The organism is Sinomonas sp. RB5, assembly GCF_054063535.1.
The window spans coordinates 1-57,671 of the sequence record NZ_JBSSGJ010000010.1; the positions used below are offsets into that span (position 1 = coordinate 1).

The window sequence follows — 57,671 nt, forward strand, 5'->3', positions numbered from 1 at the left end:
CTTGCGCTCGACCGGCACGGCCGCGTTGCGCTGCTCGATCCGCAGCATCCGCCGGCCCTCGGGGGCGATCGTCATGCCAGGACTCCTTCCGTGGTCGCGGCATCGAGGGCGACGAACTCGCCGGCGCGGCGGGAGAGCTCCTCGGTGATCCGGTCGACGATGTCCAGCGGGCCGACCTCGCGGCCGCACTCGGCCGAGATGGTGGTGGTGCCGGCGTCCGTGATGCCGCACGCGATGATCTGGGCGTACGGGTCGAGGCTGTTGCTGCAGTTGATCGCGAAGCCGTGGCCCGTGACGCCGTCGTGCACACTGATGCCGATGGCGGCGATCTTGCGGTCGCCGCCGCGCTCGTCCGCACGCACCCACACGCCCGAGCGGCCGTCCACGTGCTCGGCCTTGATGCCGTATTCCGAGATGACGGTGATCATCACGTCCTCGAGCAGTTCCACGTAGGCGCGGATGCCGCGAGGCTCCGCGAGCCTCACGATGGGGTAGCCCACGAGCTGGCCGGGGCCGTGCCACGTGAGCTTCCCGCCGCGGTCGACCGGCACGACGGGGGTGCCGTCGAGCGGCCGCTCATGGTCCTCGGTGCGCTTCCCGGCCGTGTAGACCGGGGCGTGCTCGAGGAGGAGGACGGTGCTGGGGGCGGTACCCGCCGCCACGTCCTCGTGGAGCTTGCGCTGGGCGGCCAGGCCGTCGGTGTAGTCGACGTAGTCCGGCGCGAACCCCAGCCGGGTGAACGCAAGAGTCATGGAGTCCAGCTTAGCCCTCGGGGGCGCCCCGGCGCCGGGCACTGTGACGAGGCTCGCACCGGCCTGTGGATAACTTCTGAGGCCCTCGTCCGATCTGCGGTAGACATGAGGCCATGGACGCACCCAGCCCCTCCGGGGCGGACCTCCCGTCCGCCGCCGACGCAGCGACGGCACCGTCCGCCGCCGAGCAGCCGCCGGCCCTGCCCGGCTACGAGGCCGTGCGGGCGATCGGCCGCGGCGCCTCCGGCACCGTCTGGCTCGTCCGTGAGGCCGGCACCGGGCGCCTGTTCGCGGCGAAGCTCGTCATCCCCTCAGTGGCCCTGCGCGCCGACGAGGTCCTCGCGCGGGCGCAGAGGGAGGCGCGGATCTCCCGGGCGCGGCCCCACGACCACGTCCTCGGCATCCACCGGGCCCTCGCCGCCGGCGGGGCGGAGGGCGGCGCGGTCGCGCTGCTGAGTGAGTACGCCGCCGGCGGCTCCCTGGGCCACCTCGTGCGCGTGCGGGGGCGCCTGCCGGTGGGGGAGTGCATCACCGTCGTCGTCCCCGTGGCCCGGGCGCTGGCCGCGCTCCACGCGGACGGTACCGCGCACGGCGACGTCTCGCCCGGGAACGTCCTCTTCACGGCCGAGGGCAGGCCGATGCTGGCGGACTTCGGGCTCGGCCGGATGGTCGGCGACGCGGGCGCCGGCCCGGGCGGCACGGCTGGCTTCGCTGCCCCGTCCGTGGCCCGGACTGAGGCAGACGGCGTCGGGGCGGAGGACGGACCCGGGGCGGCCTCGGTCCCGTTCGCCGCCGCGGCGGACGTCTTCGCCCTCGGGGCCCTCGCCTGGTACACCCTCACGGGCGAGCCGCCGGTCCCGACGGATCAGCGCCCGCCCCTGTCCCTGATCGTCGGCGACGTCCCGGCCGAGCTCGCGGCCGCGATCGAGGCCGCGCTGCGCGACGACCCGCGGCAGCGCCCCTCGGCCGAGGAACTCGCCCGCTCGGTGATGCGCAGCGCCCGGGCAGCGCCGGTCGACCTTGCTCCCGCCGTCGACTCCGCGGTGCTCCCCGAACTGCTCACCCGGCGCCAGGAGCCGCCGGCCCGGCGCCCGGTCCTGGGCCTCCCTTCCCGCCGCCCTCCGCGGCCGCGGTCCTGGCGCTCCCGCGGATCCCACGCCGCGCCTGCCCGCAGCCGGCCCGGGCGGCCGCCCCGCGTGCCCCGGAGTCTGCCCGCGGGGTGGCGCCCTCGCGGGGCCACTGCACGGTGGGCTGCCGCCGGGCTTGTCGTCGCGGCCCTCGCCGCGGCCTGGTGGAGCGTCCCCCAGACATCGCAGACTCCGGGCCCGCCGATGGCCGACGCGGGCGGGGCTGCCGCGGAGGAGGGATGGGACTCCCTGCCCGAGCAGCTGCGGCGCGGCGCGGCCGCCGCCGACCCGGTGCAGGCCGTCCAGGCCCTCTCGGACATCCGGGCGCGGGCCATCGCCGGCCGCGACCGCGGCATGCTCTCCGCCGTCAACGCCGCCGGCTCCGAGGCGGCCGCAGCAGACCGGGACCTCCTCGACCGGCTCCTCGCCGACGGCCAGCGGCTCGAGGGCTTCAGCGCGCGCGTCCTCGAAGCGTCGCTCGACCCCGGCGGCGGGGACCCGGCCGCAGGCTCCCGCACCGCCGTCGTGCGGGTCCGCGTGGTCACCACCGGGTACACCGTCAAGGACCGGGCCGGGGCGACGGTGGGGGAGCGGCCCACCGGGCGGGACGAAGAGCTGAAGGTGCTCGTGCAGCGGGAGGGCCAGCAGTGGAAGGTCGCGCGCATCGGTCCTGACTGATGCGGCGTGCGTCACACTCCCCGGCACCGGTGTGGCCGGCCCGGAAGGGGCCGCGGCCGGTGAATATGATCGGAGGATGACTGGCTCCAGCTACTTCCGCTATCCCCACGTGCACGGGGACCTCGTGGCGTTCGTCGCCGAGGACGACGTCTGGCTCGCCCCCGTCGCCGGAGGACGCGCCTGGCGTCTCTCCTCGCTCGGGCTGCCCGCACGCAACCCCCGTTTCGCCCCCGATGGGAGCAAGGTCGTGTGGACGGTCGTGCAGGGCAGCGCCCCCGAGGTCGTCTCGGCCGAGGTCGACGGCGGCGGCTTCCGGCAGCTGAGCTGGTTCGGCCACGCCACCACCAGGGTCAGGGGCTTCGAGCCCGGCGGCCGGGTCATCGTCACGAGCGCCCACAACCAGCCCGATTCGCGCCACACCCACGCCTACACGATGCCGCTCGACGGCGGCTGGCTCGAGGAGCTCCCCTACGGGCCCGTCGACTCGGTCGCGTTCGGCCCGCGGGTCGGCGACGACCGTCCCGTCGTCGTCGGGAGCGTCCTGACACGCGAGCCCGCCCACTGGAAGCGGTACCGCGGCGGGGCGGCCGGAAAGCTCTGGATCGATCCCGACGGCGGCGGGGAGTTCCGCCGCCTCCTCGCCGACCTCGACGGCAACCTCGCGGATCCGCTGTGGGTGGGGGAGCGCATCGCGTTCGTCTCCGACCACGAGGGCGTGGGCAACCTGTACTCGGTCGACCGGGCGGGCGTCGACCTGCGCCGGCACACCGACTCCGACCGCTTCTACGTCCGCCACGCGAGCACCGACGGACGCAGGATCGTCTTCGACAGCGCCGGCGAGCTGTGGATCCTCGACTCGCTCGACGCCGAGCCGCGCCGGTTGGAGATCGCCCTCGCCTCGGCCTCGACCTCCCGCCGGAGCCGCCCGCTCGCCGTCGGGCGCCACCTCGGCGAGGTCGTGCCGGCCCCCGACGGGCGCGCCAGCGTCGTCGAGTCCCACGGCACGGTCCACTGGCTCACGCACCGCGACGGCCCCTCGCACGTCGTCGAGGCCACCCCAGGGGTGCGCGCTCGGCTCGCCCGCCCGCTGGGATCCGGCGCCGTCGTGTTCGTCGCTGACCACGAGGGCGAGGAGGGGCTGTTCGTCCGGCGCCTCGGAGGACTGGGCACGGCGGCAGCACCCGCCGAGGGCGGCGCCGCGCTCGTCGAGGACGCCGGCAGCGCCGGCGAGGGCGCCGACGCCCAGGCCTCCTCCGACGGCCTGCCGCGGCCGGTCTCCGCGCTCGCGGGGACGCCGACGGCCGCACCGGCCTCCGGCGCTCCCGCAGGTCCCCGGGCGCCGCGCTCCTACGCCGTCCCGGCCCAGCGCACGGCCTCGGCCGCGGCGGAGGACGGCGACACCCTGCCGCGCCTGGCCCGCATCCCCCTGCCCTCCGCGCACCGGCCGGTCGAAGTGGTGCCCAGCCCCGACGCGAAGTTCATCGCGGTCGGCACGGCGTTCGGCGATGTCCACCTCGTCGATGTCGCCCAAGGCACAGCCACGACGCTCAGCAGCGTGGGGGAGGGCACGGTCGAGCAGCTGGCCTGGAGCCCCGACTCCCGGTGGCTCGCCTGGATCGAGCCCGTCACCGCGTTCGGATCGCGGTCCAAGGTCCGCCTCGCCGAGCGTGCGACCGGCCGCGTGGCCGACGTCACCGACGGCCGCTTCCAGGACGCGTCGCCGGCGTTCACGCCGGACGGGAAGTACCTCGCGTTCCTCTCCGGACGCAGCTTCGACCCGGTCTACGACGGCCACTCGTTCGACCTGTCGTTCCCGAGCCCGATCAAGCCGTACATCGTCCCCCTGTCGGCGGCCACGGCGAGCCCGTTCGGTCCCCGCGTGGCGGACTTCGCGGACAGCGCCCGCGCCGGTGCGGACGACGGCGCCGCCCCGCCGTCGTCCGAGGGCTCGCCCTCGGCGCCCGCCGAGGTCCGCGTCGACCTCGACGGCATCCGCCACCGCGTCACCGCGCTCCCGGTGCGGCAGGGCAACTACTCGCACCTCGCGGCGGCGAAGGACTCCCTGCTGTGGCTCTCCCGCGACCTCACGGGCGCCACGGGCGAGGGCAGGGCCAAGCCCGAGGACAAGGACGCTCCGCCGACGCTGCAGCGCTTCGACCTCCTCACCGGGAACGAGAGCACGCTCGTGGGGGCGCTGGAGTCGTACCGGCTCAGCGGCGACGGCACGAGGATCGTGTACGTGCGGGACCGGACCGTCCACAGCGTGCCGAGCGACAAGCCGGCCGAGGACGGCCACGCCGAGCACGTCACCGTGGACCTCGAGCGCATCCGGGTGCGGCTCGAGCCCGGTGCTGTCTGGTCCCAGGCGTTCGAGGAGGCCTGGCGGCTCCAGCGCGACTTCTTCTGGGCCCCGGACATGGCCGGAGCGGACTGGGACGAGGTCCGGGACCGCTACCGCCCGATCGTGGACAGGCTCGGCTCGCACGACGACCTCGTCGACCTCATCTGGGAGCTCCACGGCGAGCTCGGCACCTCGCACGCGTACGTCACGCCCCCGGCGGTCAGCGAGCAGGGGGCCGGGGGCCAGGGGCGGCTCGGGGCGGAGTTCGACTTCGACGGCGGCTGGGTGGTCCGCCGCGTCCTCGCCAACGAGTCCTCCGACCCGCTCGCCGCCTCCCCCCTCGCCGCGCCCGGCGCGGGCGTCCGCCCCGGCGACCGCCTGCTCGCGGTCGACGGCGTCCGGCTCGGACCCGACTTCGGGCCGGCGACCGCGCTGGCCGGCGCGGCCGGCAAGGTCGTCGAGCTGACGATGCTCAACGGTGCGGCCCACGGCGACGCCTCGGGCCGCACCCGGCGGATCGCCGTCGTGCCCCTCCGCGACGAGGAGCGGCTGCGGTACCAGGACTGGGTCCAGGCGAACCGGCGGCTCGTCCGCGAGGCCTCCGAGGGCCGCTTCGGGTACCTCCACGTGCCGGACATGGGGGCGCGCGGCTGGGCGCAGCTGCACCGCGACCTCGACACCGAGACGGCGCTGGACGCCCTCGTGGTCGACGTGCGCCGCAACCGCGGCGGCCACACCTCCCAGCTCGTGGCCGAGCTGATCGGCCGGCGCGTGACCGGCTGGAGCGTCCCGCGCGGGGAGCAGCCCCGGACGTACCCGCGGCACGCGCCGCGGGGCCCGGTGGTGATCCTCGCGGACGAGTTCGCCGGCTCAGACGGCGACATCATCACGGCCGTGGGCAAGCTGCGCGGCATCGGTCCCGTGGTCGGGACGAGGACCTGGGGCGGGGTGATCGGCATCGACAACCGGTTCAAGCTCGCCGACGGGACGGCCGTGACCCAGCCGCGCTACGCGACCTGGTTCGAGGGCGGCATCGGATGGGGCGTCGAGAACTTCGGCGTCGCGCCGGACATCGAGGTCGCCTACCCGCCGCACGCGTACGCGGCCGGGATCGACCCCCAGCTCGAACACGGCATCGGCGTGCTCAAGGAGATGCTGGTCGAGATCCCCACCCAGCGGCCCCCGGCCCGGGAAGGCTACCGCTCGGTGCGCCCCGCGCCGCTGCCCCCGCGCCCGCAGGACCGCGAGGCAGCGTCGGTGCCGGCCTACCAGGGCTGAGCCGCCCGGATCCGGCGCGGACGCAGGAAGGGCCCCTCCCCGTGCGGGGAGGGGCCCTTTTGCAGTCCGGGGCGCGGGGCACTCCGCGTCCAGGACCAGGGTGGATCAGGACTCGAGGGTGGCCTTGAGGGTGATGGTGATCCCCGAGAGCGCCTGGCTCACGGGGCAGCCGACCTTGGCCTTCTCCGCGATCTGCTGGAACTGGTCCTCGGAGATCCCCGGGATCTTGGCGGTCACGGTGAGCTCGCTGCCCGTGACGCCCTTGCCGGGCTCGAAGCCGACCGCGGAGGAGGTCTCGATGCGCTCGGCCTTGAAGCCCGCGCCGTCGAGCTCGTTGCTGAAGGCCATGGAGTAGCAGGCCGAGTGCGCTGCCGCGAGGAGCTCCTCCGGGCTGGTCTTGCCGTTCGCGTCCTCGCTGCGGGCCTTCCACGTCACGTCGTACGTGCCGAGGCCCGAGGTGTCGAGGGTGGTCTGCCCCTTGCCCTCGAAGAGGTTGCCCTCCCAGACGGTGTGTGCGGTGCGGATCGTAGGCATGTGTGCTCCTTGCCATGGTCGGTGTGCCGCGGCGCAGCCGGTCGAGTGCGCCGTCCTCGCCCATCCTAGGCACAAGAGGGCCCCGCCTCCCGGGATGTGACCGGGGTGCGGGGCCGAGTGGGCAGTGGAGGCTACTGCCAGATCGTGGCGATGGCGATGTTGAGCAGTGCGAGGCCGCCGACGCCGTGGGCGAGTCCCGGGGAGACCTTCTCGCCGGCCTTGCGGCGGCGGTTGCCTACGAAGGCCAGGGCGCCGACGACGACGGCGATGACGAACTTCACCGTCAGCTTGATGTACAGGTTCGTGTCGAGCGGCTGGACGCCGCTGTCGGCCTGCTTGGACAGGACCGTGATGAGCCCGACCAGGATGATGCCGGTGGCAAGCTGGGTCATTGCGCCGTCGAACTGCCGCGGGCCGACCGTGGGGTTCTTCATGTTGGCGATCCACGGGCCAACGATCATGGCTGCACCGACGACGTGCAGGAAGACGACAATGCTCAGGACGACAGTCATGGACTGAGTCTAGTGGCGCGCCCGGTGCCGCCTGCGCAGGATGATGCCCCGTTCGCGTCCCAAGTGGGTAACGAAACGCGGACGGCGCCCGTCCCCGGAAACGGGAGCGGGCGCCGTCGTGCGCTCTGCCTCAGAGGCGTCTCAGAGGCCGAGGTCGGCCTCGAACGAACCCTCCTCGAGCCGCGCGCGCAGCGTCTGGAGGAAGCGGCCCGCGTCCGCCCCGTCGACGAGGCGGTGGTCGTAGGTGAGCGAGAGGTACATCATCGAGCGGATCGAGATGACGTCGTCGCCCTCGGCGTTCTGGGACACCCACGGACGCTTGACGATCGCGCCCGTGCCGAGGATCGCGACCTGCGGCTGGTTGATGATCGGCGTATCGAACAGGGCACCGACGGAGCCGATGTTGGTGATGCTGAACGTACCGCCCGAGAGCTCGTCGGGGCCGATCTTGTTGTTGCGCGTGCGCGCAGCGACGTCGGCGATGCGCCCGGCCAGGCCGGCGAGGTTGAGGTCACCGGCGTTGTTGATCACCGGGACGAGGAGGCCCTTGTCCGTGTCCACCGCGATCGCGAGGTGCTCCGCGTTGTGGTACGTGATCTGCTGGGTCTCCTCGTTGTACTCCGCGTTGAGCTTGGGGTGCTGCTTGAGCGCCTCGGCCACGGCCTTCGCGATGAACGGGAGGAAGGTCAGCTTGACGCCGTTCTGGGCCTGGAACTGGGCCTTGGCGCGGTCGCGGAGCTTGGCGATCTTCGTCATGTCGACCTCGTGCACCTGCGTGAGCTGGGTCGAGGTGTCCAGGGACTCGCGCATGCGGCGGGCGATGACCTGGCGGATCCGCGGGGCCTTCTCCGTGGTCCCGCGCAGCGAGGACGCGGCACCGTTGGCTGCTGCGCCGCCGGCGGCCGGGGCCGCGGGGGCGCTCGGGGCCGCCGCGGGGGCGGGGGCAGCAGCGGCGTTCTTCGCCTCGACCGCGGCGAGGACGTCCTGCTTCCGGATGCGTCCGCCGACGCCCGTGCCGGTCAGGGAGGTCACATCGATCCCGTGCTGGTTCGCGAGCTTGCGCACGAGCGGGGTCACGTAGCCCGACTCGCCGCCCTGGGCAGGGGCTGCGGGAGCGGCGGGGGCAGGAGCCGCTGCCGGAGCGGCGGCGGGAGCCGGTGCCGCGGCAGGAGCGGCTGCAGGCGCCGCGGGCGCCGCGGCTGCGGGAGCCTCGGCCGCCGGAGCAGCCGCGGGCTCGGGGGCTGCCTGCGGAGCGGGCGCGGCCTGGGCCGGGGCGCCGGAGCCGATGACCGCGAGCACGGCACCGACCTCGGCCGTCTCGTCCTCGGAGACGCGGATCTCGAGCAGGGTGCCGGCGACGGGGGAGGGAACCTCGGTGTCGACCTTGTCGGTGGAGACCTCGAGCAGCGGCTCATCGACCTCCACGGTCTCGCCGACGGCCTTGAGCCAGCGGGTCACCGTGCCTTCGGTGACGCTCTCGCCGAGGGCGGGGAGGGCCACCTCGTGCCCCTCGGCCGGTGCACCGCCGGACGCGGCAGCGGGCTCCGGGGCGGCGGCAGGCTCGGGCTCGGGGGCGGAGGCCTGCTCGGGCTCGGCGGCGGGTGCCGGAGCCTGCTCGGCCTCCTGGGCGGCGGGCGCACCGGAGTCGTCCGGCGAGGACGCGCCGTCGCCGATCACCGCCAGCGGGGAGCCGACCTCGGCGGTCTCGTCCTCGGCGACGAGGATCTGCTCGAGGATGCCAGCGACCGGCGAAGGGATCTCGGTGTCGACCTTGTCGGTGGACACCTCGACGAGGGGCTCGTCGATCTCGACGCGGTCGCCGACCTGCTTCAGCCAGCGGGTGACGGTGCCTTCGGTGACGCTCTCACCGAGGGCGGGAAGGTTGACGGATTCAGACATGGGTCCCCGTGCTCCTAAATTCTTCTGCGTGCGAATGGTGTCGGGGTCGGCTCAGCCGTGCAGCGGCTTGCCGGCCAGAGCCAGGTGGGCCTCGCCGAGCGCCTCGTTCTGCGTCGGGTGGGCGTGGATGAACTGGGCCACGTCCTCCGGGTAGGCCTCCCAGTTGACGATGAGCTGGGCCTCGCCGATCTGCTCGCCCATGCGGGCGCCGATCATGTGGACGCCGACGATCGGGCCTTCCTTCTGGCGGACGACCTTGATGATGCCGGACGTGCCCAGGATCGAGCTCTTGCCGTTGCCCGCGAGGTTGTACTCCTGGGTCTGGACCTGGTCCTCGCCGAACTTCTCCTTGGCGGCCTTCTCCGTGTAGCCGACCGTGGCGATCTCGGGGTCGCAGTAGGTGACCTTAGGGATGTTGACGTCCTCGACGACGACGGGGTTGAGGCCGGCGATCTCCTCGGCCACGAAGATGCCCTGCTGGAAGCCGCGGTGCGCGAGCTGGACGCCCGGGACGATGTCGCCGACCGCGTAGACGTTCCCGACACCGGTGTGCAGGCGCTCGTTGGTGATGACGAAGCCGCGGTCGATCGTGATGCCGGCCTCTTCGAAGCCCAGGTTCGCGGTTACGGGGCCCCGGCCCACCGCGACGAGGAGCAGGTCCGCCTCGAACGTCTTCCCGTCCACGAGCGTGACCTTGACGCCGTTCTCGTCCTGCTCGACGCCCTGGAAGAACGTGCCGGTGCTGAACTTGATGCCGCGCTTCTTGAAGGCACGCTCGAGCTGCTTGACGATTGCGGCGTCCTCGTTCGGGACGAGCGAGGGCAGGCCCTCCACGATCGTGACGTCGACGCCGAAGGACTTCCAGACCGAGGCGAACTCGACGCCGATGACGCCGCCGCCGAGGACGATCACGCTGTTGGGCACGTAGTCGAGCTCGAGCGCCTGGTCGGACGTGATGACCCGGCCGCCGATCTCGAGGCCCGGGAGGCTGCGGGAGTAGGAGCCCGTCGCGAGGATGATGTTCTTGCCCGTGTAGTCGGTGCCCGCCACGGTCACGGTGCTCGGGCCGGTCAGGCGGCCCTCGCCCTCGATGACGGTGATGCCCTTGGACTTGATGAGGCCCGTGAGGCCCTTGAACTTGCCGGCGATGATGCCGCCCTTGTAGGCGTTCACGGCGTTCATGTCGATGCTGTCCAGCGTCACGTTCACGCCGTACTTGGCGGCGTCGCGGGCGTGGTCGGCCAGCTCGGCCGAGTGCAGGAGGGCCTTGGTCGGGATGCAGCCGTTGTGCAGGCACGTGCCGCCCAGCTTGCCCTTCTCGACGAGTCCGACCGAGAAGCCGAGCTCCGAGGCCCGGAGCGCCGCGGCGTAGCCGCCACTTCCGCCGCCGAGGATCAAGATGTCGAATTCGTGCGCAGTTGCCGCTTCGGCCACGTGGACGCTCCCTCGCCTTGTGGACGGCGTGTTCCGCCGTCGGATGTGACAGTTGCCTGCGGCGGTCCGCGCAGGCCCGGTATCAGGGAAACCCTATATCCCCGACCGACTATGCTCCACCTTCGCGGAACGTTTGTCCCGGCCTTGTGTCAAGAGTCACGGGAACTCTAGCACTTTCGCACCATGGACTTTCAATTCCACTTCATGAAATTTTGAGGGATGCGATGCGGCCGCCCGGAAGCCGCGCCCGGCTCCGGGCGGCCGCATCCTCACGGACGGCCGGCCGACTCGAGGTACTCCACGAGCGTGCGGACCGTGGATCCGGTGCCCTGCTTCGGGGTGTGCCCGTAGGGCGAGCCGGTGTTGAAGGCCGGCCCCGCGATGTCGAGGTGTGCCCACGGCACGGTGCTGCCGTCCGGGCGCTTGCCCACGAACTCCTTCAGGAAGATGGCGGCCGTCAGCATCCCGCCGGGCCGCTCGCCGACATTGGCGATGTCCGCCGTCGCGGAGTCCAGACCCGCCCGCAGTTCCTCGGGCAGCGGCATGGGCCATGCGGCCTCACCCGCCGCTGCGGCGGCGTCGAGCAGCGGCCGGGTCACCTCGTCGTCGCCCATCACGCCGGCGGTGCGCGTGCCGAGCGCCACGAGCGCCGCCCCGGTGAGCGTGGCGACGTCGATGACGGCGTCGGGGTTCTCCTCGCACGCTGCGACGAGGCCGTCGGCCATGACGAGCCGGCCCTCGGCGTCGGTGTTGAGCACCTCGACGGTGGTACCCCCGCGGATCGTGATGACGTCGGAGGGCCGCTGCGCGCTGCCCGAGGGCATGTTCTCCGCCACACACAGCCATGCGGTCACCTTCACGGGCAGGCCCAGGCGCGCCGCCGCGAGGGTCGCGTTCAGGACCGTGGCGGCCCCGGCCATGTCGCTCTTCATCTGGTCCATGTTGGCCGCGGGCTTGATCGAGATCCCGCCCGAGTCGAAGGTGATGCCCTTGCCGACGAGGTGGACGGCGCGCGCTCCGGAGGGGCGGGAGGGCACGTACTCGACCTTGACGAGGCGCGGCGGCCGGGCCGACCCCTGTCCGACGGCGAGGATGCCGCCGAACCCGTCCTTCGCGAGCCGCTTCTCGTCGAAGACGGTGACCTTGACGGGCAGGCCCTTCGCGAGGTCCTTGGCCGCCTCCGCGAAGGCCTCGGGGTAGAGCTGGCTCGGGGGCATGTTGACGAGCGTGCGCGTGGCGTTGACGGAGGCCCCGAGCACCGCCGCGCGTGCTAGTGCGGCGTCCGCCTCTGCGGTCCCGGCAAGCGGGCTGTAGACGATCGCGGTGCGCACGTTGTCCTTGCCGGCGGCGGCAGGGGCCGACTTGTGCTCCGTGTAGGAGTAGGCGCCGAGGGCAGCGCCCTCGGCGACGGCGGCGAGGTCCGCAGCGGTCGCCGCCGGCAGGGCCAGGACCACGGTCCCGTTGCCGGCGAGCTGGCGCACCGCCGAGCCGGCGGCCCGCCGCAGCTGCTCCGCGCTCGGGGCAGCGCCCGGCGCGACCTTGCCCACGCCGGCCAGGGCGAGCACGTGCGAACCGAGCTCCGGCAGCCCGGGCAGCCGGTGGAGCTGGTCCGCGGCGCCCGTGACGCCGAGGGCGGCGAGGGTGGAGGACACCGCCTCGGCGTTGCGCGCGCTCAGGGGGTTGTCGAGGAGGACCGGCCCGTCCGCGCCCTGCGCGACTCCCACCACCAGGACGTCGCTGGGGGTCTTGCGCAGGTCCTTGGACACGGCCCGGAGGGCGACTTCGCTGTTGCTGAACACTGTGGCTGCCTCGATTCTGCACGGCTCACGCTGCCGCGTGTCTGCGCCGGCGGGTGTGGTGCGGTTGCTTCACGTGCTCCCGATCGTAGTAGCGCGGCACCGTCCGGCCGATGCGGCACGGCGCAGGGGTCCACCCCGGCCCACGCCGAGGTGGAATGATGGAACGCCCCCGAGTGTTGGACCGATGAATGCCTAGGAAGGACTGCCACCGTGATCGACCCCGCGACTGGGCCCCTGCAGGACCCCGCAGGCCTGTACACCGCTGCCCTCGAGCTCAGCGGTGACGAGGGCATCCGCGGCCTGCCGCTCATCATGGGCTTCACCGGCTTCGCGGACGCGGGGCACGCCGTGCGCCAGATCATCGACGAGCTCATCAGCGTCCAGGGGGCCGGGGCGCTCGCGGCCTTCGACGTCGACCAGCTGCTCGACTACCGCTCGCGCCGCCCCCGCATCCGCTTCGTCGAGGACCACCTTGAGGACTACGACGCCCCGGCGCTCGCGCTCTACCGGCTCCAGGACGGCCTCGGGCGCCCCTACCTCCTCCTCGCCGGTCCCGAGCCGGACCTGCAGTGGGAGCGGTTCGCGCGCGCCGTCGTCGGCCTCGTCGAGCAGCTCGAGGTGTGCCAGACCCTCTGGGTCCACGCCATCCCGATGCCGGTGCCGCACACCCGTCCGCTCGGGGTGACGGTGCACGGCAACCGGCCGGAGCTCGTCGAGGGCATCTCGCGCTGGAAGCCGGTCGTCGAGTTCCCGGGGGCAGTCGGACACCTCGTGGAGATCCGGCTCATCGAGGCGGGGCACGATGTCACCGGGTTCGTCGTCCATGTGCCGCACTACCTCGCCGAGGCGGAGTACCCGGCCGCCGCCGTGACCGGCCTCGAGCACCTCGGCGCCGCTGCCTCGCTCATGCTCCCGAGCGACCGCCTCCGCGAGGCGTCACGGGAGGTCGAGCGGCAGGTGGCCGAACAGGTCGCGGCGTCCGCGGAGATCCGCGAGCTGGTGGCCGGGCTCGAGGAGCGCTTCGACGACCACACGGCCGACGTCCCGCGCCGTTCCCTCCTCGCGGGCCCTGCCGACGAACTGCCCACCGCCGAGGACCTCGGCGCCGCGGTCGAGGCCTACCTCGCCGCCCACGGCGAGGAGGACGCCGACGGCGGCGGCGCCTCCCGCGGTGATGGGGAAACGGACGACGGCGCGGAGCCGCCTGCCGCCGATGGGCCGCCGCAGACGCCGGATGGCGCGCCGCGCGCGGAGGGGGAGGAGCCCCCGCACTAGGATCATGGGGTGAACAGCTGGCGCGCCTACGTGGTCTGGGGAATCGGAGTCTTCGGCTACCTGGTGGCGGTGCTCCAGCGCACCTCGTTCGGCGTCGTCGGCCTCGAGGCCGCAGAACGCTTCCACGTGGGCGGCGCGGTGCTCTCGGCCTTCACGGTGCTCCAGCTCGTGGTCTACGCCTCGCTCCAGATCCCCGTCGGGCTGCTCGTGGACCGCTTCGGCAGTCGCATCATGGTCTCGGCCGGGGCGGTCTTCATGGCGCTGGGCCAGCTGCAGATCGCCGTCGCCGAGACGACGGTCACAGGGATCATCGGCCGCATGCTCGTGGGCATGGGCGACGCCATGACCTTCGTCTCCGTGCTAAGACTCGTGCCGCTGTGGTTCGATGGGCGCCGCGCCCCGCTCATGAGCCAGCTCACGGGCGTGATCGGCCAGCTCGGCCAGCTCGTGAGCGTCATCCCGTTCCTCGCGCTCCTGCACGCCGCCGGCTGGTCCCAGGCCTTCATGACCCTGGCCGCGCTGTCCCTCGTGGTGATCGTGCTGGTACTCGCGCTCCTGCGCAACGCGCCTGCCGGCGCGTCGGCGGCGCAGAGCGAGAGCCCGGAGGGCACGCGCGCCCTGCTCGCCGCCGCGTGGCGCCAGCCGGGGACCCGCCTCGGGATGTGGAGCCACTTCACCGTCCAGTTCAGCGGGAACGTCTTCGCCCTCATGTGGGGCTTCCCGTTCATGGTCGCCGGCCAGGGATTCGACTCCACCGTCGCCGCCGGGCTCATGTCCTTCTTCGTGGCCGTGGCGATCCTGGCCGGGCCGCCCATGGGCCGGTTCGTCGCGCGGCACCCGCTGCGGAGGTCCACGCTCGTGCTCGGCATCTCCACGCTGACGGCGCTGGCGTGGACGGCGGTGCTCGTGGTTCCGGGCCGCGCGCCGCTGTGGCTCATGGCCGTCCTCGTCGCAGTCCTGGCCCTCGGCGGCCCCGCCTCGATGATCGGATTCGACTTCGCCAGGACGTTCAATCCGTCGCACCGGCTCGGCACGGCGACCGGGATCGTGAACATCGGCGGCTTCGTCGCGGCGCTGCTGACGATGTTCCTCGTGGGCTACCTGCTCGACCTCCAGCACGCTCTGGGCCTGTCGCCGCAGGGGGTGTACAGCCTCGACGCGTTCCGCGTGGCCCTGGCGGTCCAGCTCCTCGTGCTCGGAGCAGGCGCCTTTGCCCTGGTCCGGGTCCGCCGCAAGGTGCGTCGGGCGCTCGCCGCCCAGAACGTGCGCGTCCCGCTCCTGAGGGAGCTCTGGGCGGACTACAGGGCGCGCAGACGCCGCTGACTCCTCCTCCCCAGCGGCGCAGCCGGGCATTTCGTCCACATAGCGCACATCGGGGGTGCCCCCACCGGGCGGCGTCTGAAGAGACTGGCTGCATGGACGACATCCAGCACCCCGTTGGGCAGCCCGCGCGCCGCGACACCGAAGGCATCCGGGATGCCACGGGCGCGCCGGCGGATCCCATCACCATCCGTTCCGCCGAGGACATCCTCGCGTACGTCCCGCATGCGCTGGGCGAGTGGCCCGAGGAGAGCCTCGTCGCGGTGGGCCTCGGAGACGGCCGCCTCGGGCCCACCCTGCGCATCGACCTCCCGGCGCGGCCGAAGGGCGCGCCAGTCCGCCCTGCCGCGCTGCGCCGCTTCTCGGACACGGTGGCGGACTACCTCACGCACGATGCCCTGGTCGGCGCCGTCCTTGCCCTCTACACGCGGTCGGCGTGGACCGTTCCGCAGTCGCCGCCGCACCGCGAGGTCATGGATGCTGTGGCTGCGCGACTGGCCGAGGCCGGCGTCCCGGTGCTCGAGGCCTGGGTCGTGGGGCCCGAGCGCTGGCGCACAGTGACCTGCGCCGACACCGCCTGCTGCCCGTGGCCCGGGGAAAGCGTCGAGGCCCTCAGGACCGGCAGGATCGGGGCGGAGATGGTCTACCGCGGCAGCTCCTACGGGGCCGGGCTTCCCGAGGCCGCGCGCCCCGAGCCGCCCCCGGCAGCGGTGGCCGCTGCGCTGGAGGCCTACGTCGAGGACCCCGGCCGGTGGTGGGATCCTCTCGTGTTCACGGCGGCACTCGCGGCCTGGGACGAGGTCCTGTCCGAACCCCGCGTCCCGGACCCGGCGCGGGTCCGGCTCCTCGCGGCCACGCTCATGCGGCCCGCCCTCAGGGATGCCGTCCTCGTCGCCTCCGCGGCGGACGCTGGCACTGCCTGGCGGGGAACCGCCGCCACCCAGGGGCTCAGGGCGGAGCAGATACAGGCGGTACCGCCAGCGCTGCCCGGCGGCGTCCCGGCCGCCGAGGCCCCGGCGGCGCTGGACTCCTGGTCCGAGGGCCCGCGTGCGGGGGAGCGCGGGTCCGTGCCCTCCGCCGGGCCCGACGCAGAGGCGGTCCGGGGCGCCAGTGCGCTGCCGGGCTCGTCCCGCGAGTTCGGGCTGATCCTCATGGGCTGCACGTCAGCGGCGCCCGCCTGGGACCGGATCGCCCGGCTGGAGCGTGTCGCACTCGGAGTGGCCCAGATGGAGGAGCCTGAGCTGCGTGCCCCCGCACTCGCCGTCCTCGCCTGGGTGCAGTGGGCGAGGGGCCGCGGCGGTCGGTGCCTCGCGTTCCTCGAGCGGGCGCTGTCCACCGATCCTGGCTACCGCTTGGCACTCCTGCTGCGCGGCCTGGTCGAGCAGGGCGAACTCGCCGGCTGGGCGCGCAGCCGTGATACCGCCTGGCACCGCGAGGCTGCCTAGACCGCCCCGCCGCAACCGGCGTGCCTGCGGCGGGTGCCGTGCGGCCCGGACGCCTGTGACCTTCGGCCGTGTCGGCGATGCATCCTCTTCGTGAGAGAATGGACGGCAGACCCGGTTGGGTCCGAGCTCCGTAGCATTGTTTTCATCTCGCCGATGTGGGAACGAATCCAGTGGCGGAAGGGTTGTAATCATAAGACCCTTCGGATCGGAGCGGCAGCCTCGGCTGTTCTTCGGACTTGACAGGGTCATAGTGGTGTTGCCCTCCAGGCAATCACTGGCACTGCGGCAGGAAGGTAATCGTGACGCCCCCCACGGAGAATGAGACCGTCGAGACGGCCATCGCGGAGAACGGCTCGGCCAAGAGCGCGCCCGCGCGCCCGGCCAAGCGGTCTTCGGCCAAGGCCGCCGCGTCCAAGGCGAAGGCACCCGCCCGGAAGACGGCGGCTGCGCCTGCAGCCAAGGGCAAGGCCAGCGCGAAGGCCGCCGACGCGCAGGCCACCGAAGCCGTCGCCGAGGACGAGGCTGTCGAGGAAGACCTCGATTCGGCCGCGCCCGACGAAGGCGAGATCGTCGCCGAGAGCGAGGCCGCCGAGGCCGAGGAGAAGACGACGGGCACCGCTATCGTCATCTCGGACGCCGACGAGGACGACGCTCCGGTCCAGCAGGTCACGAGTGCCGGCGCCACTGCCGACCCCGTGAAGGACTACCTCAAGCAGATCGGCAAGGTCGCACTCCTCAACGCCGAGCAGGAGGTCGACCTGGCCCTGCGCATCGAGGCGGGCCTCTTCGCCAAGCACAAGCTGGCGGAGGAGGGCTCGGACTACGACGCCCAGTACCGCCACGACCTCGAGCGCATCGTGCACGACGGCGAGCGCGCCAAGAACCACCTGCTCGAGGCCAACCTCCGCCTCGTCGTCTCCCTCGCCAAGCGCTACACCGGCCGCGGCATGCTCTTCCTCGACCTGATCCAGGAAGGCAACCTCGGCCTCATCCGCGCCGTCGAGAAGTTCGACTACACCAAGGGCTTCAAGTTCTCGACCTATGCGACGTGGTGGATCCGCCAGGCCATCACCCGCGCCATGGCCGACCAGGCCCGCACGATCCGTATCCCGGTGCACATGGTCGAGGTCATCAACAAGCTCGCCCGTGTCCAGCGCCAGATGCTCCAGGACCTCGGACGGGAGCCCACTCCGGAAGAGCTTGCGAAGGAGCTCGACATGACCCCCGAGAAGGTCGTCGAGGTCCAGAAGTACGGCCGCGAGCCCATCTCGCTGCACACGCCTCTGGGCGAGGACGGCGACTCGGAGTTCGGCGACCTCATCGAGGACTCGGAGGCGGTGGTCCCCGCGGACGCCGTGAGCTTCACGCTCCTGCAGGAGCAGCTGCACTCCGTCCTCGACACGCTCTCCGAGCGGGAGGCCGGCGTCGTCGCGATGCGCTTCGGCCTGACCGATGGCCAGCCCAAGACCCTCGACGAGATCGGCAAGGTCTACGGTGTGACGCGCGAGCGCATCCGGCAGATTGAGTCGAAGACCATGTCGAAGCTGCGCCACCCGTCCCGCTCGCAGGTGCTGCGCGACTACCTCGACTGACGCGACGTGGGCGGTCCCGGGGAACCGGGGCCGCCCACCGGCCTACGACGTGAGAGGGCCCGGACACCGATCGGTGTCCGGGCCCTCTCACGCTCTGCCGGCCTTCGCCGTCCCGTCGCGGGGGACGGCTCAGTCTTCGGCCAGCGCCGCCTTGTCCGTCAGGCGGTTCGTCTCGTCGTGCCACACCGAGGCCAGCGGGCGAAGCGTCGGCTCCACGGCGCGCGCGTGGTGGGCGCAGAAGAGCAGTTCGCCGCCTGAGGTCTCGAGGACCACTCGCACATAGGCCTGGGCGCCGCAGCGGTCGCAGCGGTCGATGGCAGTCATGGTGGGATCCGCAAGTGCTGCAGTCATCTCAGCCTCCTTAGCATTCACCGGGTGGTCTTACACGGTCACTACATCTAACACCCCGCCTGCGCCGGATGATGCCAAGAATGCGCAACTTTCGCTCGGGGCGTATTGCGGTTCGGCAACGCCGGGGCGGCTCCGGATACCCGTTAGGCCACGCGCGGAGCGTCCCGGCGGCCCCACGGCGGCGCGGCCGCTAAGGTTGTCCTGTGCCGTGCCCTCCGGCGCGGCACCCCGGCGCCGTCCGGCACCATCCCCTGCGGCCCTACCGCCTTCCAGCACCACCGAAGGAGTCCCGCGCGCGTGACACCGAGTTCTGAATACACCGCCCGGCACCTGTCCGTCCTCGAGGGACTCGAGGCCGTGCGCAAGCGCCCGGGCATGTACATCGGCTCCACCGACTCCCGCGGCCTCATGCACTGCCTCTGGGAGATCATCGACAACTCGGTCGACGAGGCACTCGCCGGATTCGGACACGAGATCGCGGTCATCCTGCACGCGGACGGCTCGGTCGAGGTGCACGACGACGGCCGCGGCATCCCCGTGGACGTGGAGCCCAAGACGGGACTCTCCGGGGTCGAGGTCGTGTTCACCAAGCTGCACGCCGGCGGCAAGTTCGGCGGCGGCTCCTACACTGCCTCGGGCGGCCTGCACGGCGTGGGCGCCTCGGTGGTGAACGCCCTCTCGTCCCGCCTCGACGTCCAGGTGGACCGCGGCAGCAAGACGTACCAGATGTCCTTCCGGCGCGGCGAGCCCGGGCGCTTCCGCGACAGCGGGAAGCCGGGCCCGTCCGCACCCTTCGAGCCGTTCGTCGACGACTCGGTGCTCGACGTCGTGGGCAAGGCCAAGCGCGGCGTCACCGGCACCCGGATCCGCTACTGGGCCGACGCCCAGATCTTCACGCCTGATGCCCGGTTCTCCTATGACGAGCTGGCCAACCGCGCGCGGCAGACATCCTTCCTCGTCCCGGGGCTGCGGATCACTGTCCGCGACGAGCGCCGGCTTGCGGGGACTCCCGGGGCCGACGGGCCGCACGAGGAGGTCTTCCACCACGACGGGGGAATCTCCGAGTTCGTCGACTACCTCGCGATCGACGCCCCGGTCACGGACGTCTGGCGCCTCCACGGTGCGGGCAGCTTCTCCGAGACCGTTCCCGTCCTCGACGAGCACGGCCACTCCCGGATCGCCGAGGTCGAGCGCTCGTGCGAGGTCGATGTGGCCCTGCGCTGGGGGGTCGGCTACGAGACGACGCTGCGCACCTTCGTCAACATCATCGCCACCCCCAAGGGCGGAACGCACCAGGCCGGATTCGAGGCGGCGCTCCTGAAGGTGCTCCGCAAAGCCGTCGAGGCGAACGCGCGCAAGCTGAAGGCCGGCAACGACAAGCTCGAGAAGGACGACGTCCTCGCAGGAATGACGGCCGTCCTCACGGTCCGTCTCGCCGAGCCCCAGTTCGAAGGCCAGACCAAGGAGATCCTCGGCACCCCCGCGGTGCGCCAGATCGTGGCCAAGGTCGTCGAGAAGGAGCTCGGCGCCAAGCTCTCCTCCACGGCGCGGGGCGACAAGAACCAGAGCTCGGTGCTCCTGGAGAAGGTCGTCAACGAGATGAAGTCGCGCATCACCGCGCGCGTCCACAAGGAGACCCAGCGGCGCAAGACGGCGCTCGAGTCCTCGACCCTGCCGGCGAAGCTGATCGACTGCCGGACGGATGACACCGCCCGGTCAGAGCTCTTCATCGTCGAGGGCGACTCCGCGCTCGGCACGGCCAGGCATGCACGCTCCTCGGAGTTCCAGGCGCTGCTGCCGATCCGTGGCAAGATCCTCAACGTCCAGAAGGCCTCGGTGGGGGACATGCTCTCGAACGCCGAGTGCGCCGCCCTCATCCAGGTCATGGGCGCGGGCTCGGGCCGGAGCTTCGACATCGCCGCCGCCCGCTACGGCAGGGTGATCCTCATGACGGATGCCGACGTCGACGGCGCCCACATCCGCACGCTGCTGCTGACCCTGTTCTTCCGGTATATGCGGCCCATGGTCGAGGCGGGCCGCGTCTTCGCCGCGGTGCCCCCGCTGCACCGCGTCGAGGTGGTGAACCCGGGGTCGAAGGCCAACGAGATGGTGTACACCTACTCCGACGCCGAGCTGCACCGCGTCCTGGCCCGGCTGAACGCGGAGGGCCGCAAGTACAAGGAACCGCCGCAGCGCTACAAGGGGCTCGGGGAGATGGACGCAGACCAGCTCGCAGAGACCACCATGGATCCCCGCCACCGCAGCCTGCGCCGGGTCACGATCGAGAGCGCCCAGCGGGCCGAGGAGATCTTCGAACTGCTCATGGGCTCCGACGTCGCCCCCCGCAAGGACTTCATCGTCGCCGGGAGCGCCCAGCTCGACCGCGAGCAGATCGACGCCTGAGCAGGCCTACGCCTAGAACAGGCCGGGCACGATCAGCAGGACCGTCGGGACCGCGATCAGCAGCAGGCTCGCTGCGAGCACCAGAGCAGTGGCGCCCCGGCCCAGCGGCGGCCGCGGGGTGAGGAGGCGGCTGAGCCGCCCGGCGATGTCCACCCCGTCCGCGTCGAACGCGCCCGCCGCCGACGGCGCCGGCACCGAGCCGGGGCCAGCGGCGGCCGCTGCGCCTGCGGGCTCGCCGCCGACGGCCACGAGGGCGATCGCCCGGACCAGCACGTCGTCGCGGGCGGTGCGCCGCGCGACGTCGTCCGCGAGCATCTCCACGAGCGAGTTGACCGCCTGCCGGGCGAGCCTGGTGGTCGGCAGCCAGGGGAGCGCTGAGCGCCACGCCTCGAACGCCCACAGAAGGAGGTGGTGGCGCTGCGTGAGGTGCGCCCTCTCGTGGCTCACGACGGCGTCGAGCTCCTCGGGCGCGAGCGTCTCCATGAGCCCGTCCGAGAGCACGGTGACGGAGCGCGACCCGCCGGGGAGGCAGTAGGCGACCGGGGCCGGGTGGCTGATGACCCAGGTGCGCTCGAGGGCGCCGGACGGGGAGCTCAGGAGTGCCAGGAGCTCGCGGTGCCGGCGCCGCTGGCTCGCGATGCGGGCGTAGGTGAGGAGCAGGGTGAAGACGAGGTGCACGCTCAGCAGCGCGGCGGCGCTGAGGGCGAACAGGTGCCAGAAGTGCAGCTCATTGGGCGCCTCATTGCCCAGCACGACCTTCACGGCCCGGCGCACCGCGGCCACGAGGCTGTCGCCGAGCGGGGAGAGGCCGTAGACGAGCATGGCGCCGATCATCGACAGGCCGCCGGCGAGGGCGATCGACTGCCACAGCACCATCGCGGCGAAGGGGGAGCGCGCGGGCCACTGGGCACGCGAGAGCGCCACCGGCACCGGCCACGCGAGCAGCAGTGCCAGCAGCGCCAGGAGGTAAGCGGTCACGAGCACGCGCGCGCCCCGGCGGCGTGGATCAGCCGCTGGCCAGGAGCTTGCGCAGCGTGGCGGCCTCGGCTTCCGTCACCGAGCCGATGAACCGCGCGAGCACGGCTTCGCGGTCCGTCGCGGTCCCGAGGGCCTCGTGCATCAGCCGGGCGGTGTGGTCCTCGCGGGTCGAGACCGCACGGTAGCGGTGCGGGCGCGTGCCGCGCTCGCGCTCGACCAGCCCCTTCTTCTCCAGCCGGGACAGCACCGTCAGGACGGTGGTGACGGCAAGGTCCTTGCCCTGCCCCTCGCTCAGGGCCAGGCGGTCCCGCAGGTCATTGGCGGTGGACGCCTCAGGGGCCGACCACAGAAGGTCCATCACCGAGCGCTCGAGCTCACCCAGGCTAGCCATCGTCTTCAAGTCCTCACATGCATCAGGCACGCCAACCCCTGGCGTGCTGCAACCATTCTACGCACGGTAGAACCCATCTGGTGAGATGCTGCGCACCCGCGTTCGCTCACAGCGGCATGGCGGCCCGCGGTCGCCAGGCCCGGGACGTCTGTTCTACACTCGGTAGAAGTCGAGTTTCTACAAAACGTAGAAATCGGGACGAGCAACCGGGAGCATGCGTGGACGCCTTGGAGATAGCGCGCTGGCAGTTCGGAATCACCACGGTCTACCACTTCATGATGGTGCCGCTGACGATCGGGCTCGGCCTGGTCGTCGCCGTCCTGCAGACCGTCTGGTACCGCACCGGCAAGGACGAGTTCCTGCGGATGACCAAGTTCTGGGGCAAGCTCTTCCTGATCAACTTCATCATGGGCGTGGCGACGGGCATCGTCCAGGAGTTCCAGTTCGGCATGGCGTGGAGCGAGTACAGCCGGTTCGTCGGCGACGTGTTCGGCGCGCCGCTGGCCATGGAGGCGCTGCTGGCATTCTTCGTCGAGTCGACCTTCCTCGGGCTGTGGATCTTCGGCTGGAAGCAGCTGCGACGCGGCCTGCACCTCGCGGCCCTCTGGTGCGCGGTCATCGGCTCCGCCGTCTCGGCCTACTTCATCATCGTCGCCAACAGCTGGATGCAGCACCCCGTCGGCGTGAAGATGGTCAACGGGCACCCCGTCATGACGGACGCGTGGGCCGTCTTCACCAACAACACGGCCCTCGTCGCGGTGCCGCACACCCTCATGGGCGCCCTCGGCGTTGCCGGGGCGTTCCTCCTCGGCATCTCCTGGTACCACCTCTGGCAGCGGCGCCACGACGGCATCGACACCGTCGAGGCCGTGCCGGGCACGGGGCGCAGGCGCCGCGAGCGCGTGGTGGTCGGCGAGGCGCCCGGCGTCCCTGGCCGCGACCGCACCGACCACGCCGTGTGGCTCAAGTCCCTGCGGATCGGCGCTGTGGTCGCCATGATCTCCTTCGCGGGCACCGCGGTCACCGGCGACCTCCAGGGCAAGCTCATGTTCGAGCAGCAGCCGATGAAGATGGCGGCGGCCGAGGCTGCCTGCCACGATGGCACCGGCTTCTCCGTCCTGTCCGTGGGCAACCTCGGCTCGCGAGACTGCAGCGACGTGGCCGCCGTCATCGAGGTGCCCGGCCTCCTCTCCTTCCTGGCCAAGGGCGACTTCACCACCGAGGTCAAGGGCGTCAACACCCTCATCCCGGAGTACGAGAAGGCCTACGGGACCAACCTGCCGGACAACCCCCTCTACGGCGACCGCGCCGGCGAGGCCATCCAGTACGTCCCCGTCATGGAGGTGACCTACTGGGGCTTCCGCGCCATGATCGGCTTCGGCGCCCTCGCGGCCCTCGCCGCCCTCGCGGCGCTCATCGCCACCCGCAAGGGCACCGTGCCGCAGGCGCGCTGGCTCATGCGCCTCGCCGTGGTCGGCATCCTCGCCCCGTTCGGGGCCAATGCGGCGGGCTGGATCTTCACGGAGATGGGCCGCCAACCGTTCGTCGTCGCCCCGAACCCCTCGATGGCAGGCAGCGTCGACCAGGTCTTCATGTTCACCGCCGCTGCCGTCTCGCCCGGGGTGAGCGCCGGCGAGATCCTGACCTCCCTCATCGTCCTGACCCTGCTCTACGCCGCGCTCATGGTAGTCGAGGTCCGGCTCCTGTGGGCCTACACCCGCGGCGGGGTCGCCGCCGCCATGCCCGAGCTCGCCCACGCGGCACCCGCCGAGCCGCCGGCGGACGACGACAGCGGGCCGTCGGGCGGCGACGCCAAGCCCGCGGACGACGTCCTGGCCTTCGCCTACTAGGAGCATCAGCATGGATACCCTCCCCACCGTCTGGTTCTGCGCGGTCGCCGTCCTCTGGGTCGGCTACCTCTTCCTCGAGGGCTTCGACCTCGGTGTCGGCATGCACATGAAGCTCTTCGCCCGCGGCGAGGGCGAGCGGCGCGTGCTGCTGAACACGATCGGCCCGGTCTGGGACGGCAACGAGGTGTGGCTGCTCACCGCCGGCGGCGCGACCTTCGCCGCCTTCCCCCGCTGGTACGCCTCCCTCTTCTCCGCCCTCTACCTCCCGCTCACCCTCGCCCTCGTCGCGCTCATCTTCCGCGCCGTCTCCATCGAGTACCGCGGGAAGGTCCACTCGGACCGCTGGCGCGCCGCCTGGGACTGGGCGCTGTCCCTCGGCTCCGCCGTCGCGGCCTTCTGCGTCGGGGCGATGCTCGCCCTGACCACGACCGGCCTGCCGCTGGACGCCAACGGCGACCGGGTCGGGGGGCCGTTCGCCTGGCTGACCTGGTACGCCGTCCTCGGCGGCGTGGCCGTGGTGGCGTTCTCCCTCGTGCACGGCCTGGCCTTCATCGCCCTCAAGACCGACGGCGGCATCCGCGCCCGCGCGCACCGCGCCTTCGTCCGCTGGCTCCCGCTCGCGATCCTGCCGCTCGTCGCGTGGGTGATCGCGGTCCAGCTCCGCACCGGGGCGTGGTGGAGCTGGCTCCTCGCCGTCGTAGCGGCCGTCGCCGCCCTCACGGCGTGGATGCTCGCCCGCCGCGGCTCCGAGGGCCGGGCCTTCATCGGCCTCGCCCTGACCCTGGCCGCGGGCGCCGCCGCCATCTTCTCCGCCGTCTATCCCGTGGTGCTGCCCTCGACGCTCGATCCGGCCAACAGCCTCACGGTGACCAGCGCGTCGTCGTCCGACTACACCCTCGGGCTCATGACCGTCGTCGCCCTGATCGGGCTCCCGCTCGTCCTCGCCTACCAGACCTGGACCTACTGGGTCTTCCGCCGCCGCCTCAGTGTGGACAGCATCCCCACCGCGCACTCCGTGGTGCCGGCGACCCTGGTGCGCCTGGTCACCGGCAAGCAGGCCTAGCAGGAAGGAGCACCAGCATGAAGCCGGACATCCCCCTCGGGCCCACCAGCCGACGCGCCCTCGTCCTCCTCGGCGTGCTCGCGGCGGCGAAGGCCGTGGGCCTGGCCCTCGTCGCCCAGGGGGTCGCCTCCGGCCTCGCGGCCCTCGCCGCCGGGGCGGTGCGGCCCGGGGTGCTCTCGGCGGCCACCCTCGTCGCGGCGGCAGGCGTGCTCCTGCGCGCTGCTGCGGAGTGGGGCACGTCGGCGGTGGGGCGCTGGGCCGCCGTCGGGGTCAAGGAGGAACTGCGCTCCCAGCTGCTCGAGGCCGCCCTGGAGGGCGGCGCGGCCCCCGCCTCCGCGGCGGGACCCGCGGACGACGGCGCAGCCCGGGTCGCGTCCTCGCCCGCCGCCACCGCCGTGCTCGCCGGCCGGGGGCTCGACGGCCTCGACGCGCTGTACACGCAGTACCTGCCCGCCCTGGTCCAGACCGCTGTCCTTCCCCTCCTCGTCGGCGCCCGCATCCTCGGCGCCGACTGGGTCAGTGCCCTCATCCTCGTGCTCACGCTCCCGCTGGTGCCCGTGTTCATGATCTTGATCGGGCGCCACACGCTCGAGGCAGTCGCCGAGGCGCAGCAGTCGCTCCTGCGGCTCGGCTCCCACCTCGTCGAGCTCGCCCAGGGCCTCCCCGTGCTCGTCGGGCTCGGGCGCGCGGCCGAGCAGCGCAGGGCCCTCGGCGAGCTCTCCCGGGCCTACAAGGGCCGGACGATGGCCACGCTCCGGGTCGCCTTCCTCTCGGCCCTCGCCCTCGAGCTCATCTCGACCATCTCGGTGGCGGTCGTCGCCGTGTTCATCGGCATCCGCCTCGTGCACGGCGACATGACCCTCGAGGCCGGCCTGCTCGCCCTCATCCTCGCCCCCGAATGCTTCCAGCCCCTCCGCGACCTCGGGACAGCGCACCATGCGAGCGAGGACGGCGCCGAGGCCCTGCACCGCACGCGCGCCCGCATCGGCGCCCCGCGGGGCACTGTGCTCCTGGCCGCGGGCCACGGCACGGGGCAGGACGCCGACCGGCCCCCGGCCGGGCAGGCTGTACCGGCGGGGCTCCGCGTCGCGGGGCTCACGGTCCGGTACGACGGCGCCGCCGAGCCTGCCGTGGGACCACTGGACTTCACGGCGCCGGCCGGGCGGGTGACCGTGCTCGCCGGGCCCAGCGGCTCGGGCAAGACGACGGTCCTCGCCGCTCTCGCAGGCCTCGTCCGGGACGGCGCCGGCGCATCGGTGCGCGGCTCGGTCGACGGGCCCGACCCGTGCCGGATCGCCTGGGTCCCGCAGCATCCCCAGTTCAGTGAGCGCACCGTGGCCGCGGAGCTCGCGCTCTATGCCGGGGCAGCGGGGGAAGGCGCCGTGCCGGGGGAGCCTGGCGCGCTCGTCCGGGAGCTCCTCGACCAGCTCGGGCTCGGGGGGCTGGAAGCCGCCGACCCGGCCGAGCTGAGTCCTGGGCAGCAGCGTCGCGTCGCCGTCGCCCGCGGGCTCGCCCGCGTCGCCGACGGCGCCGGCCTGCTGCTGCTCGATGAGCCGACGGCGCACCTCGACGACGCCTCCGCGGCCCTCGTGGAGCGCGCCATCGCCGCGCTCGCCGGCCGGGTCACGGTCCTGCTCGTCTCGCACGAGCCGCGCACGGCGGCCCTCGCGGACCGCACCGTCGAGCTCGCCCCGTCGTCCTCTGCGGCCTCGGCGCGCTTCCGCGCGGACGTGCCGGACGCCCCCGCCGCCGACCGCGGCGTGCCGGCCCCCGCCGCCGTCCGGCGTGGGGCGTGGCTGCGCACCCTGGCCTCGCTCCTCCGTCCGGATGCCGGCACCTATGCCCGGGCGGCGCTGGCCGGACTGGGCGCGGCCGCGGCCGCCGTCGCCCTCTCCACCCTGTCCGGGTGGCTGATCGTGCGGGCGAGCGAGCAGCCCCCCATCCTCTACCTGCTCACCGCGATCACCGGGGTGCGGTTCTTCGGGATCGCCCGGGCCGTGCTGCGCTACCGCGAGCGCCTCGTGCTGCACTCGGCCGTGCTGTCGACCCTCACCGAGCTGCGCGAGCGGCTCTGGGCCCTCCTGTCCGTGCGCGGCCTCTCGGCGCGCCGGCTACTCGTGCCCGGAGCTGCCCTCGAGGCGCTCGTCGGGGACGCCGAGGCGGTGCGCGACCAGCTGCCGCGGGTGCTGGCGCCGATCACCACGGCGGTCCTGGTCGCGGCCGGCGCCCTCGTGGCGGTGCAGATCCTCCTGCCCGCCCAGACGCCCGTCCTGGCCGCGGCCGTCGTCGTCGCACTCGTGGCGGCCCCCGCCGTCGCGCGGGCGGCCGACCGGCGTGCCGCCGCCCGGAGCCAGGCAGGCCGTGCCTCCCTGCTCGCGCGGATGGGACAGGCGCTCGCCGCCGGCCCGGACCTGCGGGCGAACGGCCGCGCGGGGGCAGTGCTCCGGTCGATCCGTTCGGCGGATGCCGCGCTCACGCGCCTGGAGCGGCGCGGTGCCGCGGCGGAGGGGCTCGCGCACGCGATCGTCGTGGCGGCGACAGGGGCCGCCGCCGCCCTGACCCTGGGCGCCGCGCAGGCGGGGGGCGCCCCGGCGGCGACGGCCGCGGCCGTCCTCCTGCTCCAGCTCGCCCTCGCCGAGCCGCTCGCCGCGGCCAGCACCGCCGTCCAGCAGCTTCCCGCCCTCCGTTCGGCGCTCGTCCGCGTCGCTGCCGAGGAGCAGGCCGTGCGGGACGCCGCCGAGGAGCGGGACGACCTCCAGGACGCCCCCGGACGGGGCCCGGGCATCACCCTCCGCGGCGTCACCGTCGGCTGGACCGGAGGCCCCGACGTCCTCGCGGGACTGGACCTCGCGGCGCGGCCGGGGGACTGGGTCGTGGTGGCGGGCCCCTCGGGGAGCGGCAAGTCGACGCTGCTCGCGCTGCTCACCGGGTTCCTCGCCCCGCGGGCGGGCTCGGCCGCCGTCGCCGGGCCTGTCGCGTGGTGCCCGCAGGAGTCCCACCTGTTCGACTCGACCGTGCGCGGGAACCTCGCCGTCGCCCGCGACCGGGACCACGCGCCGTCGGACGCCGAGCTCGAAGCGGTCCTCGCCCGGGTGGGGCTCCTCGAGCACGTGCGCTCGCTGCCCGGCGGCCTCGACGCGCGCATCGGCAGCCGCGGCGCCTTCCTCTCCGGAGGGCAGCGGCAGCGACTCGCGGTCGCGCGGACCCTCCTCGCCGGCGCGGAGGTGGTGCTCCTCGACGAGCCGACCGCGCACCTGGACCCGGAATCGGGGCTCGCCCTCGTGGCGGCGCTGCACGGCGCGCTCGCGGACAGGACCGTCGTCATGGTCACCCACCACGCCACCGAGCTGATGCCCGGGGACACCCTCGTGCGGCTCGGCGCCCGGGAGCGCGTTCTGCACCACGCCGCGCGGGCGGCTGCGCCGGTCGGCTGACTCAGCGCGCCGCCGGGCCCTCTGCGGCCGGGGCGCCGGCACGGGCTGCGAGGACCTGCTCGCGCAGGATGTCTGCGTGGCCGCAGTGCTGTGCGAGCTCGCGCAGCATGTGGAGGTACACCCAGCGCAGGGGGAGCGGCCCACGGCGGTTGCCGGACACGACGTCGTCGAGTCCGAGCGGTGCCGTGGCCCGCCGCGCCTCCTGGCATGCCGCGAGGTAGTCTGCGCGCACGGTGCCGATGGTGTCCGACGGGGCCAGGACGAACGATTCGTCCGGGGTGGCGGGGATGCCGATCTCGGCGCGGGTGCGGCCGGTCACAGCCTCGTCGAACCAGACGCGCTCGATGAACGTCCCGTGCTTCACGAGGCCGAGGAGCGTGGTGCGCGAGGGGACGAGGGACGCGCGTGCCTCGGCCTCGGTCAGCCCGTCGAGGCTCGCCGCCAGGCCGGCGCGGTGCTCGTCGAGGAAGGCCTCGAACTGTGACTTCAGCGGGGCGGTGAACAGGGCCGGGTCCATCGTCTCCACGCCGTCAGCCCGCCACGTCGTGAAGGTGGTGCTCGACGTCGTGCAGGAAGTACCGGGCCAGGGTCACCACCGTGAAGGCACTGCCGTTGCTGCGCAGGCCCCGCCGGCTGAAGGCGTCCTCGGGGACTGCCGCGAAGGCGTCGCGGGCGCGGGCGCCATGGTCCGCGAGCTGGGCCCGCACCGCCTCGGGGTCCGCCTGCGCGTAGTCCTTCTCGAGGGCGGTGGCGTCCTGGTCCCAGTCGTCGAAGCGTGCGCCGTCTTCCGCGAGCATGAGGCCGAGCCGGATGCTGAACAGTTCGAACACGTCCCGCACGTGGCAGGCGTACTCGAGCGGCGACCACGTCGACTCGTCGGGGCGCTCGCGCACGCCGTCGCGGCGGAGGACGGCGTCCCAGCGCGGCAGCGTCGCGTCGACACGCGCCGCGACCTCGTGCGGCGTGAGGGAGTCCGCGTCGAAGCCGCACTCGGGGCACGGCCGTTCGAGGACCCAGGTCCAGTCCTTCAGGTCAGGGGTGATCGCCATGGGCGCAGTCTAGCGGCGCGCGACGACGCCTCGCCTGTACCCGGAACCGCGGAACCGCGGAACGGCGACGAGATGCGTACCCGGAACCGGTGGTGGGGGAGGAGGGGCGGGGCGCAGCTAGGCGAAGCTGGGGCCGACCTCGTCCACCGCCTGCGCGAGCGTGACCCCCGAGCCGTCCCGGCGGCCGAACTCCGAGGGCAGCGATCGGGCCACCCCGGCCGAGGACGAGGCGCGCGCCGGGCCGCGGCCGACCCAGGCGAGCATGAGCCGGTCCTCGCCCCTGAGGAAGCGGTGCGCGCGCACCCCGGCCGTCGCCCGGCCCTTGGCCGGGTACTCGGCGAACGGGGTCACCTTGGCGCTGCCGGCGGAGGTGCCCGGCAGCGCGTCGGAGCCGGCGGCGATCGTCACGACCACGGCCTTCTCCTCGGCGTCCGCGGCGCCGACCACGCCGAAGAACACCGCGGCGTCGCCCGCGCCGAGCTTGATCCCGGCCATGCCTCCCGCGGTGCGCCCCTGCGGCCGCACGGCGGACGCCTCGTAGCGCAGCAGCTGCGCCTGGGCGGTCACGAAGACGAGCACATCGCCGTCCGCCGCCGGGGCCCCCCCGATGACCGTGTCGCCGGGCTTGAGCGCGATGGCGTCCCAGTCCTCGCGGTTGAGCGGGTAGTCGGGGGAGACCCGCTTGACCACGCCCTGGGCGGTGCCCATCGCGACGACGGTGTCCAGCGGCACGAGGGCCACGAGCGCCTCGCCCTTGGCCAGCGTGAGGAAGTCCTTCGCGGCGACGCCGCCGGCCATGTTGGGCAGTCCGGACGCGGGAGCGAGCTGGGGCAGGTCCACCATCTGCAGGCGCAGCATCCGCCCGGCCGAGGTCAGGGCGCCGACCTCGCCGCGCGCCGTCGTGCGCACCACGGAGCGGAAGACGTCGTGGCGCGCCCGCGGGCCCGCCTCGGTGAACGGCTCGGCGTGCGCCGTGCGGGCCACGAGGCCGGTCGCCGAGAGGATGGCCCAGCACGGCTCGTCCGCGATCTCGAGCTGCAGGGGGGCGGCCTTGCCCTTGGCGGCGCCGGCCGCCCCGGCTGCAGCGGCGGAGGCCTTGCTGCCGAGGGCCGGCGCGTCGTCGTGCTCGAGGAGCACAGTGCGGCGCGGCGTGCCGTACTTCTCGGCCACGTCGCCGAGCTCACGCGAGACGAGCTGGCGCAGGAGCGAGTCCGAACCGAGGATGGCCTCGAGCTCGGCGATCTCGCGGCGCAGCTCGTCCTGCTCCTTCTCGAGCTCGATCCTGGAGTATTTGGTGAGCTGCCGCAGGCGCAGCTCGAGGATGTAGTTGGCCTGGATCTCGGTGAGGTCGTAGATCGACATGAGCCGCTCGCGGGCCGCGGCGGCCTCGTCCGAGGTCCGGATGATCTGGATGACCTCGTCGATGTCCATGATCGCGACCAGGAGGCCCTCGACGAGGTGCAGCCGGTCCTTGCGCTTGCCGAGGCGGAACGCGGTGCGGCGGCGGACCACGTCGATCCGGTGGCCCACGTACACGCGCAGGAGCTCGAGCAGGCCGAGGGTCTGCGGCTGCCCGTCCACGAGGGTGACGTTGTTGATGCCGAAGGAGTCCTCGAGCGGGGTGTAGCGGTAGAGCTGGGCCAGGACGGCCTGGGGATTGAAGCCGTTCTTGATCTCGATCACGAGCCGGAGCCCGTGCTGGCGGTCCGTGAGGTCGGTGACGTCGGAGATCCCCGCGAGCTTCTTCGCGTTGACGGCGTCCTTGATCTTCTCGATGACCTTCTCGGGGCCCACCATGTAGGGCAGCTCGGTGACCACGATGCCGGTGCGCCGCGCCGAGATCTGCTCGACGGAGACCTTCGCGCGGGTCTTGAACGAGCCGCGGCCCGTGCGGTAGGCGTCGCGGATCCCGTCGAGGCCCACGATCCGGCCGCCGGAGGGCAGGTCCGGGCCCGGCACGAGCTCCATGACCTCCTCGAGCGTGGCCTCGGGGTTGGCGATGACGAGCTGTGCCGCCGCGATGACCTCCACGAGGTTGTGCGGGGCCATGTTCGTGGCCATGCCCACCGCGATGCCGGTGGTGCCGTTGACCAGCAGGTTGGGGAACGCGGCCGGGAGGACCTCGGGCTGGGTGAGCTGGCCGTCGTAGTTGGGGATGAAGTCGACGACGTCCTCGTCCAGGTCGCCGGTGAGCGCCAGGGAGGCGGCGGCCATCCGGGCCTCCGTGTAGCGGGCGGCGGCCGGGCCGTCGTCGAGCGAGCCGAAGTTGCCGTGCCCGTCGATGAGCGGAAGGCGCAGCGCGAACCCCTGGGCCATGCGCACCATCGCGTCGTAGATGGCCGCGTCGCCGTGCGGGTGCAGCTTGCCCATGACCTCGCCCACCACGCGGGCGCTCTTGACGTGGGCGCGGTCCGGCCGCAGGCCCATGTCGCTCATCATGTAGAGGATGCGGCGCTGGACAGGCTTGAGGCCGTCGCGGGCGTCCGGGAGCGCGCGCGAGTAGATGACCGAGTAGGCGTACTCGAGGAAGGAGGTCTCCATCTCCTCGGACACGTCGATGTCGGTGATGTTCTCCGCGAAGTCGTCGGTGCCCGGGAGGGTGTCCGCCCCCGAGGAGGAGCGCGGGTTCTGTCGACGTGCCAAGAGAGCGTGGGTCCTTCGTGTGGTGGTGCGGGGGCTGATCTAGGCTAACCCTATGGCGGAATCGGCCTCGGACGGCGCATCCTCGACCCGCACATCGACCACGGGCGCGTCCTACCCGCACCACTGGGAGGCCGACGTCGTCCTGCGCGACGGCGGCACGGCGCACCTTCGCCCCATCCGCCCGGAGGACGCGCAGGCCCTCCAGGACTTCCACACGCACCAGTCCGAGGGGTCCATCTACCTCAGGTTCTTCAGCTACAAGGCGCGCCTGACCCCCGGCGAGCTCAAGCGCTTCACCGAGGTCGACTACCACGACCGCGTCGCGCTGGTCATCACCATGGGGGACGAGATCATCGGCGTGGGCCGCTACGACCGCCTCGCCGACCCTGCGGAGGCCGAAGTGGCCTTCAACATCGCCGACCGGCACCAGGGCCGCGGCATCGGCTCGATCCTGCTCGAGCACCTCGCCGCCGCGGCCCGCGAGAACCACATCCGCCGGTTCACCGCCGAGGTGCTGCCCGAGAACCGCAAGATGCTCACCGTCTTCGCCGAGGCCGGCTACGCCGTCGCCCGGCATTTCGACGACGGCGTCGTCTCCGTCGCCTTCGAGATCGACCCGACGGAGAAGTCGCGGGCCGTCATGGAGTCGCGCGAGCACCGCGCCGAGGCGCGCAGCATCATGGGGCTCCTCGCCCCCTCCTCGGTGGCCGTCATCGGGGCCAGCCGCACGTGGGGGACCCTCGGCTACCAGCTGCTCGAGCACATCGTCGAAGGCGGCTTCGGGGGCACGGTCTATGCCGTGAACCCCGAGGCGCTCGAGCTCGGGGGCATGATGGCCTACGGGCGGATCGGGGAGGTCCCCGAACCGGTCGACCTCGCCGTCGTGGCGGTGCCGTACGCCGAGGTCCAGGGCGTGGTGGCCGACTGTGCGGCGGCCGGGGTCAAGGGCGTGGTGATCGCCTCCGGCGGCTTCGCCGAGCGGGGCGAGGAGGGCCTGGCGCTCCAGCGGCAGATCGTCCGCCACGCCCGCGCGCACGGCATGCGCGTGGTCGGGCCCGAGTCCCTCGGCATCGCCAACACGGACCCGGACATCCGGCTCAACGCCTCCCTGGCCCCGGGGCTGCCCCGACAGGGGAGCCTGGGCCTGTTCAGCCAGTCCGCCTCGATCGGGGTGGCGCTCTACGCCGCGGCCGAGCGCCGCTACCTCGGCTTCTCCTCCGTCCTCTCGGCGGGCAACCGCGCCGACGTCTCCGGCAATGACCTCATGCAGTACTGGGAGGACGACGTCGCCACGAGCGCCGTGGGCCTGTACTTCGAATCGTTCGGCAACCCGCGCAAGTTCTCCCGGATCGCCCGCCGCCTCGCCCGCAGCAAGCCGGTCATCGTCGCCAAGAGCGAGGTCACCGGGCTGCGGCTCCCGCCGGGCCATTCGGTCCGCACCACCCAGGCCCCTCAGGGCGCGCTCGACGCGGTGCTGCGCCAGTCCGGCGTCATCCGCGTCGGGACGGTCGAGCAGCTCGTCGACGTGGCCCAGATCGCCGTCGGGACGCTCCCCGCCGGCCCGAGGATCGCCGTCCTGAGCAACTCCCTCGCCCTGGCCCGCGTCGTGGCGGACAGCGCGGAGGGGGAGGGGCTGACCGTGGCCGCAGCGGAGGGTGACCTCGACCTCGCGCAGGGGCAGTCCCTGGCGCTCCCCGAGCTGGCCCGGCGGCTGCGCGAGGCCGCAGCGCGCGGCGACGTGGACGCCGTCGTCGTCGCCCTCCTGCCGTCCGCGGGAGTCCGGGTGCCCGCGCTCGCCCGGACGCTCGCCGAGACCGCGGAACCGCTCGGCAAGGCCGTCATCGCGGCGTTCCCGGGGGTGCTGGACCGGCAGACGGACACGGAAGGCCTGCTTCCCGCCCCGCGCGCCGGAGAGCGGGCGGAGGAATGGCCGGCGGCCGTCCCGTGCTACACGAGCGCGGGCGACGCGGTGGCGGCGCTCGCCGCCGTCGCCCGGTACAGCGAGTGGCTCGCCCGGGACCAGGGCGCCCTGTTCGAGGCCGAGGTGGACGACGGCGCAGCGGCGGCGCTGATCGGCGCCCGGCTCGCCGGGGTGCAGGGCACCGAGCTCGTGCAGCTCGCGGGGGAGGACACCGCGCGGCTGCTCGGCTGCTACGGCATCCCGGTCCTGGCCTCCCGCGCCGCTGCCACGGCGGACGAAGCCGTCGCGGCAGCGGATGCGCTCGGCTGGCCCGTGGCCATCAAGTCCGCGGCGGACAACCTCCGCTCCCGGCTCGACCTCGGCGCCGTCCGCCTGGACATCCGGGACGCGGCCGACCTGCGCGCCGAATTCGAGCAGATGGGGCGCGCCCTCGCCCCCTACGGCGGCGGCCACGTCGAGGTGCAGCGCATGGCCCCGCTCGGGCAGGCCTGCGTCATCAGGGCGATCGAGGACCCCCTCCTCGGCCCGGTCCTCTCCTTCGGCCTCGCGGGCGACGCCGTCTCCCTCCTCGACGACTGGGCGCACCGGATCACCCCGCTCACCACGGGCGACGTGCACGACATCGTCCGCTCGCCGCGCACCTCGGTGAAGCTGTTCGGGCACGAGGGCCTGCCCGCCCTGGACGTGCCCGCCCTCGAGGACCTCATCGGGCGCGTCTCGCTGCTCAAGGACCGTCACCCGGAAGTGTCGCTGCTCGAGCTCAAGCCCGTGGTCGTGAGCTCCACGGGCCTGACCGTGCTGTCCGCGCAGGTCTGGATCGGCAACGCGGCCCAGCGCATGGACAGCGCCCGCCGGGCCCTCATCGCCCAGTGAACGCCGCCGTCCGGTTTTGGGGCGCCGGGCGCGGGTCTGGGAGAATGGCGCCCATGAGCCACAACGCGTCCGGGGCACCTTCAGGCGAGCACCGGGTCCCAGGCCCAGGCGAACCCCTGACCGCGGCCCTCGAGCGGACGGGCTTCTACCCGCTGCTGGTCGGCGACGTGGTGGCCGACGCCCTCGACGGCCGGACGGCGATCGCACACCTGACGCACCTCGAGACCCACTTCGAGCGGGCCGAGGTCCGCCGGCACGTGACCGTGCTCGTCCTGACCGAGGACATGCTGGTCATCACCCACGTGGACGAGTCCCCCCTCGACGACAGCGGGAGCCAGATGGGGGCGCAGGTGTCCACCGAGTCCGTCCCGGTCGACCAGATCGCCACGGTGGTGCTCTCCTACGTCTACGCCCAGCCGGCGGACTACGCCCCTGGCGACCCAGTCCGGGAGGTCACCCTCGCCATCTCGTGGAGCGGCGGCCAGAGGCTCGACCTCATGCCCGCCGGGTGCGGCGACCCGCAGTGCGATGCGGACCACGGCTATACGGGGACGGTGGCGCAGGAGGACATCGTGCTCAGGATCAGCGCCGACGCCGACGGCCCCCGTGCCGTCGACGCCGCCAAGCAGTTCGCGCGGCTCCTGCGCGCGGTGAACACCGGTTCGCGGCCGTTCCAGGCAGTGCAGCGTCCTCGGCTCTCAGCCTTCTCGCCGCGGACGTTCCGCGGCCACGGCAGCCGCTAGATGACGGCCGTTCCCGGCGCCGCCACCGGTGCCCCGCCCCTTCCGCCCCCACCCGCCTTCGGTTCGCGCTCGGTGGCCGATGTGCTGCCCTCCTGCGCGGCGGCGCTCGGGGCCGAGGGGTTCGAGAACACACTCGGGCTCCCCGAGTCGGTGCGCATCTGCCTCGTCATGGTCGACGGCCTCGGCCGGACCCTGCTGTCCAAGCGCACCGCCCACACGCCCTTCCTCCGCGAGAAGCTCGCCGAGGGCCAGGGCGCCGTCCCCGGAACGCTCGACGCCGCGTTCCCCAGCACGACCGCCGCCTCGCTCGCGAGCCTGGGCACCGGTGTGCCGCCCGGCCAGCACGGCATGGTCGGCTACGACGTCTACGCCCCCCATCTGGACAGGGTGGTCAACCAGCTCAACGGCTGGGACCCCGACGTCGACCCCCAGCGGTGGCAGCCGTGCCCCACGGTCTTCGAGCGCATCCATCCGGCGATCCCCGTCGCCACGGTGAGCCTTCCCCAGTTCGAGGGCTCCGCGATGACGCGGGCCGCGCTGCGGGGCGGCGACTTCATCGGCGCCGTGAGCCTGCACGCCCGCACCACCGCGGCCGCCGAGGCCATGGCCGCGCACCCGCGCATGCTCGCCTACTTCTACCTCAATGAGCTCGACAAGGCCGGCCACCAGTTCGGCTGCGCCTCCGCCGAGTGGGAGGAGGCGCTCGAGGAGGTCGATGCGTGCCTCCGCCGCCTCGACGGCCAGCTGCCCCCGGGGACGCTCGTCCTCGTGCTCGGGGACCACGGCATGGTCGACGTGGCGCCCGCCCGCCGCATCGACATCTCCGCCGATCCGCAGCTGACGGAGGGCGTGCGGCACACCGCGGGCGAGCCGCGCATGGTGCACCTCCACGTGGAGGGCGCCGACGGGGCTCACGCACCCGACCCCGCCGCGGTGGCGGCCGTCGCCGCGCGGTGGCGCGAGCGCTTCGGGAACCAGGCCTGGATCCTCACCCGCGCCGAGGCGATCGGGCACGGCCTGTTCGGCCCGGTGGTCTCCGAGGCGGTGCACCCCAGGATCGGCGACCTCATCGTGGCAGTCCACGGTGACCTGGCCCTCTACGACGGCCGCCGGGCACGGCCGCAGGCGTTCGAGATGGTCGGCCAGCACGGGTCGTGGACCAAGGCCGAGCGCCAGGTCCCGCTCGTGGCCTTCACAGCGCGCGGACGCGTCCGCGGGAAGCGGCAGCGGCGTGGCTGAGCTCGTCTTCTTCACCGGCACCATGGACAGCGGCAAGTCCACGCTCGCGCTGCAGATGGACTACAACCACCGCGCAGGCGGCCGCAAGGGGCTCCTCTTCACGAGCCACGACAGGTCGGGGCGCGCGGTCATCACGAGCCGCCTCGGCCTGAACACCCCGGCGATCGAGGTGACGCCGGAGTCGAGCTTCTGGAACGAGGTCGTCGCCCGGCGCACCCGCGCCGAGGAGGTCGACTACCTCATCTGCGACGAGGCGCAGTTCTACCGGCATGAGCAGGTGGACGAGCTCGCCCGCGTGGTCGACGAGCTCGACGTGGACGTGTACGCGTTCGGGATCGGCACCGACTTCCGGGCGCGCCTGTTCGAGGGGTCCCGCCGCCTCGTGGAACTCGCCGACCGGATCGAGACGCTCCAGGTCCCCACGCTGTGCTGGTGCGGGCGGCGCGCCACGCACAACGCCCGCACGGTGGGCGGAGCGATGGTCCTGACGGGCGAGCAGGTGGTGGTGGCGGACGTCGCCGGCCGCGGCTCCGCCGAGGACGCGGGCCCCTGGCCCGAGGTGGAGTACGAGACCCTCTGCAGGCGCCACTACATGGCCGGGAAGACCGCCGCCTCCGTGCCGGTGATGGGCGAGGGGGAGCAGCTGCTCCCGTTCGGCGACTAGGAGCCACGGCCGGGCGATGGGGGCACTGCGCCCGGGGCGCTGCACCCCGGGCGCCCGGGGCCGGGTCAGTCGCCCTTGGTGCCGAAGACGATCTCGTCCCAGCTGGGGACCGAAGAGCGCTTGGGGCGGGAGGACCTCCGCGTGGGTTCCCCCTGGGCCGCCGGCTCCGGACGCGGCGGCTCCCGGTCCGCGGGCGTGCGCGGCCCGACGGCGCGCTCCGGCTCCCGCGGGCGCTCCGGCATCTCCGGCCGTTCCGGGGATTCCTCCCGGTGCGGCGCCTCTCCCTCCACGGGCTCCCGCGGCCCCTGCACGGGGGCCTGCACGGGGGTGGCGGGCCCTGCGCCGCGGCCGTCGACGCCGCGGTGCGTCCGGTCGCCGTCGTCAGAGGAGCCGTCTGCGGACGGCCGGGCCGACGGCACGACCGTCATCTCGGTCGTGGCAGTGCTCACGCCGGGCCCGAGGTCGAGCCGCGAATCGGCGTCCTGGGCGGTGCGGACGTTGAGGCGGGAGAGCAGCGAGGTGATGCCGCCCCGCGGCGCCGGCCGCCCGTCGTCGTCCGCGGTGTCCTCGTCCTGGTCCATGGGCGGCGCGCCGTGGCGCTCCGGGTCGCGGTCCCGGTGGCCGCGCGCCCGGGGAGCGTCCCACGCACCGCGCTCCCACTCGCCGGCCCGACGGTGCTCGACGGGATCAGCTTCCGGATCGGCCTCATCGGCCTCCGGGGACCGCGGATGGGCCGCCGGGATGCCGTGGGTGAGGAGCAGCGCGAGGGCATCGTCGCCGTCCTCGTCGACGCCGAGCCGCTGGCCCCGGCGCGCGCGCAGCATGTCCAGCAGCTCGCCCTCGCGGTCCAGCTCGCCGCCGTGGTGCTCCTCGGGGGCCTCGACATCGAAGGGGCGGTCCGAGACGGCCGCGAGCCGGCGGCGGGGAGCCGGCCCGTCGAGCGGCTCGAGCTCGCTGAGCTGCTGTGCCCACCGGTTCGCGTTGGCCACCGTGCGGTGCCCGGGGTGGAAGGTCCACATCGCGGGGGGCTCCTCGCCGATGGACGACGGCGCGCCCTCCGGAAGGGCGAAGCGTGCGACGACGGTCCACTGCCCGTCGGGCCGGCGCCACGAGTCCCACTCGACGGCCCCTGCGGCGACACCGTGGAGCGAGAGCCGGTACGCGGCCATCTCGCCGAGCGTCACCGGTCGGTCCGCCGCCGGGCCGCGCAGCGCCTCCTGGGTGGGCAGCCGCCCGGGAACCTCCACGGCCTGTGCGCGGCGCGCCATGTGCTCGCGCTCGGCCAGGACGGGTCCCTCGAAGCGCTGCACCCTGGCGAGCGGGACGCCCGAGGACGCGGCGACCTCCTCCGCGGTGGCGCCCGCGCGGATCTCCGCCTGGATCTGGCGCGGAGTCATGCCTGCGCCGTCCGAGCCGGACGGCGCAGGGCGCTGGGGAGCCGGCCGCGACACCGCGCGGCGCAGGGCCTCGTCCAGCGGCAGCCGGAACACGTCCCCGTTCGCGGCGCTCACGATGAGGTGTGCACCGTCCTCGTGGACCCCGACGAGGCGCAGCTCTTCCGCCTGATCGTGCGCTCGCTCCCGCATGGACGCCCTCCAGCTTGCTCTAGGTCTGAGTAGAACTGTGCCATCCGCGGGCGCCGAAGGCCCGCAGGCCGTCGGTGTGCCGCGAAAATGGCAGCCCGGACGGGCCACGCGGCGGGACCACCGCGGAGCGGGCGGGCGTCTCGTGTCGGGAATGTTCCGCGGCGAAGTGGCGTTTTGCCTGCTCATCGGGAACAATCTCCCCGTCACTGGGCACAAAATGGGGGCCGAGTGCGTTGGACTGGACTACGTGGGATGCCACGTGACATGGCTAGCTACCGGAGCGTGAACGAAGAACTATGGCGACCGATTACGATGCGCCGCGCAAGAACGAGGAAGAGCTCAACGAGGATTCGATCGAGGAGCTGAAGTCCCGCCGTACCGACAAGCAGTCTGCCGCGGTGGACGAGGACGAGGCGGAGGCCGCGGACAGCTACGAGCTCCCCGGTGCGGACCTCTCCGGCGAGGAACTCCTGGTGCGGGTGCTGCCCGCGCAGGCCGACGAATTCACGTGCGCCTCGTGCTTCCTCGTCCGTCACCGCTCCCAGATCGCCCGGGAGAAGAACGGCCTGCTCTACTGCAAGGAGTGCGAGGGCTGAGCGCTCTGGCTCCAGGCAGCCCACGCGAGAGGCGGCCCCGGCGCGTGCAGCGCCGGGGCCGCCGTCGTCTCAGCGGCGGGGAGCCTCGCTGAGGGCGGCGACAAGACGGTCCGGGTGGCGGCTCGAGACGAGCCAGTACGGTGTGCGGTCCTCGGGATCCGTGAGTTCGACGCGGACCACCGGACGGATCCACCCCCGGATGCACAGGTAGGCCAGCCCGTTCAGGCGCGGGCCGCGCTCGGCGGTGGCCTCGTCCCCGTCGAACGCCTCGACGGTCCCCGTGAAGGTCCGCGGGAGTGTGGCGCGGCCGGCCCGGAACGAAGACCTCGTCACCACGATGGCGGGCGTGGACGCCACGAGGATCGCCACGAGGATGACGAGCAGGATGGCGGCGCCGGTGTAGCCGGCAGCCATGCTGATCGGGGCGAACACGAGGATCCCCGCACCGGAGACGCCCAGGACGACGATCCACACCCACCAGGCCGGCCAGAGCTTCTCGGAATAGACGATGGGGTCGGCGGTGCTCGCCTCGGAGGCGGGCGTCGTGGCGTCAGGCATAGGCCAAGCTTTCCACCCCGGCGCCCGCGAGGACAAAAGCGGGGAGCCCCGGGGGCACAGGGCGCCGGCGCCGGCCCGCTAGAGTTGACGGGTGAGCGCGCAGCAGACAGCCCCCGACCACGCGGCCCCGGACCAGTCCACGGCGTGGGCGCCGACCCTCGACGTCCAGCTCAAGATGCTCGACGACGGCCTCGAGCCGCCCGCGTACGCCCATCCCGGCGACGCGGGCGCAGACCTGCGGGCCCGCGTGGACGTGACGCTCCGCCCGGGTGAGCGCGCGCTCGTGCCGACCGGCGTGAGCATCGCGCTCCCGTTCGGCTACGTTGCCCTCATCCATCCCCGGTCGGGCCTCGCGACCAAGCACGGGCTCACGGTCGTCAACGCGCCCGGCACGGTTGATGCCGGCTACCGCGGCGAGATCGCGGTGACCCTCCTCAACACGGACGCGTCCGAACCGATCGCCCTCCGCCGCGGCGATAGAATCGCTCAGATGGTGATCCAGCGCGTGGAACATGCGTGCTTCGTGCCCGTCGAGGACCTGTCCGACTCCGTGCGCGGCTCGGGGGGGTTCGGCTCGACGGGCGGATTCACCGCCCCCTAGCGCCCCGCCCGACCGGGCGTTCGGCGGAAGCGGGCTGCCGGAACCGCCGGCAAGACAAAGGAGTGTGTGTGGCACTGTTCGGACGCGGCAAGAACGCCAAGCTGACGTCCGAGGACCCCTCGGTCCTCGGACAGTCGACCCGGAAGCGTCCCGAGCCGGACAAGAGCGGCTACGGGCGCGCCCAGAAGGGCCCGTTCGATGCGAGCGAGGCCAGCACCGATACCGGCTACGTGGACCTGGGCTCGATCCTCGTCCGCCCCACCGAGGGCCTCCAGCTGCGCCTCGAGCTCGAGGAGGCCACGCAGCGCGTCGTGGCCGTGACGATGGACCTTGCCGGCTCGAGCCTCCAGCTCCAGGCGTTCGCCGCGCCCCGGTCCGAGGGGCTGTGGGGCGAGATCCGGGCCCAGATCGCCCAGTCCGTGGCGAGCCAGGGCGGCACCGTGGAGGAGACCGAAGGCAGCTTCGGTCCGGAGCTGCTCGCGCGCCTTCCTGCCGACGCGACGGGGGAGCGCCGCAGCTACCGCGCGGCCCGCTTCATGGGCGTCGACGGTCCGCGATGGTTCCTGCGCGGCGTGATCGGCGGCCAGGCCGCGGAGAGCCGCGAGGCCTCCGCCGCGCTCGAGGACCTCTTCCGCCACGTGGTCGTGGACCGCGGCGAGTCCCCGCTCCCGCCCCGCGAGCTGCTCCCGCTGCGCATCCCCGTCGAGGCCGCGCCGCACGAGAACGGCCATGCGCAGCACGCGCCGCATGCGCCCGAACGCGGTCCGGAGACCACGCATCTTGGCTGACGCCACGGCGCCCGTCCGGCTTGAGGGCTTCGGCGGGCTCCCCGAACGTGGCCTCGTCTCCGGCGAGGGCCTCGTGCGGTCGCTCACCTTCGTGCCCGTCGACGAGGCGCCGCGGCTCACCGCGGTGATCGAGGACGAGCGCGAACGCCCCGGGAGCGGGCCCGCCCTGTGCCTCGTCTGGCTCGGACGCCGGCGGATCAGCGGCGTCAATGCCGGGACCCGGCTGCGGTTCTCGGGCATGCTGGCGCACTTCCATGGCGTCCCCACCATCTACAACCCGCGCTACGAGATCCTGGCCCAGGAGGACTGACGTGAGCTCCGCCCCCGGACCCGCCGACCCCCGCGACGACGAGGGCGCCGGCCGGCGCCCCGGCCGCGTGCCCACGGGCGCCGACCTCGCCGGCGCCTACGCCGCACGGGCCGGACTCCACCGCCACGACGACGGCCGGATCGACGTGCTCCGCAGCGCCGGCGGCGTCCGCGGCCTCCTCGAGAGCGTGCTTCCGGGCCTGGTCTTCCTCGTCTGCTTCACGCTCGTGCAGGACCTCGTGCTCTCCGCCGTGCTCTCCCTCGCGGTGGCGGCAGTGTTCGTCGTGGTGCGCCTCGTGGGGCGCACGCCTCCCACCCAGGCGTTCGCGGGAATCATCGGCGTGGCCGTCTCGGCCGCGCTCGCCGTGTTCTCCGGCCGCGCCGAGAACTTCTACCTCTCCGGCTTCCTCACGAACGCGGGCTACATCGTGGCGCTCGTCGCCTCGATCCTCGTCAAGTGGCCGCTCATGGGCGTCATCTTCGGCTTCCTCCGCAACGAGGGCGTCCACTGGCGCAACGATGCCGTGAGGGCGCGCCAGTACCGGCTCGGCACGTGGGTCATGGTCGCGGTGCTCGGGCTGCGCCTGCTCGTCCAGGTTCCCCTCTACCTCATGGGCGACGCCGGCCTCGTCGCCCTGGGGGCCACGCGCCTCATCATGGGTGTGCCGCTGTACGCGCTCGGACTGTGGGTCGCTTGGCTCATCACCCGCCCCGTGGCCGGCGAACCGCCCGCGGGCAACGAGGTGCGGGACACAAGCCCCTAGGTCGGACCCGCGCACCGGCGTAGCGTCGGAGCGTGGAGAACAAGGCACTGCGCATCGTCTTCCCGGTCTTCCTGGGAGTGCTGCTGGCACTGTTGATCGGGTTCGGCCTCCAGGCCGTCTACCCGCAGCCGGAGTCGCCGTCGCCCGGCTACGAGGCCCCGTATGAGGCCTATCTCGCCTCGCTCCAGGCCTATGAGCGCATCGCGGCGGCCGTGCTGTCCGGGCTCGCGGTGGTCCTGCTCGCGGCCGGCTCGCTCCTCCCGGCGCGCGCCGCGGCGCTGGCTGAAGGCCTCCTGCTGGGCGGGGTGTTCACGCTCATCTACGCGGCGGCGCGAGGCTCCGGGGCGGGGCCGGGCCTGCCTGCTGCCCCCGCCGTCGGGGCTGTGGGTGTCGGCCTCGTCCTCGCCCTCGCCGCGCTCTTCCTGCGCCAGTCCGGCCGGCTGCCGCGCCTCCGGGAGCGCCGCGCGGAGGCCGCGGACGAGACCGCCCTTGCCGTCGTCTTCCCGCTCGCCGCGGCCCCTCTCGCGGCGACCGTCGTCTCGCTCGGCCTCCAGGCCTTCTACCCGCCTCCGGTGCTGTCCGGCTACAGCGGCCCGGGCTACCCGGGCGTCCTCGCCGTCTACGAGAGGAACGCCGGGCTCATCGGCACGGCCGCGGCAGCGGTCCTGATCCTCGTCGGCTTCGCGCTGCTGCGCCGGGCGTCCATCCCGGCCGACGCCCTGCTCCTCGGCGGCGTCGTCACCCTCGTCGTCGCCTCGGCCGGGGCGATCAGCCCGAAGACCACGCTGGTCTCCCTCGGTGTCGGCGTCCTCGGGCTCCTCGGTGCGCTCGCGACGGGACACCTGCGGCTCGGCGCCCCGCTGCGGCGCGGGACCGGCGCCGCGGCGACGGGTTCACGGGTGGGCTCGAGGGTGTTCTCGGTGCTGCATCCCGTCGCCGTCGGAGCGCTCAGCGTGGTGGTCTTCTTCGTGGGCGTCTTCGCGTTCTACCCCCCGCCCGAGGACGCCGAGCCGTCTTCGGAGTGGCTCCGGACGGTGAGCCTGAGCGCCACGGTCGTCGCGGTGGTGTTCCTTCTGGCGAGCCTCGTGCTCGAGCGCCGCGCGGCGGCGGTCGGCAACGCGCTCGTGGTCGGCGGACTCCTCACCCTCGTCGCCGGGGTGGCTCCGGCCGCGGTCGCGGGGGAGCAGGGGGTCGTGTTCGTCGCGCTCGCGGTGGCGGTCGCCGTCGTCCTCTTCGTCGGATACCGGCGCTTCGTCCGCGGCGTCCCCAGGGCACCGCGGGACACCCGGCCTCCCGGGACTCCTCCGGCGGTCCCGCCGGTGCCGCCCGCGCCCGCCGGGTAAGCCGGGCAAGCCCGGCGCGGGGCGGCAGACGGCAGGGGAGTTCCGCCGAGGGAGGCGGACGGACTCAGCCGTCGAACGCGTCGTCCTCGTCCTCGCCGGCCTCTGCCGGGCGCGCCTGGCCCTCGCCGCCCGACTCCGTCTGGGGAGCGAGGAGGCGGCGCAGCTCGTCCTCGGCGGCGATCGTCGAGATGAAGAACAGCTCGTCGCGGTGGTCGACCACGTCGTCGCGGCTCGGCGCCACCGGCTTCTGGTCGCGCAGGATCGCCACGAGCGTGCAGTCCTCCGGCCAGTCGATCTGCCCCACCGTCTTGCCCACCACGTGGGAGTCGGCGGGCACCGTGAACTCCACGAGGGAGGAGACGCCAGTCTGGAGCGTCAGGAGGCGCACGACGTCGCCGATCTCCACGGCCTCCTCGACCAGCGCCGTCATGAGGCGCGGCGTGTTGACTGCGACGTCGACGCCCCAGGAGCCGTCGAACATCCAGTCGTTCTTCGGGTTGTTGACCCGGCCGACGGTGCGGCCCACGCCGAACTCCGTCTTCGCCAGCAGGGAGACCACGAGGTTGACCTTGTCGTCGCCCGTGGCGGAGACGACCACGTCGGCCTCGTCGACGCGGGCCTCCTTGAGCGTCGAGAGCTCGCATGCGTCGCCGATGAGCCACTTCGCCCCGCGCAGGCCGCTGCGGCCGATCACCTCGGGCTTGGGGTCGACGAGGAGGACCTCGTGGCGGTGCGCCAGCAGTTCGCGGGCGATCGAGCTGCCCACGCTGCCGGCCCCGGCGATGATGACCTTCACTCGGACTCCTTCGCGGGCGGAGCGGACAGGATGCGGGAGACCTCGGCGGCGTCGGAGATGTCCATCATGGCGTGCACGGTGTCGCCCTCCTGGTACGCCGTGTTCGGCGTGGGCAGGACGCCCTCGCCGAAGCGGGTGATGTAGGCCACCCGGACTCCCGCGGCGCGCTCGATCGCGCCCAGCGGGCGCCCGAGCCACGCGGGGTCCAGCGTGACCTCGGAGAGCACGAGCCGGCCCGAGGGCTCCCGGAAGTCGCCGGCGACGCCCGATTCGGGCAGGATCCGGCGCAGCACCTGGTCCGCGCTCCAGCGCACGGCGGCAACGGTCGGGATGCCCAGACGCTGGTAGATCTCGGCGCGGCCGGGGTCATAGATGCGCGCGACGACGTGCTGGACATGGAACGTCTCCCTCGCCACGCGGGTGGCGAGGATGTTCGAGTTGTCCCCGCTCGAGACGGCGGCGAAGGCGTAGGCCTCCTCGATCCCGGCCTGCTTCATCGTGTCCCGGTCGAAGCCGATGCCCGTGACCTTGCGTCCGGAGAACGTCCGGCGCAGGCGCCGGAAGGCGCGGTCGTCCTGGTCGATGATCGCGACCGAGTGGCCGGAGTCCTCGAGGGTGTGGGCCAGTGTCACGCCGACACGGCCGCACCCCATGATCACGTAGTGCGCCATGGCCCCCAATCTACCGCGCGATGACACCGCCCGCGGTTGTCGCATAACGTGTCAGGGTGCTGACGATTCTCAATGCGGTCAAGCGCGTGATTGTGGGCCGCGCTCTGCGCAACGATCGGCTCACGCACACGCTGCTGCCCAAGCGCATCGCGCTTCCGATCTTCGCCTCGGATGCGCTCTCGTCCGTCGCCTACGCGCCCGACGAGATCCTTCTGACCCTTGCCCTCGCCGGTGTCTCGGCGGTGTCCCTCTCGCCCTGGGTGGGACTCGCCGTCATGCTCGTGCTCGTCACGGTGGTGGCGTCGTACCGGCAGAACGTCCATGCGTACCCTTCGGGCGGCGGCGACTACGAGATCGCCACCGAGAACCTCGGCCGCTTCGCAGGGCTCACCGTCGCCAGCGCCCTCCTCGTCGACTACGTCCTCACCGTCGCCGTGTCGATCTCCTCCGCCGCGTCCTACCTGACCACCGCCGTGCCCTCGCTGCACGGGACGCAGGCCGTCATCGCGGTCGCCTCCGTGGTGGTGCTCGCCCTCGTGAACCTGAGGGGCATCCGCGAGGCCGGGACCGTGTTCGCGGTGCCGACCTACCTCTTCATGCTCTCGATCCTCGGCATGACTGCCGTGGGCCTCGTGCAGTGGTTCACCGGCACGCTCCGCCCCGCGCAGAGCGCCGCCTTCACCATCGTCGCGTCCCCGGAGTTCGACCAGGGACTCGTGGGGATCGCGGGCGGCTTCCTGCTCCTGAGGGCCTTCTCCTCTGGCGCCGCCGCCCTCACCGGCGTCGAGGCGATCAGCAACGGCGTGCCGAATTTCCGGGCGCCCAAGAGCAAGAACGCCGCCACCACGCTCCTGCTGCTCGGCGCCGTGGCCGCGTCGATGCTCGCCGGGATCATCTTCCTCGCCAACGCGACCCGCGTGCACCTCGTCCAGGACCCTGCGAGCGAGCTGCTCCTCAACGGCAAGCCGCTCTCCGGCGACTACATCCAGACCCCGGTCATCGGCCAGATCGCCGATTCCGTGTTCGGCGGCGGGAGCATCCCCTTCTACATCGTGGTGGCGGCCACCGGCGTCATCCTCGTCTTCGCCTCCAACACCGCCTTCAACGGCTTCCCCGTGCTCGGCTCGATCCTGGCCCAGGACGGCTACCTGCCCCGCCAGCTGCGCACCCGCGGCGACCGGCTCGCCTTCAGCAACGGAGTCCTCGCCCTCGCCGCCGGCGCGATCGTCCTCATCATCGCGTTCGACGCCGACGTCACCCGCCTCATCCAGCTGTACATCGTCGGCGTCTTCGTCTCGTTCACCCTGAGCCAGCTGGGCATGATCCGCCACTGGACGCGCGAGCTCAAGCGGGTCAAGGACCGCAGCGTGCGGGTGCGCATGCAGCGCTCGCGGATCATCAACGGCATCGGGTTCGCGATGACGGGCACCGTGCTCGTCATCGTCCTCATCACCAAGTTCGAGCACGGCGCCTGGATCGCGCTCCTGGCGATGTTCGTGATCTTCCTCGTCATGTGGAGCATCCGCGCCCACTACACCAACGTCGCGCGCGAGCTCGCGGTGGGCGACGACCCCTCGGCCCGCGCGCTGCCCAGCAGGGTCCACGCCGTCCTGCTCGTCTCCCACGTCCGCAAGCCTGTGCTGAGGGCGCTCGCCTACGCCCGCGCCTCGAGGCCGTCGAGGCTCGACGCCGTCACCGTGGACATCAGCCCCGAGGAGACGGCCCAGACCGTCGCGGACTGGGAGAAGCTCGGGATCCCCGTTCCCCTCACCGTGCTCGCAAGTCCCTACCGGGAGACGATCACCCCGCTCATGGACTACATCCGGGGCATGCGCCGGGACTCCCCGCGCGACTTGATCGTCGTCTACATCCCCGAGTACGTGGTGGGCAAGTGGTGGGAGCAGCTCGTGCACAACCAGACCGCCCTGCGGATCAAGACCCGGCTCCACTTCGAGCCAGGGGTCATGGTGGCCTCGGTGCCGTGGCAGCTGAAGTCGAGCGAGGAAGCCAGGAGGCTGCAGGAGCTGTGAGCATGTCCCCCGGAACCGAGCAGGAGAACGCCCCCGGCCGCACCCTCGAGCTGCGGCTCGGGCCCGTGGCCCACGGCGGCCACATGGTCGCCCGGCACGAGGGTCGGGTCGTCTTCGTCCGCCACGGCCTCCCCGGCGAGCTCGTGCGGGCCGAGCTCACAGACGCCGCACCCGAGGCGACGTTCTGGCGCGCCGATGTCGTCGACGTCCTCGAACCCTCGCCCCACCGGCGCGACCACGTGTGGGACCTCGCCGACTCCCTGAAGGCGCACCGCGCCGGCCGGCCGCCGGTCGGCGGGGCCGAGTTCGGCCACATCGCACTGGACGAGCAGCGGCGGCTCAAGGCCGCAGTGGTCAGCGAGCAGCTCGAGCGCCTCGCCGGGCTCGAGCTGGACGTCGAGGTCGAGCCCGTCGCCCTCCGCGAGGACTCGGGCGACGACGCCGGCGGCCTCGCGTGGCGAACGCGCTGCAGCTTCTCGGTCACCGCCGAGGGCCGGCTCGCGATGCACGCCCACCGCTCCGAGACCCTCATCCCGGTCGGCCCGATGCCGCTCGCCACCGAGGAGATCAACCGGCTGCGCCTGTGGGAGCTGGACCTGGACGGCGTCGAGCGCCTCGAGGTCGCAGCCCCCGCCTGCGGCTCGGCGCCGCTGGTCGTGTTCACCCTTGCCGACGGGGTTGCCCCCTCGCGGCTCACGGATGTCCTCGCCCGGCTCTCGCCCGAGGTCTCGGCCAGCGCGGTCGGCCCCGACGCCGGCAGGGCCCCCCTCACCGTGCGGGGCCGGGGGTCCGTCTCCGAGCGGGTCCTCGGCCGCCACTACACGGTGACGGGGGAGGGCTTCTGGCAGATCCACCGGCGCGCGCCGGAGACCCTCGTGGCCGCGGCGCTCGAGGCGCTCGATGGCGCGCTCGCCCCGGGCGGGCAGGTCGCCGACCTCTACGCCGGGGCGGGCCTCTTCACCGCGCCCCTCGCCGACGCCGTCGGGCCCGCGGGCCACGTCCTCTCGGTCGAGGGCGCCCCCGGCACGAGCCGCGACGCGAGGCGGACCTTCAAGCGCCGGCCCGAGGTCGCGGTCGTGCAGGGACGGGTCGAGCGGGTGCTGCGCCGGCACGGCGGCGCGGGGGCGTTCGACGCCGTCGTGCTCGACCCGCCCCGGGCCGGCGCGGGGCGGGAGACGGTGCGCCAGCTCGTCGAAGCGGCGCCCCGGGCCATCGCGTACGTGGCCTGCGACCCTGCCTCGTTCGCCCGCGACCTCGGCTGGTTCCGGAAGGCGGGATGGCGGCTCGAGGGCCTGCGCGCGTTCGACCTGTACCCGATGACGCACCACGTCGAGACCGTCGCCCGGCTCACGCCGCCGCGAGCGTAGGCGGCCGCCTCGCTGTGCGGGGACCGTCGCCCGGCGGCGCCGTGCGAACTAGGATGGGCGGAGATGGCCCCGACGCGCGGAGCCCCGCGGTTAGGCATGCCTAACTAGCACCGCCCGCGAGGCCGGGACAAAGATGGCAGTGTTGCGAGAGGAGTCCTGCATTGAGCACTGTGGACAGCTTCGGAGCCAAAGGCGTCCTGAACGTCGGCGGAACCGAGTACGAAATTTTCCGGCTGAATTCTGTGGAAGGCGCCGAAAGCCTCCCGTTCAGCCTCAAGGTCCTCCTGGAGAACCTGCTCCGCACCGAGGACGGTGCGAACATCACGGCGGACCACATCCGCGCCCTGGCCGGCTGGGACGAGAACGCCCAGCCGAGCACCGAGATCCAGTTCACCCCCGCCCGCGTCATCATGCAGGACTTCACGGGCGTGCCCTGCGTCGTCGACCTCGCCACGATGCGCGAGGCCGTCAAGGAGCTCGGCGGTGACCCCACGCGCGTCAACCCGCTGGCCCCGGCGGAGCTCGTGATCGACCACTCGGTCCAGATCGACGTGTTCGGCAACGCCGGCGCGATCGAGCGCAACATGGAGATCGAGTACCAGCGCAACGGCGAGCGGTACCAGTTCCTGCGGTGGGGCCAGAGTGCGTTCGAGGACTTCAAGGTCGTCCCCCCGGGCATGGGCATCGTGCACCAGGTCAACATCGAGTACCTGGCCCGCACCGTCATGACCCGTGAGGTCGAGGGCACGCTGCGCGCCTACCCCGACACCCTCGTCGGCACCGACTCCCACACCACCATGGTCAACGGCCTCGGTGTGCTCGGCTGGGGCGTCGGCGGCATCGAGGCCGAGGCCGCGATGCTCGGCCAGCCGGTCTCCATGCTCATCCCGCGCGTGGTCGGCTTCAGGCTCTCCGGCGAGATCCCCGCCGGGGCGACCGCGACCGACGTCGTGCTCACGATCACCGAGATGCTGCGCAAGCACGGCGTGGTCGGCAAGTTCGTCGAGTTCTACGGCGAGGGCGTCGCGGCGGTGCCGCTCGCCAACCGCGCGACCATCGGCAACATGAGCCCCGAGTTCGGCTCGACGGCGGCGATCTTCCCGATCGACGACGTCACCCTGGACTACCTCCGCCTCACCGGCCGCTCCGAGGAGAACGTGGCCCTCGTCGAGGCCTACGCCAAGGAGCAGGGCCTCTGGCACGACGCCTCCCGCGAGCCGCGCTTCTCCGAGTACCTCGAGCTCGACCTGTCGACGGTGGTGCCCTCGATTGCCGGCCCGAAGCGTCCCCAGGACCGCATCGTCCTCACGGAGGCGAAGGACGAGTTCCGCAACGACCTGCTGAACTACGTCGCCCACGAGGCGGACGCGGGTTCGCTCGACGAGTCGCTCGAGGAGAGCTTCCCGGCGTCGGACGCGCCGTCCTTCACGACGGGCGCTTCCCACGTGACGGACTCGGACCGCGTGCCCCCGGTGTACTCCGCGGCGCACGGTGCTGCCGGCCGGACGTCCAACCCGGTCTCCGTGTCGATGGAGGACGGACGCAAGTTCGATCTGGACCACGGCGCCGTCACGATCGCCTCGATCACCTCGTGCACCAACACCTCCAACCCGTCCGTCATGCTGGCCGCGGCCGTCCTGGCGCGCAACGCGGTCGAGAAGGGCCTGGTGTCCAAGCCGTGGGTGAAGACCTCGGTGGCGCCGGGCTCGAAGGTGGTCACTGACTACTACGAGAAGTCGGGTCTCGTGCCGTACCTGGAGAAGCTCGGCTTCTACACGGTCGGCTACGGCTGCACCACGTGCATCGGAAACTCGGGACCCCTCGAGGCCGAGATCTCCGAGGCGATCCAGTCCAACGACCTTGCCGTGACCGCGGTGCTCTCGGGCAACCGCAATTTCGAGGGCCGGATCAACCCGGACGTGAAGATGAACTACCTGGCCTCGCCGCCGCTCGTCATCGCCTACGCCCTGGCCGGGAGCATGGACTTCGATTTCGAGTCCGATCCCCTCGGCAAGGACCAGGACGGCAACGACGTCTTCCTCAAGGACATCTGGCCGAACCCCAACGAGGTCCAGCAGGTCATGGACGCCTCGATCGACCAGGACATGTTCACGAAGTCCTACGCGACGATCTTCGACGGCGACGAGCGCTGGCAGTCCCTGCCCACGCCCACCGGCGACACCTTCGAGTGGGCGGAGGACTCCACCTACGTCCGCAAGCCCCCGTACTTCGAGGGCATGAAGGCGCAGCCGGAGCCGGTCGCGGACATCGACGGCGCCCGGGTGCTGCTCAAGCTCGGCGACTCGGTCACGACCGACCACATCTCCCCGGCCGGCTCCTTCAAGTCGGACACCCCGGCGGGCCAGTACCTCCTCGCCCACGGCGTGGAGCGCAAGGACTTCAACTCCTACGGCTCCCGGCGTGGCAACCACGAGGTCATGATCCGCGGCACCTTCGCGAACATCCGCATCAAGAACCAGCTCCTCGACGGCGTCGAGGGCGGCTTCACGAAGGACTTCACGCAGGACGGCGCCCCGCAGGCCTACGTCTACGACGCCGCGATGAACTACCAGAAGGCCGGCACCCCGCTCGTGGTCATCGCGGGCAAGGAGTACGGCTCGGGCTCCTCGCGCGACTGGGCCGCGAAGGGCACCGCGCTGCTGGGCGTCAAGGCCGTCATCGCCGAGAGCTACGAGCGCATCCACCGCTCGAACCTCATCGGCATGGGCGTCCTGCCGCTGCAGTTCCCCGAGGGCGAGTCCGCCGCGAGCGTGGGCCTCACCGGCAACGAGGTGTTCTCGATCCAGGGCATCACGGCCCTCAACGACGGCACCACCCCGTCCACGGTGAAGGTGACCGCGACGGCAGAGGACGGTTCCGAGGTCTCGTTCGACGCCGTCGTGCGCATCGACACCCCCGGCGAGGCGGACTACTACCGCAACGGCGGCATCCTGCAGTACGTGCTGCGCCAGATCTCGGCGCGCTGACGCCGCACGGCGACGGCGACGGCGCAGGCCGGCAGCAAGGAGGGCCCCACCACCCGGTGGGGCCCTCCTTGCTTCTCCGGGACCACGCCGCATCGGCCCTACGCGCGGGTAGCCGGGACCACCGCGCGGGCCCGGAGGCGTTAGAGTGGTTCGTGCACGTTTCGAGCAAGGAGTCGCCCTTGGGCATCTTGGATTCCATCGAGGGGCCGAAGGACCTCGCCCAGCTCGGTCCCGCCGAGCTCGAGGACCTCGCCGGGGAGATCCGGAAGTTCCTGATCCGCAATGTCGCCCAGACCGGCGGCCACCTCGGGCCGAACCTCGGCGTCGTCGAGCTGACGCTGGCGATCCACCGCATCTTCGAGTCCCCGCGCGACAGCATCATCTTCGACACCGGGCACCAGTCCTACGTCCACAAGCTCCTGACCGGCCGCAAGGACTTCTCGACCCTCCGGCAGGAGGGCGGCCTCTCCGGCTACCCCTCCCGCGCCGAGAGCGAGCACGACATCGTCGAGTCCTCGCACGCCTCCTCCTCGCTGTCCTGGGCCGACGGGATCTCCCGCGCCCGCAAGCTCACGGGCGAGGGGGACCGCTACACCGTGGTCGTGGTGGGCGATGGCGCCCTCACCGGCGGCATGGCCTGGGAGGCGCTGAACAACATTGCCTCGGACAAGGACCGCAGGGTCGTGATCGTGGTCAACGACAACGGCCGCTCCTACGCCCCGACGGTCGGTGGCCTCGCCGACTACCTCGCGTCGCTGCGCACCGCGATCGACAAGGTCCGCACGGCCCCGGCCTACGAGGGCATGCTCGAGGTCGCCAAGAGGCGCCTGCAGAACGGCGGCCCCGTCGGCCAGTTCGTGTACAAGGGCCTGCACGCCACCAAGAAGGGCATCAAGGACTGGTGGGCGCCCCAGGGCATGTTCGAGGACCTGGGGCTCAAGTACGTCGGTCCGGTGGACGGCCACGACCAGCGCACCCTCGAGGAGGCGCTCGCGACCGCCAAGAACTTCGCCGGCCCCGTGATCGTCCACGCGATCACCGAGAAGGGGCACGGCTACGCCCCGGCCCGCAACCACGAGGCCGACCAGTTCCACGCCGTCGGCGTGATCGACCCCGAGACCGGGCAGCCCACCGGGCCCGGGGGCGGCACCTCGTGGACCTCGGTCTTCGCGGAGGAGATCGCGGCGATCGCCGACGAGCGCGAGGACGTCGTGGGCATCACCGGCGCCATGCTCATCCCGGTCGGCCTCGCCACGTTCGCCCAGCGCCACCCGGACCGGGTGATCGACGTCGGCATCGCCGAGCAGCACGCCGTCACGAGCGCCGCGGGCCTCGCCTTCGGCGGCCTCCACCCCGTCGTCGCGGTGTACGCGACCTTCCTGAACCGGGCCTACGACCAGCTCCTGATGGACGTCGCGCTGCACAAGGCCGGCGTGACCCTCGTGCTGGACCGCGCGGGGGTCACCGGCCCCGACGGTGCCAGCCACCACGGCCAGTGGGACATGGCGCTCGTCCAGAGCGTGCCCGGGCTGCACCTCGCCGCCCCGCGGGACGCGACCCGGCTGCGCGAGGAGCTCCGCGAGGCCATCGCGGTCGACGACGCCCCGACCGTCGTGCGGTTCTCGAAGGGGACCGTCGGGGCCGAGACCGAGGCGCTCGAGCGCCTCGACGACGGCGTCGACGTCCTGGCCCGCACGGGCACCGTGGCCGAGGCCGACGGCGAGACGGGCCCCGACGTCCTGCTCGTGGCGGTCGGCGCCATGAGCGACCTCGCCCTCGAGGTCGCGCAGCGGCTGGACCACCAGGGCATCAGCTCCACCGTCGTGGACCCGCGCTGGGTCCTGCCCGTGCCGCGGAGCATCATCAGCCTCGCGGCGCGCCACCGCATCGTGGTGTGCCTCGAGGATGGCGTCCGCGCGGGCGGGGTGGGTTCGCGGATCCGCCAGGAGATGCGCGCCGCCGGCGTGGACACCGCGCTGAACGAGGTCGGCCTCCCGGTGGAGTTCCTCGACCACGGCTCACGGAACCAGGTGCTCGCCCGCGTGGGCCTGACCGCCCAGCAGGTCGCGCACGACATCGTCGCCCAGGTCCTGGGGACCAAGGTCCCGTTCGCCCGGCCGCTGCCGGGCCAGGCTGCCCCCACCACGGGCACGCTCCCCAAGCTGTGACCGGCCGGGCGGCCGGGGCTGCCCCCGGTGCGTGGCGGATCCAGCCGCCCCCGCCGGAGGGTGCGCCGCGCCCCGGCGAGCTGGTGGTGGCCCGCAACCGCAAGTGGGACGGCACGGGCCACTGGGTGGTCCCGGGGTTCGGCCTGGGCGAGGACGAGCACGGCTGGTGGATCTACCAGGGGCGCGGCGAGTTCATCTCGCGCCCCGGTGCCGCGCTGCACACGCGCTCGGACGCGGTCCTGCTCATCCCGCGTGCCGGCGGGTACGCGGCCACGTTCTACGACGACACCAACCCCGGCGACTTCCGCGTGTACGTGGACCTCGCGTGGGACCTCGCCTGGCACCGCATCGGCGCTCCGGCGGGGGAGGGGCACCCCGGGGTGGTCGAGTTCCACATGGTCGACATGGACCTCGACGTGGTCCGCTCGGCCCGTCACGGCGTGTTCGTCGACGACGAGGACGAGTTCGCCGAGCACGCGGCCGCGATGGCCTACCCCGAGGGCCTGGTCGCGGCGGTCCGGTCCGAGTGCGCGCGGCTGCACGAGGCCGTGCTCGCGGGCACCGGCCCCTTTGACGGCATCTCCGACGCCTGGATGGCGTTGGGACGGAAGGAGAACCCATGAGCTACGCGCGCGTCTACCGGCGCAGGGACGACGGCACGCTCGAGTTCCGGGAGGCATGGCATGACGAGGAGGGCGACCAGTTCGTGGTGAACCACGGCGTGGTCGGCCACCAGTCTGCGACGGAGGCCACGCACGACGTCGACGCTGCCGCCGCCGAGGGGCTCATGGCCGCCTTCGCTGCCCAGTGCGAGCAGGACGGCTACGCCCCGCTCGGCGACGAGGACCTGTGGCGGGTCGTGGCGCAGTTCGCGCTCAAGACGGCCGAGGGCACCGACCGGGACCGCGCGCTCGAGCGGCAGGCCGTCCAGGCCCTCTCGGCCCACCTCGCCTGGCGCGGGCTCGGGACGGTCGAGGGCAGCGCCATCGGCAACAGCCGGCTCAATGTGTTCGCGACGTGCGTCGACCCCGCCAAGGCCGTCGCCGCGGTCAAGACGTGCCTGCGCGAGGCCACGAGCGACTACACGAAGCTCTCGGTGGCCGTCGCGCCGCTGACCGACCCGGACGCGTTCAAGCTCAAGCACGCCCCCGCAGGGGTCCGCGGCTTCTCCCTCTGACCGCCGCGGCCGGCTCCGCGGCACGGGCAGGCGCGCCCCTGCGCAGGACCGCACGGGTAGTCTGGCCCCATGACTGACTACCGCCGCCTCGGCCGCTCCGGCCTGACCGTCTCGACCGTCGGCCTCGGCTGCAACAACCTCGGCCGCGCCAACACCCCGACCGAGACCCAGGAGGGCACCGACGCCGTCGTCCACGCCGCGATCGATGCGGGCATCACCCTCTTCGACGTCGCCGACGTGTACGGCCGCACCCCCGGGCTGAGCGAGGAGATGCTCGGCAAGGCGCTCAAGGGCCGCCGCGACGACGTCGTGGTCGCCACCAAGTTCGGCATGGACATGCACGGCGCGAACGGGAAGGACTTCGGCGCGCGCGGCTCGCGGCGCTACATCCGCACCGCGGTCGAGGCCTCCCTCCGCCGCCTCGGCACCGACTGGATCGACCTGTACCAGTACCACACCCCGGACACCGAGACCCCGATCGAGGAGACGCTCTCGGCGCTCGACGACCTCGTCCGCGAGGGCAAGGTGCGCTACATCGGGCACTCGAACCGCACCGGCTGGCAGATCGCCGAGGCGGAGTTCACGGCGCGGATGGGCGGCTTCACCCCGTTCATCTCGAGCCAGAACCACTACAACCTCCTCGACCGGCGCGCCGAGCTGGAGGTCACGGAGGCCGCCGAGGCGTACGGCCTCGGGGTCCTGCCCTACTTCCCGCTGGCGAACGGGCTCCTCACCGGCAAGTACTCCCGCGGGAGCGCCCCCGAGGGGTCCCGGCTGTCCCACACCCGCACCAACCTCGTCCACGACGCCGACTGGGACCAGCTCGACAGGTTCTCCGCCTTCGCCGAGGAGCGGGGCCTGACCGAGCTCCAGGTCGCCTTCTCGTGGCTCGCCGCGCAGCCCTCGGTCGCGAGCGTCATCGCCGGCGCCACCAAGCCCGAGCAGATCCGCCAGAACGCCGAGGCGGCCTCGTGGGAGCCGAGCGCCGAGGACCTCGCCGAGCTCGACGAGATCTTCCCGAAGACGCCGCGCGTCGCACTCTTCTAGGGTCGGCGCGTGCACGAGAACTCCCGCCCGGTGTCCCACGAGCCGGGCCGTCCGCCCCGGGCGGTGCTGCTCGACTGCGACACCGGGATCGACGACGCGCTCGCCCTGCTCTACCTGTGCAGCCAGCCGCAGGTGGAGCTCGTCGCGGTCACGAGCACCCCGGGCAACGTCGACGCCGACCAGGTCGCCGCGAACAACCTCGCCCTCCTCGAACTGTGCGGGCGGCCCGAGGTGCCCGTGGCGATCGGGGCGCGGAAGCCGCTCGAGGTCCCCCTCGTCACGACCCCCGAGACGCACGGGCCCCAGGGGATCGGCTACGCCGAGCTGCCCGCGGCGCGCCGGGCGCCCGAGGCGCGCGACGCCGTCGACCTCTGGGTCGAGGCCGCCCGCGCGCGCCCGGGCGAGCTCACGGCGCTCATCACCGCCCCGCTGACCAACTTCGCGCTCGCCCTGCGCGCCGAGCCGCGCCTCCCCGAGCTGCTCGCGGGCGTGGTGATCATGGGCGGCGCCTACTACTACCAGGGCAACACGACGCCCACGGCCGAGTGGAACACCCACGTGGACCCGCACGCTGCCGCCGAGGTGTTCGCGGCGTTCGCGGGCCAGCCCGAGGACCGGCTCCCGACCGTGTGCGCGCTCGAGACCACCGAGCGGATCGAGATGCGCCCGGGGCACCTTGCGGCCCTCGCCGAAGCCGCCGGCTGCAGCGGGCCGGAGCTCGTGCTCCCGGACCAGCCGGAGGGGCAGCGCTCCACCGCCTCGAACCGGCTCGTCCGGCACGTGAGCGACATGCTGCGCTTCTACTTCGAGTTCCACCGGCACTACGACCAGGGCTACGTGGCGCACATCCACGACTACTTCGCCGCCACTGTGGCCGCCGGGACCGCACGCTATGCGGCGCGGACGGCTGCCGTCCATGTCGAGACCCGCGCCCCGCGCCTGATGGGCACCACGGTCGCGGACTACCGGGGCCTGTGGGAGGAGCCGCCCTCGGCGCGCATCGTGAGCGCCAACCACCCGGACGAGGCCTTCGCAGAGCTCGTCGCCTCCCTCGGCGCCCTCGCGCGCCGGGTGGGCTAGAATTTCTGTGCCCCGGCCCGGTCGGGGCGGCCGCCGAGGTGACATAGGCGGGCGCCGATCCACTACTCCGCATCCGCAGCATCCGTGAAGGACGTGCCCTGGCCATGTCGCACCCCCTGACAGAAGACGCCCCGCGCCGCTCCCCGCTCAGGACGGTCCTCATCGTCCTCGGGGCCGCCGCCATCGTCGCGACGTTCATCTACCTCGTGGCCACC

The 57,671-nt window shown here is 72.8% G+C and carries 45 protein-coding genes (1 of these 45 running past the window's edge); 29 read left to right on the forward strand and 16 right to left on the reverse strand.

What is annotated here, in order from left to right:
* Positions 1 to 71: 71 nt before the first annotated feature.
* Positions 72 to 752, reverse strand: a complete 681-nt coding sequence (gene lipB / locus ACVWWH_RS12510) for a lipoyl(octanoyl) transferase LipB (RefSeq protein WP_066497459.1) — start codon at positions 750 to 752, stop codon at positions 72 to 74.
* Between the two features lie 113 nt (positions 753 to 865).
* Here lipB and ACVWWH_RS12515 point away from each other — a divergent pair, with 113 nt between their 5' ends.
* Both ACVWWH_RS12515 and ACVWWH_RS12520 read left to right on the forward strand, forming a co-directional pair.
* A complete protein-coding gene (locus ACVWWH_RS12515; RefSeq protein WP_457316801.1) occupies positions 866 to 2,557 on the forward strand; it encodes a protein kinase domain-containing protein in 1,692 nt (563 codons plus the stop codon).
* A 76-nt stretch (positions 2,558 to 2,633) separates the two neighbouring features.
* Entirely contained in the window at positions 2,634 to 6,176 is a 3,543-nt protein-coding gene (locus tag ACVWWH_RS12520) for a S41 family peptidase (protein WP_457316802.1), read from the forward strand.
* A gap of 105 nt (positions 6,177 to 6,281) precedes the next feature.
* Here the strand turns inward: ACVWWH_RS12520 and ACVWWH_RS12525 are convergent, their stop codons facing one another.
* From ACVWWH_RS12525 to ACVWWH_RS12545, 5 genes are all read right to left on the reverse strand, one after another.
* Entirely contained in the window at positions 6,282 to 6,710 is a 429-nt protein-coding gene (locus tag ACVWWH_RS12525; RefSeq protein ID WP_307114971.1) for an OsmC family protein, read from the reverse strand.
* A gap of 131 nt (positions 6,711 to 6,841) precedes the next feature.
* Positions 6,842 to 7,222 carry a hypothetical protein gene (locus ACVWWH_RS12530; RefSeq protein ID WP_066497465.1) on the reverse strand — a complete coding sequence of 127 codons (381 nt, stop codon included), beginning with the start codon at positions 7,220 to 7,222 and terminating at the stop codon, positions 6,842 to 6,844.
* Positions 7,223 to 7,363: 141 nt separating this feature from the next.
* Positions 7,364 to 9,121 carry a 2-oxoglutarate dehydrogenase, E2 component, dihydrolipoamide succinyltransferase gene (gene sucB, locus ACVWWH_RS12535; RefSeq protein ID WP_457316803.1) on the reverse strand — a complete coding sequence of 586 codons (1,758 nt, stop codon included), beginning with the start codon at positions 9,119 to 9,121 and terminating at the stop codon, positions 7,364 to 7,366.
* Positions 9,122 to 9,172: 51 nt separating this feature from the next.
* Positions 9,173 to 10,555: a dihydrolipoyl dehydrogenase gene (gene lpdA, locus ACVWWH_RS12540; protein WP_457316804.1), complete on the reverse strand. Its 1,383-nt coding sequence runs from the start codon at positions 10,553 to 10,555 to the stop codon at positions 9,173 to 9,175.
* A 269-nt stretch (positions 10,556 to 10,824) separates the two neighbouring features.
* Positions 10,825 to 12,354 carry a leucyl aminopeptidase gene (locus ACVWWH_RS12545; RefSeq protein ID WP_457316805.1) on the reverse strand — a complete coding sequence of 510 codons (1,530 nt, stop codon included), beginning with the start codon at positions 12,352 to 12,354 and terminating at the stop codon, positions 10,825 to 10,827.
* A 210-nt stretch (positions 12,355 to 12,564) separates the two neighbouring features.
* Here ACVWWH_RS12545 and ACVWWH_RS12550 point away from each other — a divergent pair, with 210 nt between their 5' ends.
* From ACVWWH_RS12550 to ACVWWH_RS12565, 4 genes are all read left to right on the forward strand, one after another.
* Positions 12,565 to 13,629 carry a proteasome assembly chaperone family protein gene (locus ACVWWH_RS12550; protein WP_457316806.1) on the forward strand — a complete coding sequence of 355 codons (1,065 nt, stop codon included), beginning with the start codon at positions 12,565 to 12,567 and terminating at the stop codon, positions 13,627 to 13,629.
* 9 nt (positions 13,630 to 13,638) lie between these two features.
* Positions 13,639 to 14,952 (forward strand): MFS transporter, encoded by a 1,314-nt coding sequence (locus ACVWWH_RS12555; protein WP_457316807.1) that lies wholly within the window; start codon positions 13,639 to 13,641, stop codon positions 14,950 to 14,952.
* 92 nt (positions 14,953 to 15,044) lie between these two features.
* Positions 15,045 to 16,394 carry a DUF4192 domain-containing protein gene (locus ACVWWH_RS12560; RefSeq protein WP_457316808.1) on the forward strand — a complete coding sequence of 450 codons (1,350 nt, stop codon included), beginning with the start codon at positions 15,045 to 15,047 and terminating at the stop codon, positions 16,392 to 16,394.
* A gap of 299 nt (positions 16,395 to 16,693) precedes the next feature.
* Positions 16,694 to 17,986, forward strand: a complete 1,293-nt coding sequence (locus tag ACVWWH_RS12565; RefSeq protein ID WP_066497479.1) for an RNA polymerase sigma factor — start codon at positions 16,694 to 16,696, stop codon at positions 17,984 to 17,986.
* Positions 17,987 to 18,115: 129 nt separating this feature from the next.
* Here the strand turns inward: ACVWWH_RS12565 and ACVWWH_RS12570 are convergent, their stop codons facing one another.
* Positions 18,116 to 18,337, reverse strand: a complete 222-nt coding sequence (locus tag ACVWWH_RS12570; protein WP_066497481.1) for a DUF7455 domain-containing protein — start codon at positions 18,335 to 18,337, stop codon at positions 18,116 to 18,118.
* 297 nt (positions 18,338 to 18,634) lie between these two features.
* On the opposite strand from ACVWWH_RS12570, the gene ACVWWH_RS12575 reads away from it, so the two are divergent.
* Positions 18,635 to 20,740: a DNA gyrase/topoisomerase IV subunit B gene (locus ACVWWH_RS12575; protein ID WP_066497483.1), complete on the forward strand. Its 2,106-nt coding sequence runs from the start codon at positions 18,635 to 18,637 to the stop codon at positions 20,738 to 20,740.
* A gap of 12 nt (positions 20,741 to 20,752) precedes the next feature.
* Here the strand turns inward: ACVWWH_RS12575 and ACVWWH_RS12580 are convergent, their stop codons facing one another.
* Together ACVWWH_RS12580 and ACVWWH_RS12585 are read right to left on the reverse strand one after the other, a co-directional pair.
* The gene (locus ACVWWH_RS12580) at positions 20,753 to 21,724 is read right to left on the reverse strand and encodes a M56 family metallopeptidase (RefSeq protein ID WP_066497485.1); all 972 of its coding nucleotides are present in this window, start codon (positions 21,722 to 21,724) and stop codon (positions 20,753 to 20,755) included.
* Between the two features lie 22 nt (positions 21,725 to 21,746).
* Positions 21,747 to 22,109 (reverse strand): BlaI/MecI/CopY family transcriptional regulator, encoded by a 363-nt coding sequence (locus tag ACVWWH_RS12585; RefSeq protein WP_066497486.1) that lies wholly within the window; start codon positions 22,107 to 22,109, stop codon positions 21,747 to 21,749.
* A 218-nt stretch (positions 22,110 to 22,327) separates the two neighbouring features.
* Here ACVWWH_RS12585 and ACVWWH_RS12590 point away from each other — a divergent pair, with 218 nt between their 5' ends.
* From ACVWWH_RS12590 to cydD, 3 genes are read left to right on the forward strand one after another with little or no spacing between them, the layout of a single operon-like run.
* On the forward strand, positions 22,328 to 23,959 hold the full coding sequence (locus ACVWWH_RS12590) for a cytochrome ubiquinol oxidase subunit I (RefSeq protein WP_457316809.1): 1,632 nt from the start codon (positions 22,328 to 22,330) through the stop codon (positions 23,957 to 23,959).
* A 10-nt stretch (positions 23,960 to 23,969) separates the two neighbouring features.
* Positions 23,970 to 25,022 carry a cytochrome d ubiquinol oxidase subunit II gene (gene cydB, locus ACVWWH_RS12595; protein WP_457316810.1) on the forward strand — a complete coding sequence of 351 codons (1,053 nt, stop codon included), beginning with the start codon at positions 23,970 to 23,972 and terminating at the stop codon, positions 25,020 to 25,022.
* Between the two features lie 17 nt (positions 25,023 to 25,039).
* Complete coding sequence (gene cydD, locus ACVWWH_RS12600) at positions 25,040 to 28,456, forward strand: thiol reductant ABC exporter subunit CydD (RefSeq protein WP_457316811.1); 3,417 nt, start codon at positions 25,040 to 25,042, stop codon at positions 28,454 to 28,456.
* 1 nt (position 28,457) lies between these two features.
* Here cydD and ACVWWH_RS12605 read toward each other — a convergent pair whose 3' ends face one another.
* The 3 genes from ACVWWH_RS12605 to ACVWWH_RS12615 form a co-directional block, all read right to left on the reverse strand.
* Positions 28,458 to 28,973, reverse strand: a complete 516-nt coding sequence (locus ACVWWH_RS12605; protein WP_066497494.1) for a DinB family protein — start codon at positions 28,971 to 28,973, stop codon at positions 28,458 to 28,460.
* A gap of 13 nt (positions 28,974 to 28,986) precedes the next feature.
* A complete protein-coding gene (locus ACVWWH_RS12610; protein WP_457316812.1) occupies positions 28,987 to 29,505 on the reverse strand; it encodes a DinB family protein in 519 nt (172 codons plus the stop codon).
* Between the two features lie 117 nt (positions 29,506 to 29,622).
* Positions 29,623 to 32,148: a DNA gyrase/topoisomerase IV subunit A gene (locus tag ACVWWH_RS12615; RefSeq protein ID WP_457316813.1), complete on the reverse strand. Its 2,526-nt coding sequence runs from the start codon at positions 32,146 to 32,148 to the stop codon at positions 29,623 to 29,625.
* 52 nt (positions 32,149 to 32,200) lie between these two features.
* Here ACVWWH_RS12615 and ACVWWH_RS12620 point away from each other — a divergent pair, with 52 nt between their 5' ends.
* The 4 genes from ACVWWH_RS12620 to ACVWWH_RS12635 are packed head-to-tail and all read left to right on the forward strand — an operon-like array spanning position 32,201 to position 37,588.
* A complete protein-coding gene (locus ACVWWH_RS12620) occupies positions 32,201 to 34,942 on the forward strand; it encodes a bifunctional acetate--CoA ligase family protein/GNAT family N-acetyltransferase (RefSeq protein ID WP_457316814.1) in 2,742 nt (913 codons plus the stop codon).
* Positions 34,943 to 34,995: 53 nt separating this feature from the next.
* Complete coding sequence (locus tag ACVWWH_RS12625) at positions 34,996 to 35,685, forward strand: DUF5998 family protein (protein WP_084249429.1); 690 nt, start codon at positions 34,996 to 34,998, stop codon at positions 35,683 to 35,685.
* Entirely contained in the window at positions 35,686 to 36,924 is a 1,239-nt protein-coding gene (locus ACVWWH_RS12630; RefSeq protein ID WP_066497501.1) for an alkaline phosphatase family protein, read from the forward strand.
* Positions 36,917 to 37,588 carry a thymidine kinase gene (locus ACVWWH_RS12635; protein WP_066497502.1) on the forward strand — a complete coding sequence of 224 codons (672 nt, stop codon included), beginning with the start codon at positions 36,917 to 36,919 and terminating at the stop codon, positions 37,586 to 37,588. The genes ACVWWH_RS12630 and ACVWWH_RS12635 overlap by 8 nt, the downstream gene beginning before the upstream one ends.
* A gap of 65 nt (positions 37,589 to 37,653) precedes the next feature.
* Here ACVWWH_RS12635 and sepH read toward each other — a convergent pair whose 3' ends face one another.
* On the reverse strand, positions 37,654 to 39,174 hold the full coding sequence (gene sepH, locus ACVWWH_RS12640; protein WP_457316815.1) for a septation protein SepH: 1,521 nt from the start codon (positions 39,172 to 39,174) through the stop codon (positions 37,654 to 37,656).
* Between the two features lie 296 nt (positions 39,175 to 39,470).
* Here sepH and ACVWWH_RS12645 point away from each other — a divergent pair, with 296 nt between their 5' ends.
* Complete coding sequence (locus ACVWWH_RS12645) at positions 39,471 to 39,770, forward strand: DUF4193 domain-containing protein (RefSeq protein WP_066497506.1); 300 nt, start codon at positions 39,471 to 39,473, stop codon at positions 39,768 to 39,770.
* A 69-nt stretch (positions 39,771 to 39,839) separates the two neighbouring features.
* Here the strand turns inward: ACVWWH_RS12645 and ACVWWH_RS12650 are convergent, their stop codons facing one another.
* Positions 39,840 to 40,328 carry a DUF3093 domain-containing protein gene (locus ACVWWH_RS12650; protein WP_457316816.1) on the reverse strand — a complete coding sequence of 163 codons (489 nt, stop codon included), beginning with the start codon at positions 40,326 to 40,328 and terminating at the stop codon, positions 39,840 to 39,842.
* Positions 40,329 to 40,419: 91 nt separating this feature from the next.
* Between ACVWWH_RS12650 and dut the strand changes: the two genes are divergently transcribed.
* From dut to ACVWWH_RS12675, 5 genes are all read left to right on the forward strand, one after another.
* A complete protein-coding gene (gene dut / locus ACVWWH_RS12655; protein ID WP_457316817.1) occupies positions 40,420 to 40,929 on the forward strand; it encodes a dUTP diphosphatase in 510 nt (169 codons plus the stop codon).
* A gap of 68 nt (positions 40,930 to 40,997) precedes the next feature.
* Positions 40,998 to 41,717: a DUF3710 domain-containing protein gene (locus ACVWWH_RS12660; RefSeq protein ID WP_229710902.1), complete on the forward strand. Its 720-nt coding sequence runs from the start codon at positions 40,998 to 41,000 to the stop codon at positions 41,715 to 41,717.
* A complete protein-coding gene (locus tag ACVWWH_RS12665; RefSeq protein ID WP_066497512.1) occupies positions 41,710 to 42,027 on the forward strand; it encodes a single stranded DNA-binding domain-containing protein in 318 nt (105 codons plus the stop codon). Before ACVWWH_RS12660 ends, ACVWWH_RS12665 begins: the two co-directional genes overlap by 8 nt.
* A gap of 1 nt (position 42,028) precedes the next feature.
* Positions 42,029 to 42,790 (forward strand): DUF3159 domain-containing protein, encoded by a 762-nt coding sequence (locus tag ACVWWH_RS12670; RefSeq protein WP_457316818.1) that lies wholly within the window; start codon positions 42,029 to 42,031, stop codon positions 42,788 to 42,790.
* A gap of 32 nt (positions 42,791 to 42,822) precedes the next feature.
* Positions 42,823 to 44,133, forward strand: a complete 1,311-nt coding sequence (locus ACVWWH_RS12675) for a hypothetical protein (protein ID WP_066497516.1) — start codon at positions 42,823 to 42,825, stop codon at positions 44,131 to 44,133.
* Between the two features lie 64 nt (positions 44,134 to 44,197).
* Here ACVWWH_RS12675 and ACVWWH_RS12680 read toward each other — a convergent pair whose 3' ends face one another.
* Both ACVWWH_RS12680 and ACVWWH_RS12685 read right to left on the reverse strand, forming a co-directional pair.
* The gene (locus ACVWWH_RS12680; protein WP_066497519.1) at positions 44,198 to 44,929 is read right to left on the reverse strand and encodes a potassium channel family protein; all 732 of its coding nucleotides are present in this window, start codon (positions 44,927 to 44,929) and stop codon (positions 44,198 to 44,200) included.
* Positions 44,926 to 45,600: a potassium channel family protein gene (locus ACVWWH_RS12685; RefSeq protein ID WP_457316819.1), complete on the reverse strand. Its 675-nt coding sequence runs from the start codon at positions 45,598 to 45,600 to the stop codon at positions 44,926 to 44,928. Before ACVWWH_RS12685 ends, ACVWWH_RS12680 begins: the two co-directional genes overlap by 4 nt.
* A gap of 56 nt (positions 45,601 to 45,656) precedes the next feature.
* Here ACVWWH_RS12685 and ACVWWH_RS12690 point away from each other — a divergent pair, with 56 nt between their 5' ends.
* From ACVWWH_RS12690 to ACVWWH_RS12730, 9 genes are all read left to right on the forward strand, one after another.
* Complete coding sequence (locus ACVWWH_RS12690) at positions 45,657 to 47,630, forward strand: APC family permease (protein ID WP_457316820.1); 1,974 nt, start codon at positions 45,657 to 45,659, stop codon at positions 47,628 to 47,630.
* A gap of 2 nt (positions 47,631 to 47,632) precedes the next feature.
* Entirely contained in the window at positions 47,633 to 48,997 is a 1,365-nt protein-coding gene (locus ACVWWH_RS12695; protein ID WP_457316821.1) for a class I SAM-dependent RNA methyltransferase, read from the forward strand.
* 161 nt (positions 48,998 to 49,158) lie between these two features.
* The gene (locus ACVWWH_RS12700) at positions 49,159 to 51,984 is read left to right on the forward strand and encodes an aconitate hydratase (RefSeq protein WP_188781835.1); all 2,826 of its coding nucleotides are present in this window, start codon (positions 49,159 to 49,161) and stop codon (positions 51,982 to 51,984) included.
* Between the two features lie 179 nt (positions 51,985 to 52,163).
* Positions 52,164 to 54,152, forward strand: a complete 1,989-nt coding sequence (gene dxs, locus ACVWWH_RS12705) for a 1-deoxy-D-xylulose-5-phosphate synthase (protein ID WP_066497530.1) — start codon at positions 52,164 to 52,166, stop codon at positions 54,150 to 54,152.
* A gap of 38 nt (positions 54,153 to 54,190) precedes the next feature.
* Entirely contained in the window at positions 54,191 to 54,775 is a 585-nt protein-coding gene (locus tag ACVWWH_RS12710; protein WP_457316872.1) for a DUF402 domain-containing protein, read from the forward strand.
* Positions 54,772 to 55,329 (forward strand): hypothetical protein, encoded by a 558-nt coding sequence (locus ACVWWH_RS12715; protein WP_457316822.1) that lies wholly within the window; start codon positions 54,772 to 54,774, stop codon positions 55,327 to 55,329. The genes ACVWWH_RS12710 and ACVWWH_RS12715 overlap by 4 nt, the downstream gene beginning before the upstream one ends.
* A 69-nt stretch (positions 55,330 to 55,398) precedes the next feature.
* Complete coding sequence (locus tag ACVWWH_RS12720) at positions 55,399 to 56,376, forward strand: aldo/keto reductase (RefSeq protein ID WP_066497532.1); 978 nt, start codon at positions 55,399 to 55,401, stop codon at positions 56,374 to 56,376.
* Between the two features lie 9 nt (positions 56,377 to 56,385).
* On the forward strand, positions 56,386 to 57,456 hold the full coding sequence (locus ACVWWH_RS12725; protein ID WP_457316823.1) for a nucleoside hydrolase: 1,071 nt from the start codon (positions 56,386 to 56,388) through the stop codon (positions 57,454 to 57,456).
* Positions 57,457 to 57,560: 104 nt separating this feature from the next.
* Positions 57,561 to 57,671: the 5' portion of an ECF transporter S component gene (locus ACVWWH_RS12730; RefSeq protein ID WP_457316824.1), read on the forward strand. It continues 708 nt past the right edge of the window; the window shows 111 of its 819 coding nt (coding positions 1–111); the start codon lies at positions 57,561 to 57,563; its stop codon lies beyond the right edge, outside the window.

Excerpts from the sequence above, each read along its gene's own strand:
- sepH (WP_457316815.1), bottom strand. The coding sequence starts at position 39,174 with ATGCGGGAGCGAGCGCACGATCAGGCGGAAGAGCTGCGCCTCGTCGGG.
- ACVWWH_RS12605 (WP_066497494.1), bottom strand. The coding sequence starts at position 28,973 with ATGGACCCGGCCCTGTTCACCGCCCCGCTGAAGTCACAGTTCGAGGCC.
- ACVWWH_RS12685 (WP_457316819.1), bottom strand. The coding sequence starts at position 45,600 with ATGGCGCACTACGTGATCATGGGGTGCGGCCGTGTCGGCGTGACACTG.
- ACVWWH_RS12525 (WP_307114971.1), bottom strand. The coding sequence starts at position 6,710 with ATGCCTACGATCCGCACCGCACACACCGTCTGGGAGGGCAACCTCTTC.
- ACVWWH_RS12570 (WP_066497481.1), bottom strand. The coding sequence starts at position 18,337 with ATGACTGCAGCACTTGCGGATCCCACCATGACTGCCATCGACCGCTGC.
- ACVWWH_RS12585 (WP_066497486.1), bottom strand. The coding sequence starts at position 22,109 with ATGGCTAGCCTGGGTGAGCTCGAGCGCTCGGTGATGGACCTTCTGTGG.
- ACVWWH_RS12695 (WP_457316821.1), top strand. The coding sequence starts at position 47,633 with ATGTCCCCCGGAACCGAGCAGGAGAACGCCCCCGGCCGCACCCTCGAG.
- ACVWWH_RS12650 (WP_457316816.1), bottom strand. The coding sequence starts at position 40,328 with ATGCCTGACGCCACGACGCCCGCCTCCGAGGCGAGCACCGCCGACCCC.
- ACVWWH_RS12630 (WP_066497501.1), top strand. The coding sequence starts at position 35,686 with ATGACGGCCGTTCCCGGCGCCGCCACCGGTGCCCCGCCCCTTCCGCCC.
- cydD (WP_457316811.1), top strand. The coding sequence starts at position 25,040 with ATGAAGCCGGACATCCCCCTCGGGCCCACCAGCCGACGCGCCCTCGTC.
- ACVWWH_RS12515 (WP_457316801.1), top strand. The coding sequence starts at position 866 with ATGGACGCACCCAGCCCCTCCGGGGCGGACCTCCCGTCCGCCGCCGAC.
- lipB (WP_066497459.1), bottom strand. The coding sequence starts at position 752 with ATGACTCTTGCGTTCACCCGGCTGGGGTTCGCGCCGGACTACGTCGAC.
- ACVWWH_RS12530 (WP_066497465.1), bottom strand. The coding sequence starts at position 7,222 with ATGACTGTCGTCCTGAGCATTGTCGTCTTCCTGCACGTCGTCGGTGCA.
- ACVWWH_RS12715 (WP_457316822.1), top strand. The coding sequence starts at position 54,772 with ATGAGCTACGCGCGCGTCTACCGGCGCAGGGACGACGGCACGCTCGAG.
- ACVWWH_RS12720 (WP_066497532.1), top strand. The coding sequence starts at position 55,399 with ATGACTGACTACCGCCGCCTCGGCCGCTCCGGCCTGACCGTCTCGACC.
- ACVWWH_RS12625 (WP_084249429.1), top strand. The coding sequence starts at position 34,996 with ATGAGCCACAACGCGTCCGGGGCACCTTCAGGCGAGCACCGGGTCCCA.
- ACVWWH_RS12560 (WP_457316808.1), top strand. The coding sequence starts at position 15,045 with ATGGACGACATCCAGCACCCCGTTGGGCAGCCCGCGCGCCGCGACACC.
- ACVWWH_RS12520 (WP_457316802.1), top strand. The coding sequence starts at position 2,634 with ATGACTGGCTCCAGCTACTTCCGCTATCCCCACGTGCACGGGGACCTC.
- sucB (WP_457316803.1), bottom strand. The coding sequence starts at position 9,121 with ATGTCTGAATCCGTCAACCTTCCCGCCCTCGGTGAGAGCGTCACCGAA.
- ACVWWH_RS12645 (WP_066497506.1), top strand. The coding sequence starts at position 39,471 with ATGGCGACCGATTACGATGCGCCGCGCAAGAACGAGGAAGAGCTCAAC.
- cydB (WP_457316810.1), top strand. The coding sequence starts at position 23,970 with ATGGATACCCTCCCCACCGTCTGGTTCTGCGCGGTCGCCGTCCTCTGG.
- ACVWWH_RS12620 (WP_457316814.1), top strand. The coding sequence starts at position 32,201 with ATGGCGGAATCGGCCTCGGACGGCGCATCCTCGACCCGCACATCGACC.
- ACVWWH_RS12610 (WP_457316812.1), bottom strand. The coding sequence starts at position 29,505 with ATGGCGATCACCCCTGACCTGAAGGACTGGACCTGGGTCCTCGAACGG.